The organism is Enterobacter sp. CGMCC 5087, from assembly GCF_003144775.1.
Lineage (GTDB): Bacteria > Pseudomonadota > Gammaproteobacteria > Enterobacterales > Enterobacteriaceae > Enterobacter > Enterobacter cloacae_M.
Window position 1 is genome coordinate 57,672 of sequence record NZ_QFXN01000109.1, and the last position, 51,033, is coordinate 108,704.

A 51,033-nucleotide genomic window follows, 5' to 3' on the forward strand; every position below is an offset into this window, starting at 1 on the left:
ATAAAGCACCTCTGATAAACGCGCGCGTCGAGACGGCGGCCACAAGCCGCATGTTTAAGCCGTTATGGCAGCATGGCCGGGCGATCTGCTTTGCGGATGGATGGTTTGAATGGAAGAAAGAAGGCGACAAGAAACAGCCCTACTTCATTCACCGCGCCGACGGACAGCCAATATTTATGGCCGCGATCGGCAGCACACCATTCGAGCGCGGCGATGAAGCAGAAGGTTTTCTGATAGTGACATCGGCAGCAGATAAAGGTCTGATAGATATTCACGACCGTAGGCCACTGGTTATGTCGCCTGAAGCGGCCCGGGTGTGGATGCGCCAGGATATAGGCGGAAAAGAGGCTGAAGAGATAGCGGCCGACGGTGCTGTGCCAGCAGACAAGTTTATCTGGCACGCTGTGACGCGCGCCGTGGATAATGTGAAGAACCAGGGGCCGGAGCTAATCGAGGCGGTACAATGAAAAGTTAAAGAGACCAGACGCGTTCTAAATGAGCGAGAAGTGAACATTAGATAGGCATCGCCTTGCTATCCGCCCATATTAAAGCCGGATTTTTGAAAATCTCTGTAGACTTCCGGATTGTTGAAGGCCGGGAATTTAGCTTTATGGGCTGCTGATTCAATCGCTTTGCAATAGGCTTTATTACCATTGCTGGTTGATATTTTTAAAGCCGTGCCATCCTGAGCAAATTCAATATGCAACCTGCATTTTTTTCCCTTCCAGTTCTGAGGCTCATCAAGTTTGTCATTTATTGCCGCCCTGATTGCCCGAGCTTGCTTACCCCATTCATCCTGATCATCCCAGCGTCCTGAACTGCAATTACCCGTAGCTGTGGTCTTATGGCAGTCGGAAGGATGCAACGGCGCACAACCCGCGACCAGACTGAACGCAATAGTTAATATAACGATTTTCTTTACTGGATTAGATAATCCCATATCTTTCCCCTAATTCCCTTTAAACCTCAGCAATGTTGCCACATTCTTCCTTCATTCTGCCATCTTTTTAACCACTAATTTTTTTGCAATAGCAATTCCTCGTCCCCTTCAGGAATATAGCGGACCAAGACATCAAGAAAATTTATCGGACTCTAAGCAGATCTGAAAATCTCGTCGTATATCTAGGCGACAGCATTTCCCGCTTCATCTGCCATTGCTGCTGTATGCCCTGCCCGGCAAAGTAGAGCGTGCCTTTTCCATCTTTAGCGTTCAGGTGATCGAGCACCTCCATCAGTCTGTCACTTCCTGCGCGCGGTGCGTTTTCATCAAAAAGGTTGAGCTGAGCCACCCCTTGGCTGAAGAAGTCGCCCAGCATAATGCCAGCCTTTTGATAGCGGTGACCATCCTTCCAGATTTTGTCCAGGCACTTTACTGCGGCGTTGATGATGTCGCGGGAATCTTGGGTGGGGGTGAGAAGCTTCATTGAAGCACTGTTACCGTAATACGGCTCATTAAGCGCGAATGGTGAGGTTTTCACGAACGCAGAGATAAAGCGGCAGTACTGATGCTCGCTGCGAAGCTTTTCGGCGCCACGCGCCGCATAGCTGCAAATGGCCTGGCGCATCTGTTCGTACCCGGTGACGCGTTCGCCAAATGACCGACTGCAGACAATTTCCTGTTTTGCCGGTGCAAACTCCTCCAGATCGAGACATGGCTCACCGCGCAGCTCCCGGACGGTTCGCTCCAGCAAGACATTAAAATGTTTGCGAATAATCCAGGTGCTTTGCTCTGAGAGGTCTAGGGCTGTTTTTATGCCCATAGCGTTAAGCTTTTTGCTGATGCGCCTGCCGACGCCCCAGACGTCCTCCACTGGAACCAGAGAAAGCAGTCGGCGCTGGCGATCGATATTAGATAGGTCCACTACCCCACCCGTTTGCCGCTGCCATTTTTTGGCGGCATGGTTTGCGAGCTTCGCCAGTGTCTTTGTCTGGGCAATGCCAACCCCGACAGTCAGGTGCGTACGCTTCAGAACCGTCGCGCGGATTTCTTTGCCGAACTCTGTAAGGTCCCGACAGTTGCGTACGCCAGTCAGGTCGCAAAAAGCTTCGTCGATGCTGTAAATTTCGACGCGAGGGCTCATTTCCTCGAGCGTCGTCATTACCCGGTTCGACATGTCTGCGTACAGCTCGTAATTGCTGCTGAAGCAAACAACGCCAGCGCGCCGGAATAAGTCCTTTTGCTTGAAGAATGGTTCCCCCATTGTAATTCCGGCGGCCTTGGCCTCGGCGCTGCGCGCGATTACACAGCCATCATTGTTCGAGAGAACAACAACCGGGCGCCCTCTCAGATCTGGCCTGAACACGGTCTCGCATGATGCGTAGAACGAATTCACATCACAGAGCGCGAACATACTTAGCTCGCCGATTTGACGATGAAAGTCACGACACCGAATACATCAAGCGTATCTTCGCTGCCAACGATGATCGGTGAGTAAGCGCTGTTCATCGGCATGAGCTGGACTGTCGGGCGCAGCTGCAGTCGTTTAACAGTGAACTCCCCTTCTACAGCGGCGATGACAATATCACCGTGCTCAGCGGTCCTGGAACTATCCACCACCAGCAGATCGCCGTCGCTGATCCCGGCCTCAATCATCGAGTCGCCTGCAGCTTTTACGAAATACGTCGAACTGGGATGGGACACAAGCAACTCATTGAGATCAATGCGCTGTTCAACGTAGTCTGCTGCAGGACTGGGGAACCCACATTGCACCAAATCGCTGAACAGCGGGATAGCAATAATTTCGCGTAATTCTGCCGGTCTGAAGAACTCCATGATGCATACCTCTAACACTGTTTTTATATACAGTAGTTTTAACTGAGGCACTGATCAAGATGGTCACTTGTTTCTGTGTGGCTACTTCCTGGCCGCTTCGCTTCTAAGCCTGTAGGGCTATTAGTTTTTTAGTATTTGTAAATTTCAGAAGGATGAGTGTCGATCGCTCACTTTGAATACTACATGAAGGGGTTTTCGTCTGAACCGACTGGGCGAATGGTATGCGTAACAACACCAACCAGGCGAACATCATCTAGCGCATCGCCTTCTATGACCTCGCCATCATCAGTAATGAGCGCTTCACCGGCCCAGTACGCATGCTGCTGGCGGCCGCAAAACCAGATGAGCAATGTATCTCCGCGCTTAAACAGCGTTGAGTTCTCTATGACATCATACCCTTCCTGCGTTTCCACAATGGTTGCTGATTGAGAAAGGAATGGCTCTACGGCCGTAGCGAATGCGACGGGCATGTCTGCTGTGCTAGGCATAGTCACCTCACGAATAAACTGTATATATACACAGTATTATTAATACGGGACAGGGATCAAGCGAAGCGAGTGAATTGATTTATAAGTGGCGGTTGGTGCTGGGAATTTAGTTGTGAAAAACCCGCCGAAGCGGGTTTGAATGATTAAGCAGCCTTAGAATCGTTAAATGGAAAAAGCCCGCCTGGGTGGGCTGTGCATCACGATACTGATTTTAGTTGCTGCCTGACTAGCAGCCTGTAGAGCATATCTATCACAAAGTTTGTCAAGGTTACGACGTATCTGGTCGACAACAAGTAACCAAGCACTAAGCTAACTGTCACTGCCAAAGCAATGGCTTTCCAGGTCACGGGCATCGAACTGATGACCTGTGGCCAGAAATAGTATTTCACGATCAGGCCGTGCCACAGATAGACGTACAATGAATTTTTCCCGATGACCCCGAACATTTTGCAATTTGCCATTGCAAAAGAGAATAGTATTATGGTTATAAATGCTATGGGGTAATACTCTATCCGCTGAATTATACCCATTTCATTTGTATAACCGAAAGCTCCAAATGGAGCAACACCGTACAAGAAGTAACGATTAAATGGTAGATTCATAAGAGGAATTGAAACTAACAGTGCAAGCGATCCCAAAGATAGTAAGTGCTTTACTTGAACGCCTTTGAGCTTCTCTTGTTGTGGATTTAACATCACCCCTATCAAATAAAACGGGAAGAATATAATCGTTCGAAATACACCATATGTGTATCCATCTACAGAAGTTAATGATATCAAAATTGAGAGCAATATCGACAAAGGAATTGCAAAGCGAACAATCATTACCAACGGAGTCATGAGTCGCCAAAAGAACATACTAACGAGAAACCAGAGTATCCAGTTTGGTGTTAAAGTCCTCAGATAACCTGAAATATTCTCCGTATTAAGTAGATCTGGCAATTCATAGATAACACTAAACATTAATAAAGGAATAACTATCCCTTTCATCAATGAATTCCATTTGATGCTTGATGAGTACCCTGAAAGATAACCAGATAAAAGAACAAAGGCCGGGATATGAAAAAGATAGACAAAATTATAAATATCGCTAAGCATCCGATTGGCATTTATAAGAGGCTCGATCATGTGCCCAAATATTACTAACAACATAAGCGCGCCTTTGATGTTGTCTATCTTTTCATCCCTTTGTTGCATCGTAGTCTCACTGGTATCGGTATATTTTTGATGCCTCATACCCTATCAAATGAGGCGTTGATATGCACTAATTTTCAGCCTGCCGTTATCTGTGCCTCGTACGCAACACCAGTCTCAACGTTACCGAGACAAATTACGGTCTGACTTCTATACTTACCAACATTTCTAGCAGCCAATGTTTTTGTTCCTCCTCCGATTGAGTAGCAAATATTTCCAGTGACGACCTGATTCAGGAATTCATTATCTATACCAATATTGCCAGAGACATCATTTCCAGTAACTACTACCCTATCCATGTTTATGGTTTGGGTACCTTTGCTCGCCACTAAATTAAAGGTACTTTCAATGGTATTATTAGTAATTGTTCCACTTCTGGTACCATACAAAGCGATCCCTGCAAAATTTGAGGCACCTGAAGCGTATGTACCAATTTGTTGAACTTTATTATTGTCAATTTTCACATTAATGATATCGTCAACTGATATGTGCGTTCTAAAGCAGCCGCGCAGAATGTTATTACTTATAAGCACGTTTCGGTAAGACCCGGTAGAGTCAGTTCCATTCCCTTTTATCTGGATGCCCCTGTGATCTGCACCTGTAACATTATCCATTTCCCAAACAATTTGATTGTCAGAAATAATAACATCGGCATTGACAACATTAGCGCTTGGCCTGAGTATAATTGGATAAAATGTTACAGTGTCAGGATATCCATTCGCTTTTGAATATAAAATTCTGTTCCTGCTTATAATGACACCGGACCAACCAATGCATTTAATCCCCGCTTTACTTACGAACATATCACAATCTGTAATTCGCAAATCAACCCAGCGACTCCCCGTCACCCCTGAATGACTCCCCACCGCAGATGACCAGTCACTAAATGTGCAACGGTTGATAACTATTTTTCCGCAAACCGTTAAATCATATGGTCCGAACCACGGGAAGGGGCCGCCATCTATTGCTGCGTCCAGCTGAATACACTCTCCGTCATACATATCCAGACCGCCACGACTGAATCTACAATCCTCAATCACCCCGTCATAAGTAGCATTGAGTTCTATTGCGTGCCAACGGCCAGGGACGTTATTGATTTCCAGCCTTGAAATTCTTACAGACGTGGCGTGTCCTGTGCCTACAGGTGTGCAGGGGGCTGGATAATCATCCATTCGCGCGTCAATGGTAAAATCTTGAAGTGCGATGCCGACCGTTGCTCCATAACCGCCGACCGTGCCGTCTGATTTATTCATGAAGAGCGAATTTGTCGATCCTTCTCGCAGGACGACCGTATTGCCTATCCCCATTCCGGATACGACTGTGTAGGAGGGGATGCTGGCTATGCTTGACATTAACCAGGTTCCGGCGGGGATAACCGGCGCTCGATTGTGAATCATCGCTCGGTTCAAAACTTCCCCGAGATCTGTAATAGTTGTATCTGGGTTATTCGACAGCCCCCAGTTGAAGAGATCCATCCCTGTTGGCGTGCCAAGCCTTTGCCAGTATCCGCTCATAGCTGTCGATTTGATATAAATACCTTCATCATGCCAGCCTTCCGGAATGCTCTCAATGTAGACAAAGTCTCCTCCACCAACGGTAGTGAAGGGCTGATAGCCTTTTACTTGGATTCGTTCACCTGCCTTTGCCGTGACATTCTTCAGTTCAGCAATAGTTTCGCAAATTCCAACAAGCTTGCTACCGTCAAAGGAGGCAAGATTTGTCCGCAACGACCCATCCCCAACTGAAATCCATTTTCCAAGTCCAATTCCCCCTGCAGTTTCGGGCGTGGAGCCTGGAGGAACTACAATGCCACCTGAAGGAATAGCTCCATCCCAGCGATAGTATTCACCAGTGGAGGTATCTCGGAGGATTTCGTTATGCCGCGTGATAGTCGCGCCAGCCTGGAACGAATCTACAGTGATATACCCATATGCCGCGATAGCTGCCTGTGATTCATTCACAAAATTAGAGATCGCGTTTTCACCATTCTGCTCAAATACCTGTAGCGACTCTCCGAATGCTACCTCCCTCCCATGATTGGTCTGATGCTTATTGCCAAAGCGATCAACATAGTACGTCTGGGTAGTGCTGGTTACTTCCTCGTCAATTTTTCCCGCGTTAAACTTCAGGTCGCGAGGTGATTCGCTTGGTACTGGATTTTGTGTTGGTTGAGTAGCCATATTGATTCCATAAAAAAACCCGGCGCAGTGGCCGGGTTGTGATGGTCTGGAAGGTTCTTATTGGTAAATAAGATCGCTATATTCAGCGAGGGTTAATGCGGTGCTTCCCTTGCCGTCTGGTTGCTTAGCCGTGATAGTCCACTGCCCTGCATCAAGCTCCTGAGAAGTGGCAATGACGTATCGGGAAGGTGACTGGACGTTGAAACCATCAAATAGATTGAGCTCGATATTCGGGATAGCTGCCGTAAAGCCGAACGCAGTATCAGCACGCAGAGAGGCCGGGTATCGCGCCGTGGTGGCGCCGGAAGAATCCGTGACCTGCACAAACATGGTTCCTGAGAAATTGATACGCTCACTGGTCTCGAAGTCATTCCCGACTCGCGAAACGATATAACCGGCCTGCTGGTTGGTGTCGTATGTGTCCGGCACCTGAACCATGTCACCGATGTTTACCCACTCTCCGTCGGCCATGGCGGTGATTTGCATGGTCATGCGGGAGTAGATAAGCCGCTTGCACTCGCGAAGCGCGCGCTCGTCTGCCTGGAAGCGATTCCTGACGTACAGCATTTCGAACTTCTTCGCTTTGGCCGGCGATCCTTCAATGATGGAATTGCCTGATATCCGGTACCGGACAAAGTCCTGCTTATTGGTGTCCGGGTTGCGATACTGCACCTCCACGCCGTCATAGCCGCCAGGAAGCGTCATGTCGTAGGAGAGCGAGTAACCATCAGGCCTGGTGTTTGAGCGGTTAAATATCGTGGCCGCAGACGTCTTTTTTCCGTCTCTGGTGAATGACAGCACGCCATTGTCGTCGTAAACCGATACGCTGGCGGCGTCGCAAATAGTCTCCATCCTCGATCCGAGCGACACATCCTCATCGTCAAAGGTAAAATCGAAATACCCCAGACGCGGGTCGATAGCGTCAATTTGAGCCTGTATCTGGTACAGACCGTAAATATCAATGCTCGACTCCGGCTGTTGCCCAACCACCAGCCAGTTAAACAGCGCAATATCTGCAAACTTGCGCGATGGCCTGAGCGTGTAGTCGACCTGCTGCGTCGTCATGTTGTAGCTGATGACGTGGCGGGTGATTAGCGCGTTGTACTTCCTATCGCGCCCGCTTGTGGCGTTCTCTGTAGCCCTGACCTTCACCATTACCAGAGAATCTTCAGCATGAACGACGTTAGTTCTGACGTTTACCGCGTGGATTTCTTCGACCTGAAGTTTACTGGCATCGCTACTGTTATCGGTCCTCTTGAAGGTGATCGCATAACGTCCAAACCCGCCAGCCGGGGTGAGCTTGTCAGTCCGGTTAAACGTCTCCGACATGTATTGGTGTGGCGTCGTCTGCCGGTATGTAAACGTCTGTTCAGTTCCGGGGATCATATTGTTGTCATTGTCGACCTTCCAGATGTTTACAACCCAGTTCGTTTCGCTTTTCCCGCCGAGCCCGGACTGCGTATGCAGCCACAGCTGGCTTGATGGTATCGGAGAGAAGAACGGACCGACGATCAGCGCGGCGTTATCGTTCAGGATGAACTTGGTTGTGTTAATTGTGGCGTCCTGGATGGGGATGGACGGACCATTCAGGTTATCGAACGTGAACGTGTAATAGTAAACCGGACTGACAACAGACCCATCGTTTGTCTCCGCAAAGCTGATAAGGCGCCCTGACAGCGTGACATCTTCCGTTCGAGTACCGCCGGTGATCGGGTACGTAACGTTAATAGTGAACGTTACCGGGTGCGGGAAAGTCAGGTCAGCGAAGTAATCGAAGTCCGCCTGTTTAACGATTTTCATCGCTATCTGGCCGCCAGCATATACGCCGCTGATGACGGTGTTTGCTGTCGCCGTCTCGATCGGGAAATCGCCGCTCTCGTTAAGGCCTGGCACTTCCTGCCCGTCGACATCGTCGAATTGATAGCCCTCATTCACTACCGGAATGACATCACCTGGCTGGTAAATGGTGTAGCTTGCACCAGCCATAGAACCGAGGTTCGACTCAGAGAAGCGCACTGACGTTACGTCGTATTTCCCCAGACCAAATACCATCAGCTCAGTGATGTATTTCAGGTTGCTGATGTATTCGAATAGCGATTCCTGAGCCAGATCCGGGAAAGAGCGGACCTGGCCGAAATTGTCCGGCTTGGCCTCGCCATTGCGCGCGATGTTAGTCTGCCCCTTCAGGCTGTTATTCGGTGAGGTCTTGCTGTTTCCGGCACCGGCGTTCGTGTTTGGCTTCGGTATTAGCGAAGACAACACCTTTTGGGTGAATTTGATTGGGTTCAGGTGCTCGAGCGGATTTAACAACGTGCCGACAAGACCGCCACTTTTCGGCTGGTCGAAGATTATTACCCGGTCGTCGCCCTGAAGTGCAAAATCCAGTTCGTCATCAGGCTGCAGTTCTTTGCCGTTAACGTTGATGCGAATATCGCGGTGAAAACTTTCCTGCTCAAGCCACTCGGAAAATACCGTGCCGGCTTTAACAATCGCCCGGTCCTTCGGCATCCCCGGAATGCGCTGAATCTCGATTACCGGCATAGGTGTAAAACTCCACTCTGGTGAATAGCTTCTGAATGGTCCGGATGGCGTCGAACCTGACGTGTCCATTTTCCCCGCGACTGTGCAGCGCGCGACCGTCGACAATCAGACCAACATGCACCGGCTGACTGCCAACCCAGGCGACGAAGATCCCGTCCTCCGTGAAAGTGGCGCCCGGCTGCCAGAACACGACATCAGCGTCATAGCACGTCATGAAGTCGCGCCCGGATTCGTAATCCACCGTCTGGTGAATCTCGATCCCCAGAACGTGGCGGTAATAGAGGACCACCAGGCCCCAGCAGTCAGCAGCGTCAAAGCTGCAGGCGCGATTATTCCAGGGGATGCCCTCAACCAACGAAATGAACTCGTCTTTAAGCATTCTGGAGCCCCGGATATTCTTCGACTGTGTACAGCCGACCGACGTTGCGATTAAGCGGATTTACGCGCGTCAGGCTGCACGTCACGTCCTTGTCGTCCATCGAGCAGTCACTGACGTAGAGCGTCCACGACTTGATGGCCGTGGACATGTCGGCTGCATCAAACTGCTGGTACGTCGCCGAGATTGGCGTGATGCGCGAGTAGGCTTTCCACTGCTTTAGTTGCTGCTTGAAGTCCTGCGCCAGTCGGCCAAATTTGACGGTGCTGTCGAGGATCGGCGTGTTGCTCTGCTGGCTTTCGGTTAACTCCATGCGGCAAGGTGTGTAGACCTGGCCGCCGAGCGTTTTGGGGAAAATCTGGTTATTGACGAGCCTGATATAGCCAAAGACCGGGCTGTAAAACGTGATGGTTTCGTACAGGATCCGGTTTGGCCTTCGGCTCTGAAATTCTCTGAGCGTCGGCATTATGGCACCTTAGGTAAACTCTCCGGGTCGCGCCCGTCAGGATAGCCCGTGACAATGATGTCCAGCCATGATCCCCACGGCGGCGGCAACTCAACTATAATGTCGTCAAACTCGTCATCAGAGTTAACCAGCTCGCGCGCAACTACATCACCGCTCCACGTGAAAATGGACCCGGACTGTGACCATGACGGCCAGGAGAGAAAGTGCAATTCCTGAACCTCTACGCCGGTGTCTCCGGTCCCGGTGCCAATCGGCATCGTGAACCACTGATTGCAGTTGTCGAGGTAGTTCGGGCTGCGTAACCACTGCATGAATGCCCGGTGCTGGTCCTGCGTGAAGATCCACGTTAACGAGAATGACGTCTTCAGGTCGTCGGTTAATTTCTGAAACACCGGTGCGCCGACCGTAGGCTGGTCGACGCGAAATCCGGTATCGGTGGTTGGTGATTTCCCTTTCTGGGCCAGCGGCAACCAGTCAGGGTACGGAATTGGCATGTTATCCCCTTGCTTTGCGTGGTGCCTGGTGATTTTGCTGAATAGCCTGGCCGATGCGGCCGCCCTGGCTGATATCGGCAACAATCATATCGATCGTCACTCCATTGCCGTTCTGGGTCGCCTGCGCGTCGACAGTTGCGCCGGTATAGTTCTGAATGTTGATAGTGACAGGCACTGAACTACCGCCGGCACCGGAATTCATCTGCTTGTTGCTGATGACCTTTCCGTTATCGCCGGGGATCATGTACTGGCTGCCATTGTTAGCCTGGTAGATTTCAGGCATTCCGCCCTCACCTACCTGATACGTACGGCCCGCAGATACCGGACCGCCGTTCTTACGCTTCCCGGCAATCCCGCCTGCCATCGCCATAGCGGCAATCAGGGCCGCAATACCGATAGCCGCAGCACCACCGAATGAACCGATTGAGGCAACGGCTGCCGCAGGAGTCCAGACCGCCATTGTGGTAGTGGCCGCCGCTGTGCTTGCCGCAGTGGTTGTAGCTAAGCCTGCGGTTTGCGTCGCAGTGGTTGTGGCAATCGCAGATGTTTGCGCTGCAGCACCCATCACGGCAGATTTCACCCACTCAACGCCCATCTGAACGAAGCCGTTAATCATGCTATTCAGTGCGTTGCTGGCGAGAGATTGCATAGCCTCCTGCGCCGACATGCTTCCAGTCAGGATCCCGGTAAAAGCATTCGAGATATTCCCGGAGAGAGAATCAAAACTCGCGGCCAGCATCTCATTACCAAGGCTCTGGTTACGGAATATCTCCCACTGTGCAGCGATACGCGCCTGTTCATACTGCGTGTCAGTTGCAGCGCGCAATGCCATGGCGTTTTGGTGAGTAATAAGCCCCTGCTGCTCGTATGCCTGAATAAGCGCGAGTTTCTTGGCGTTCTCGTTAGCCAGCTGCTGAACAGGGTCAACTCCGCCGACCGCTTCCTGCTGTGGCGTCACTGCCTGTTGAGCCTGGATTTTCGCGAGGTTAGCCTGGTGCGTTGCCGCCAGTCGTTCTGAGGTCTGGTTGTACTGTTCCTGGCTGATTTTCTTCGCAGCCAGCGCCGTATTCAGATCCTCAACATCCTGTTTGTAACTGGCGTTCTCAGCCGATTCAGGGAGAAGCTTCTGTGCTGCAGCTTCAGCTTTGATGGCGTTTGCTGTATCCCATTTTTTTGCCGCATACTGACCGGCCAGCGCTATCTGCTCTTTGGTGGCTCCTTTTCCGAGAGACTGCTGCGCAGTCAGGATGGCCTGCTCGCGGCTCAGCTTGTTCGTTGAGTCGGCAGCAAGTTCCGATTGCTGTTTCAGGTTCGCCAGCTTCTGGGCAATAGAATCGGCCTGTGATGCGCCTTTCTTCTGCTCAGACTGAAGCGTCTTCTGTGCCTGCGTATTTTTGTACGTAGCTGCAGCATCATCTTCCATCTGCTTGGCATGCGGATCATCCTTCACAAACCCAGCATCTTCAGCGGCGTATTGCGCCTGCAGCCGCGCGCGGGCCTCGCCCTGCAACTTCGAGAGCGCCAGGTTGCGCTCTGACTGCTTGATGAGGTTCTTCTGCCCGGCGGTAAGGTTATCCGTGGACTTATTCAGGCTGTCGACGTTTATCTTCGCGTTGGCCGCCTCTCTTGCCAGATCGACAAGTTTACCAGCCAGTTCAGCAATGGCTGACTGCCCATCTTTGGACGAGGACTGCATTTCCTGGAGTTTTTTCGCCAGTTCCTGAAGTGCTTCCGGTGACGGGTTATTGCTCAGGTCTGAAAGTTCTCTTGCCAGATCAAACGCTGCTTGCTTGCTGATACCGAGGCGTGAGGAAAGCGTGCTGACCGTCGAAGATAAAGAGTTCACAATGCCAGAGGCATATTGCCCCTGGCTGTTGGCCTGCTGAATGGCCTGGCTCCAGTCAGTGGTGGTGACGCCAAGAGCTGACAGCTCATCGTTGAATTTCTTGATGCTTGGTGACGCCCCGCCAACCGCAGCTAGGGCGCGATCGCCTAACGTAATGAAAGCATCAGACGCGTCACTAATGGCCTTCGGAATCTTTGAGATGGCCTGGTTATACTCGAGCAGCGCCTGATTTCGCAGCAAAGTAGCTACGTCGGCATTTACGCGCGCCAGGGCAGCATACTTGTCTGAAAGCGCGGCCACACCATTCTGAGAGATGGTGATCACCTTATCCATCGCTTCAGCTGCGTCTTTCAGTGCATCCATGGCGTTTTTACCGCCATTCAGCGAAGTAATCAGCACGCCTGCGATAACAGAACTCAGCGCAATCACAGCACCAACCACAGCCCCGCCAGGACCGAACGCCCCGGCAAGCTGCGAGCCCTGCTGAGCGAAAGCCACCAGCGCAGACTGGCCACCCTGCACTTGTACGATGAAGTCCTGAACCTGGTACCCGGCCTGCTGCATGCTGGTTTTCCAGCTACCAGTGCCTTTTGCGCCATTTTCAACGCCAGTCTTCATGTCATACAGGCGGCCGGTAAGCTCGCCGATCTTCTGCTTTTCTTCGTCTGTCGCTTTCGACCCGGCACGCAACTGCGCAGCCAGAACTGCGGCACTACGCGCGCCATTTTCTTGCGCTTCGTCCAGCACCGCCAACTGGTTACCCAGCGCCTCGATGATTGATTCTGCACGGCTGAATTCGTTGCTCGCACCGCCGGTACCGCTGCGGGCCTCTTCCATAGCGCGGGCTATGCTGCTCACGTTGGTGTTCAGCTTGCGCAGCTGGTTGTCCATGGAGTTGGCATAACCGGCCAGTTCAGTAAACGCGGATCCAGTTTGAGACGTACTCTGGTCGAGGTTATCCATTCCCTTGCCGGACTGCTGGGCTGCAGCATCCAGTTTATCCAGAGCATCAATGGCCTGTTTCCCGCCCTGCAGCAGCGGCTCAACGTCGGCGCTGATTTCATAAACGATGCTACCGGCGTTCTTCTCACCTGCCATGTCATTCTCCGGTTATTGCTTTGCTTTTGCCCTGCGTGCGGCCTGTTTAGCCAGGTATTCGTCGGCGATGCTGTCGTACTCTTCTCGAGTGAAGCCTTTCTGGTCCGGGTATTTCGCCGCCAGCAGCATCTGAAATTCGGTCATCGTTAACTGCGAGGCTTCTGCGCGGTTCATTTCAAAGTGACTACGCGCCGCGCTGATGTAATCGAAGGCTTTAAATTCGTTCGTTCTCGCGCCCGTTTCGTGACGCTGCAGCTGGCGGACCTTAGCTTTGCCGACGACTCCGTGCTGCATGAGGTGCTGCGCCAGCACGATGATATCGTTTTTAGGCATTTGTCCCGGGCGGTAAACCACGCAGTGCCGCCACCCCTTCCACTCGCCGATCATTGGCGTCAGGTCGTCTTGGCAGCACGCTTGCAGGACCAGCATGCACGTTGATAACAGCTTCTCAGCGGCGCGGTTAAATGATGGAGAAAGCCATTCAGGAAAGCGTCCCAGCGTGCCAGCGCAAACCTCAATCAGCTGAGCGACATCACTGCCGTGGATGGTGGCGTACGCCTGCACAATCTCTTCCGGAGTGCCGATCCTGGTCATGGCCTCGAATGAAGGTCGCAGCAGGTAATCTTTCCCGCCTTCGCGGCTGTCGCTGATAGAGATTTCGCCAATATCGGTTAAAGGGGTCATAGGCCTTCCAGTAAACGGTCATTATCAAGGGCAGCACGCCGCCCTTTGGAATGTCCGTTAGGTAACGGTAACCGTATGCACGGCCACAAAGTTGCCGTCTTCGGTGTTGATGATGATCTGCGCGCTGCCTGTGGCGACACGCGTCACAGTAACGGTGTTGCCGGAGGCGGTGGCCGTTGCTTTGGTCGCATCGGTAGTCGCTACAGTGAAGTCTTTGTTGGTTGCGCCGGTTGGTGCGATATTCACCGTGAAGGTGCTGGAACCACCTGCCGTGCCAGTGCTGGTTGTAGGGGTTACCGTCACGCCAGTCACTGCGACCTCGCTGATCTCGTTCACCTCGATAGTGCTGGCGTCACCGACTTTGAACTCAGTCGAGAACGTGACGATGTCGTTGGTGCCGCCGTCAGAGCTCAGCGCTGTGATGTTCATGTAGCCGATGAATTCGACGGGGCCATATGCCATTCGCACCCAGATACCTGTCTGACGCTTGGCCTTCAACTCACCTGAGAAATACTTGATGAACTTACCGACACCGTACTGATCCAGCTTATCTTTTTTGCGCACTTCACCTTCAAAGCTGAAGGTGAGATCACTGTTGGTGATGATGGTTTCGACATAGCCGCCGCCGTCATCCGCATCAGAGGTAACCGTGTTAGGGTTGAAGTCGAAGCCTTTAGACGTGCCTGCAGCCAGAGACTTCCACTCAGACTCAAGTGGTTTGACATCCGGGCAGCCATCGGCGACTTCCAGCACGACCGCACCGCCGAACAGGCGCTCGTTCGAGTTCTGGCAATTAGCCATGTGAAACTCCTCTTTGACGTATAAAAAAGAAAACCCGCCAGAGCGGGTTATTGGGTTGGGATGGCTATTCGCCGTAAGTGCAGGCGAACTGGAGTCGGAAGACTATTCGCCCTTCTTCTGTGAGCACCGGCGCGGGAATTGCGCCCATGTTCTGTATGTAACCGACACACTCGTCAGCCATGGGGTTGGCCTGGACGTAATCGACGATTCGCTGCACGGCGTTGAGCGCGTCTTTGCGCTTATCCTTCGCGCCGACAACGTCGACCAGGACGTGATACTCAGAGCCTAGGTCAGTACGAATATTCGATCCGCCGTTTGGCCTGAATACCATGATCGCCTTCGTCAGGTCGCCCGGGTCTTCGTACATCAGCTGCTGCACCGTGAAGCCGGTAGTCAGCCCGGCGTCGCCAAACATGTTGCGCACCCGCTCGTGCATCATGGGTGTCATAGCGAAAGCTCCTTGCGCATCACCGCGTCTATCGCATCACGCTCTTCTTCAAATCCTCTTTTGAGGAATTGAGGTTCTCCGTGTGTGCCCCAATAGGTGCCTTGCTCTTGACCGCCTCCAAACTTCTTGCCTTCTCTGGTGGTTCCAAAGTGGGCTCTTGGCTGGCCTTTAAGCGTGCCTGGCATCTCGTGGACATATGCTGCGTAATTTGCGCTAAATCCAACCCGACCAGTGATGATATGGCCTCTCATATCAACCTCACTGAACTGACTGTTAATCAGTGTGGATGTGTCGATGGGGGTGTAGTAGGCAGCTCTTAACCCGCCGACCATCAGGCCAGACTGAACTCCTCTGACAGCCTTTACCCCCTCAATCTCACTTATAATGCGGTTGGTATTTCTCTTTGCTTCGGCTACACCCTTCACTTTGATGCCCATGGCTTTCTCCAGGCAATAAAAAACCCCGCCTGAGCGAGGTTTGGTTTCATTGAAAGTTGAATCAAAAAGGGAGCATTGCGCGGATTTCAGTGTGCCAGTTATGAAAGGCAGGCAGGTCATCTAATAACCAGAATCCAAAGCCAATCATTACAACGCCAATAATCATTTGAGCAATAACGCTGAACCAGTATTCAATAGGCTTGCTGTCTTTATGGATGTACTCCTTTCGCGTCGTCCCCTTAAATGTCTTTGTATAGACACCTCGTCGCAAAAAGATAATCGACTGAACAAACGCAAAGGGGCCGGTCAGGAAAATCCCACATACCGCAAGCCAATATTGAAAGCCCATCACCTGTCATTCCAGTTAATTTTTTGGGCCATTATTACACAGGTTTATCAGATTCCAGTCAGGATGGCGTAATCATCCGCCAGGCGCTCGAACGTGTCGGCGTAGCGGATAACCTGCCGCACCTCGTCTGCACCGGCGACAACCGGGTCTAGTTCAGTCGATACACCAATCAGCAGGTAATCACCTGCGGCCGCCAGCGCGAACTCCGTCCAGACGGTATTCTTCACGACGATTTCAGCGCCCAAGCTGGCTAACTTCTTGCTGAGTCCGCCCTCGTAATCACAGAGGATTTGCTCTGGTTCGGTATAGCCCAGCGGATCGCCGTATTCGTCATTGCCCTCCAGCTTGCGCCAGATGGTCGCAGTGGCTGTATATGACCAGTTTGCTACCGATGACATCAGCCCTCCTTCCAGCGCAGCACCTTCGCGCCGGTCGCCCGGATGCGCTCACAATTGATATGCCACTCGCCGTCCGACTTAACGTAGCCGGTTGTCTCCCGCCCTGTGTCGGTAATCACCCAGACGCGGGTGAAAGAGCGCGGCAGGCCGTGCTTAACTGATTTGTACGTCATCACTTGCCCCCGCACATACAGCCGCCCTTACCGATCCAGATACCAGCGAATGCCGGGGTGGCGGTAGGGTCGGCAGGAATAAGGGAGGTTGCACAACCGTACTTATCCAGCCCGCGCAGCAGGTTCACTGATGCTTTCCAGCGATCGGTGAACGACTGATACCGGAAAGAGCGCGACGCCCCGCTTGGAGCCGTCTGGCTGGAGATGTATTTATCCCCCTGCCCGAGCCCCATAAGCGCCAGCAGATAGAGCTGAATCAGCAGCGCTGTCGATGCCGGATAATGAGCATCAAGACACTCCTGGATGCTGTTGGCCTGGTCGACGAGAGCCTGAAGAACAAAATCGGGAATGGTAATTCCCTGGCTCTCCAGATACTCCTTTGCCTGTTCGAGAGTTACCATTATCGACTCCGTGAAATACCCCGCCGGAGCGGGGCATAAAAAAACCGCCTTAGCGGCGGCTGTTATTCAGCAGGGAAAAGCTTTTCGAGTTCGCCATCCGGCAACAGCTCACTGAGCTTTTCAGCTCCCAGATTGCCTTTAAACTCGATGCCCAGTTCAGTCAGACGAGCCTGGATAACCTCTTTGCGGGATTTATCACCGGTACCGGCATCAGGCGTCGACGGGGTAAGTTCTCCGCCTGCCTCACCATTCATGAGACGGACGTTAGACTTCAGCGCCGGATGAAGATCTTTCAACTCCACCACCTGCCCTACCTTCACGCCGTACCATGGGCGCACAACTTCGTATTTAGCCATGCTGTTTCCTTACGCCAGGTTAGCGCCGTAGACAACGCCAGACAGGCCCTGATCGTCTGCGGTGATTTGCAGGCCTTCAGCAGACATGATCTGGAAGTTGTAGTTAACGTTAGGCAGTGGACGCGGCAGTGGCACAACACCGACGGCCATACCAACCAGGGGAGAGATCACGTCACGGCGACGAACGTACGCGATAAACTCGTTACCACTCAGTGCGAAGCTCATGCGGATTTCTTTTACTGGCGCGAACGGCAGCACCGCCTGCAGTACAGTTCCGCTTACAACGCCGTTAACCACGTACGGCTGCGCCAGGTTTGCCCAGATTTCCGGAGAAACCCACATCACATCGTATGCGGCTACTTTGTTAGTGCGCGCGGTGGTGCCGAATGCGCCTTTACCGAAGAACGCGAAGATCGCTGTCATATCAGCGGTAGTCAGGTCGATATTCGCACCACCAGCACCAGATCCAAGGTTAATCTTCTTGGTGTGACGGTGGTTCTTGATGCCCTGCGCCGGATATGACTGAACCTGAATTTTTGAATCGCCGTTCAGGTAGTAGTTGACGCGCTTCTGGTTGAACTTGCGCATCTTCGCCATCTGCGAGTCCAGCACCAGATCAATGCCAACAGAGTTCAGGCCAGCAGCATGACGCCAGTTAACACCGTAACCAGCAGTGAACACCGGAATCGGGTCACCGTCGCTCGCGTAGTCAGTGTGGTCGAAGGAGAACGGTGCCTGACCATCGATGCTTACTGACACGTCGTCAGCGATGTCGCCAACAACGTTATAAAGCTTGGCGGTCTTGCCGACCGGAAGCACCGTCTGAACGCCGATCAGGTCGTTCACGATTTCCATGCCTACTTCCTGATCGCGCAGTTGCAGCACCTGGTTGTCAATTTCAGCCCAGAAATCACGGGAGAAACCGCCAACAGCGTTACAGGCCAGCATGTCAGGCGTCATGATTGCGCGGTTAGCCGCGATGATGGAATCGTTCTGCAGGTTCCACATGTTACGGTTTGCCCACAGCTCGCTCCAGTGCCCGCCGAGGCGTGAGTTAGTCGCCAGCGTCTCTTTAGAGAAGTACATATGTGTTTGTCCTTTTGTTACGCGCCAGCTGCGCCGACAGTGCCAACGCGCATGCGCACGCGAATGAAATCGGTGGTGCTGGCTGCGATGGTGTATTCATCCTGGCTGTAGCCGATCACTGAATCAGTGTCGGAGGTGGTAAGGGTGAACTGACCAGCTGTGCCCAGCTTGATCGGGCTGTCTTTCTTATACGCACCAGGCAGGCAACGCAACGCCAGCTCACGGCCTTCTTCGACGTAGTTACCGACAGCCGAATCACCGGCAGGGATTGATTCAGTGATGGTCAGTCCCTGGTGATAACCGACATCGATGATGTACAGGCGACCGGTTAGCGCGGTGGCCTGAGCGAATTTATCGGATGAGTTGATGGTTGCGGCGGTGCCAGAAAGCAACGCGGCGGCCGTGGTTCGGGTTTCGGTCTTGTACAGAGACTGACCGTCGATATTAACGCGACGATAACGTGGCATTATTCCGGCTCCTTACTTGAAGTGTTCGTCAGCGGCAGGTGCGCCGGTTTCTTTGTGCTGCTGTGCATTGTTGGTGCCCAGCGGAGCAGCTTCGCCCAGCGACTTGAACATAGCGTCCAGAGGCTCTCCTGACAGCGCGTTCGCGACGATATCGCCATGGACCTTAGCTACCGCTTCACGCTTGGCTTTCTCTTCAGCGCGCGAATTGGCGGTCAGCGTTTCGGTAAGCTTGTCCTGATTGGCCTGCAGACCGGTGATCGCATCTTTAATCGGATTCAGGGCATCGGCGAAGTTAGCGGCCAGGCCTTTACCGATTTCGCTGATAAGCTCTTGTTTCTCTTCAGTGGTTAAAGGCATGTCGCCCTCCGTTTTGTGGTTTGGTGCAGGCTGTTCCTGCGGTGTGAATAGAGCTTTGAATTTGTTGGCTACGACGGCCACCCACGACTCCTGGCGCGCTACTGCGGTGCCGGTGTCGTCGAAGGTGATAACGCCACCCTCAGACTTGTAGCCAAACACCTCTGCGGTGCCGCCGTTGCGGATGATTACCGCTTGCGAGTCAGTGAAGTCAGCAATCCAGGCGTATTCATCCGCGCCCGCCGCAAACTTCGCTTTGGCTGCGCGATCAAGACGCTGTTCGCGCTCCCGGTAGGATTCACCCACCAGCGCGCCGGAGTTCGCTTTAAGCGGCTGCGCCAGATCGGCGTTTACCATCAGGCCAACGCCCTGCTCAGGGGTAGCGGCTCCAACTTCGTGCAGCAGGATCGCGTCATGGTCCATGCCGTGGATATCAGCTACCCACTCAGCACCCGTTGCGCGCTGCTGATCGTTCGGTTCAAGCTGGTCGAGGAATGCGGCAACACTGGTATGAATCGGCGGAACGTCTTCGCCGCGTTCAATGGCAGCGACACGCTCAAGAAGCTCCCTTCCACCTTCCGACTCGCTGGCGCGGGCCACATCAACCCACTTTTCGAGGTAAATGCGATTGCCGGACTTCTTAACGTTGCGGTTCCACGCGCCAATATGGCCTGCGTTAATCCCCTCTGGCGAGAAAGCAGACACGAACTGACCGTTAACCTGAGGGTGGCCCAGCGGCGCCAGGGTGCCTTCCAGCCCCTTATAGTGGGCGTCGATTTGTTCTTGCGTGTACAAGCCGCCATTCATGACGACGTTCGCCGGCAGCGTGTAGCTCGGCAGCACTAGGTGCTCACGCCCGTTGTATGTTTCGCGCCGGATAGACTGGCTGTTCACCTTCGTAGTGATGTTTACCTGCATTGGCATAGCTATTTCTCCGCCCAGGCGTAACCGCGCGCCTGCATCGATTTATATTCCTGCTTGAGTTTCGTGATGGTGTCCGGGTATTCCGGCTTGCCGTCCGCATCCACCAGCACCGACTGCTGGCTGCATTTGCAGTTGATGGAGTTACCATCTTTGCTGTACCAGTCGCGTACCTCTTCGTTGGTGTAGAGGTGGGCGTGGCGCACTGCATGGGTATGCCGGGTTGTCGGTGAAAGCGCCGAGATGTGAACCAGCAGCGTTTTCAGGCCGAAGAGGTCATTCGCTTCCTGGTCTTCATCCCACTTAGCCCGGCGCAGCGCGGTAGTCACTTCAGTGCGCGCTATACGGTTCGCCCGGCGTTTCTCGATGCCGGTCTGGTCTGTCAGGTTGCGGGCAATATCCAGCGGATTGAGACCACGGCCCACGCCATCAGTCAGCACGCGCGCCATATCGCGCTTAACGTCAGCCGTTAGCCCCTTCATTTCCTCAAATACTCGAGCATGCACCAGCGCCATTCGTTGCTGGTATGGGTCGCTTGCGAGGATGGACGCCAGCGACTCACGCCCGGCGGCGTACGCCGGGGATTGCTGACTGAGGTTGTAGAACGACTGCCCGGTCCCTTTCTCCGAAGCCAGATCTATGTACTCGTAAAACCACAGGTCGTAATCGCCACCTTCAAGCAACACCTGATCCACCAGGTAACTGGCATCGTTCAGGATGATGGAGAGTAGCGTCGGGTTTAGCTGGTATTCGTATCTGGCGTTTACTGCGAGGGAGGAAGGTATTTTGTCGAGTGCTGATTTGTACGCCTTGCCAATCTTATTCATTCGCCTGGCGAAGTCTTTCATTGCCCGGCGTTCCAGAGCATCGGCTCCGGTCGGATCCTGATAGTTACGCGGTAGAATTGGTGGCTTCGCCTTCTTCGTCGCCATCCTCTTCTCCTAAAGGCTCTTCGTCGTCATTGTCATAACCGGCTGCCGTGCGAATCTCTTTACGACTGAATGCTGGCTCTTCGCCGCTACCCTGCATGGTCTGGTTAATCTCGCCCATGGTTTTGGCATTGGTGAGCTTCTCAGTACCGGTCTGTTCGTTGAGGTCATCCCAGATAACCGTCTTCTCGCTGACTTCATCAATGATTTTCAGGTCGATTAACTTGTCACTGAAGTCTTCAATTTCGAATGACAGGTCACCGCGCCGTGACTGGCAGCGAGCGTTGAAATATTTCTGATCCTCGGTACTTGCCCTTTCCCCCGTCTGCATCCCAACCAGAATTTTCACAGGTATATCAACAGATGCAGAGAAAGTTTGTAAGTTGACGTTATAGGTTGGATCAGGATCTGAAACTGCCGACACCATCGACGTTACCTGTGCACCCTGAGTAATCAGAAGAACGTCATTGCCGATGTTTAACTCTCTCGCTGCATCGTTATATCTCTCCTGAAGTTCATCAACAGAAACACCGTACAAAGAAGCAAGGTTGTTGAAATCAACGTCTTTGTCGAAATTAATGCTCTGCTTATTAGCGGCGTTCTTCAGGAATGCCTCTCCTGAACCACCCTCAACCTTCTCGAGACTAACGCAGGCGTTATAGCCAGGTTCAAGGAAGCCAATTGCATCATTCGAGTAGTCACCCAAGATGAAGACGCGATCGGGATGCACAAAGCGCTGATTAGTACCGCCGTTTGGCAAGCTCTCAACGTATTTCCACTGCTTTGGTTGCCCATAGTCTGCCGATTTCTGGTCAGTTACCCACTCGCTGACAGTTAACGAACCGGCCCATGCGATCGTTACCTTTTTAAGTGACTTACCGCGAACAACCGGCTGATCCCATGCTCTTGAATCGTTGATATGCAGCAGGATGCCAGCATAGCGACCGACAAGGCGGCGGCGGTCAGCTTCAGCAAAGGCTCGCCAGAGGCGCTTAGTGAATACCTTTTTGGTCTTCTTCTCCCAAGCCGTCTTATCCTTGCTCTCGTCGGCATCGTCACCCTCGATGATTTCCGGGTTGGTCTGCCAGCACTTGCCCACCAGCTTCTCAACGGCACCGTGAGCGATACCACCGCGCCGATACAGGGCATAGAGGTTTTCGTAGGTTACCTGCTCAGGGAAGCCATACTCGCACCATGCAGAATGGCGCTTATTGTCCAGCCCCATCGTCGGTGCCATCAGCCCCATACGGGCGCGAGCCATTCGCGCATCATTCAACGCATGGTTGACGGCGAGAGTTAATTTGTCAGTCATGGTTTGTCCGGTGGTCGAATGAAAGCAATAAAAAACCCGGCTTAGCCGGGCTTGGTTTTAGACTCGATTAAATCCAGTTATCTGAACATGCTCTGTTTGAAGGTACTCTCGCAATGTCTCTTCTGCTGCGATAAATACTTGCTCGGAAGTCATTTCAGAAGAGTAACCCTTTACTGATGACCCGTACTTCTCGACGTTAAATCCGCCCGCCTCGCTTAATGTATAAACGCACCAAGATATAAACCACTGATCCATGATGATATCCCATTGATAAAAGAAATTTATCTTGGCATTGAAACTACAACTCTATCAATATCATTCGATATTTATTTACCTTGAAGTCGCTTAGGAATCATCATCCCGGCCATCTGGGCCTTGCGTTTAATGTGTCCGTCGAGGCTGTAGCGTATTCCGTCCCAACAGTGTTCGTAACCGTCGGCCAGCTTCGGCAATACCTCGCCAGTGATGCGGTCCGTTTTGTAGGACCACATGCGGGCCTCACGCGCCACGTTTTTGCACCGTGGATGGATAATGATTTCGTCGAAGCCACGAAGATGCGCGATCCCGTCCTCAACGCTCCCCTGCCATTTCTCGGCAGCAGAGATGTTGAAGCCCTGTCGCTTGAGATAGCTGATCGTCTCAGGCCTTGCCGAGTCGGCCTTAATGGGCCATTCACGCGCGCCAGGAATCGTGTCGTATAGCTCAGGCATGTGGTCTAGCTCTGTCTGCTGCCCGTATGCCTCGTACTCGATATACAGCCGGTTATGCAGGATGAACGAGCGCACCAGAGTGTTCGGGTCTTTGGCGAAACCAAAGTCAGCACCGAAGAACAGACGCTCCGCTTCTTTCCAGAGGTTATCCGAGAACTCAGCAATCCGGTATTTACCGGCCAGCACCTGCTTATCGGAGTTTTCGAGATATGCCCCTTCCCACACCCAGGCATAAGTTGCCGGGTCGAGGCGGCGCTGATCGTTCTGTCGCTCACCCTCCAGCACGTCAGGGAACCACGGGTTATCCGTATAATTCATCTCAACGGTGATGCAGTCGTCGCCAGCTTCTTTGCGGAAACGCTTATCCGTGGCGCTACCGTCGCGCTCCGGGTTCCACGTTACCCAAATCTCTGAGCCCTCTTCACGAACTGTCGGGCTCAACTTCTGCCAGGCTATTTCGCTGACTGATTCAGCCTCGTCCACCCAGCACAGCAGGATGCGCGCTTTCGACTTGATGCTGTCGAGGTTATGCCGCAGGCCGCAGAACACGTAGTTAACGCTCTTGTCGATAGTGCGGATGTACTTCTCGCCGATATCAAAGTTGGAAGCCAGCCAGGGAACAGAGAGGATCGCCTGTTTCACTTCCTGCATGCTCGACTCTTCCAGCGAGTTCATGAACTCACGCGCGCAGAGCACCACGCCGCTTTCACCGTTCATCATCGACTGATACGCCTTTACTGCAGTCATCAGTGCGAACGTGCGCGTCTTGGCGCTACCACGCCCACCGTGCGAGCACCGGTAACGCTTATTCACGGCAGTAAACAGCGGCGCAAGCTTCGCGGGGATCGGCAGTTGAACGGCTTCACTCATGCTTTCGGCTCAACGGGGAGTAATTGGATGATGGTCGGCTGCGGAGTCATGGTTCCGTCCGGGCTGGTGTGCTCGACCTTCTGTTTGTTGCTGTACGCGTCGCCAACCTCTTTGGCAGCCTGTTCCATCAGCGAAGCAGCCAGAGCCATGTTTTTCATTCCCTCAGCGCGGGTCATCATCCGGTCAAGCGCGCGGAGACGATATGCCTTGTTGGCGATCGGGATGTCGCTTAATTCGGTCTGGAAGCGCTTACGGGTTTCGTGGAATAACTCAACCCACTTCTGCGCCAGCCCCCTGCCGTTTGCTTTCGTCGGGTCATGGGATTCGACCTGCTGACGAGTGATGCTCAGGCCAAATTCTTTTTTGACCAGATCAACCACCTGGGATGGTGTATCGAAGCAGGCAAGGGACTGAACGATGAAGGCTTTGACCTCACCTTTCAGTGTCGCCATGGATTACCTGCCTGTCATAATCAGTCATATTGTTAGGCCAGCTTTAGCATGCATGTACCACATGACCTGGCTATATCGATGTGAGCCACTTCTGCAGGCGCATTGGCCGCATCAACGAGCTCCTGTACTTCTTTGCTGGCGCCGTATCGACGTACGACACCAGTGAATTCTTCGACATCGTGGCCGCGCAGTGTAAGCACCGGCTGCCCGGTCTCTTTGTTGAACTTAGGCGCGCCGAAGTCATCGGTGGCCTGTGCGATGTGGTAAAGCTCATGCTCTACCAGTGCGCAGAACTCGAGGTCACTGCATTGTGAGCAGTAATCGGCTGCCAGCGTGATGATGAACTTCGGGATTCGCCCGAACCATTCATACATCTGCTGTTCCATTCTGGCTTTCTGCCAACCACCGGCGCGGAGCATTACCTGTTCGGCCTGGCCGAGGACGTAGCGCCCTTTCTTCGCGAAAGAGTCAGACGCCCACATGAAGCAGAGATTAGCCTCTAACAGGTGCTCGTGGTCAGGGTTATGGATGATTCCGGTATCGCTGATGATTTGCCGATTTACCCACTCATGCACTTCGTTGGCGGGGATCAGCCTGGTGTATGGTTGCCAGTTGTCGAAAGCGATGAAGTTAACTGGGGGGTATTGCCTGTTCGCGTCATCGTTCGCCATAGTCTATTCCACTTTTCTTTAAGCTCGTTCCAGCCACACCAGGCCGAATATTAAACCGACTTAATGCAAATAATTGATATTTTTCAAGTTATTAAAACACACGCATTGAAATACAGAAGCCGCCCCCCATTTTTGTAATGCTGCAATCTTGCAGTAAGAGGATTCTAAAATGACACCAGATGAAAAAAGAAAGATGATTTTCGAGTTAACAGCTCAAATCATCGCAGGCCGTGTAACTTCGGAACGTATACCACACCCAGCAAGTTATATATCTAATGATTTCAAGGCTATTTTTGAAGCATTAGCTGCTGAGTGGGACAAAAGCTACGTTAAGAATCTCCGTTAAAAATACGTGGCTCAAAATTAAAGGCTCGGCAAGCCGAGCCTTTTCCTATCGATTATCACAGTCGACTAACAACAGAAAATAATCCACTCGCTGTTTTTACAAGTGCGATTTGATAGATGTCGGACATTGAGAGCCTCTTTATCCGCATAAGGGGATAATGCCATTACGAGGGCCTACCCATGGTGATGGCATAAAAACCGCCAGAGGGCGGTTATAGTTTCATTCAAATTTTGCACACCGAGTCGAAATATTTTTTGATAGCCTTCACACCTCGGATTGCTAGACCACCCCAAGGGGCTGGTAACAGATCGCCATTATCAATAATTGCTTGCAGTGCTGGCTGGTAGTATTTCGAATAATTTTCACAATTAAAAACCTCTCCGAGATCTACTCCTTTCATGTCAACTGGATCTTGACTCTCAAGAAACGCATCAAGAGCTTTCAGTTGTTCTTCGTCGGTATACTCTTCACTCATAAAGCCTCCAGATCAATAAATGGCTTTATGAGTATTGCAACTGGCCAAGTGAGCACACTAATAGAAAAGTTTGCAGGTGACTTTTCAATTCATTCATTAATCTTACACTGATAATCAAGCCCACCCGCAGATGAGCAGTTGTGAGGATGTTGCAACTGCGCTGGGTATGCGCGTGGATATGGCAACAAAAAACCGCCCGGAGGCGGTTAGTAGAAATTTGCTTTCGCTTGAATTTCACAAGCTCTTCAGCAGGGTAACCCTGAAGCGGCGGCTGACTAATGAGTTCTTTTTCCAGTTTAACAATTTATCCATAGATTTTTTAGTCATAGAGGCTCCTTTTGCGTAGAGGTAAGTTGAGGTAAAACTAATTAATTCAGCTATAACGAAGTTTGACAAGAAGACAAGTGCGCCACCACTTGCACCAACAATAACGAAGGTTAATACCAACCTCAAAAGACAGCCGCCGCCTATTTCTAGTTCCTTTATAGCGCAAAATCTATCATGGGGGAATACCATGCATCCACATTATCGAAGCCCCTCAGTGAAGAGCTTCTGTAATGCCGCGATCAGCCAATAAGTAATTCCGGCTGCGTTACCTGCATGATGTGCTCATGCTCAAGCCTCAGCACGCGTTTTTCCTTCTTCCTTTCGTTCATCAACCGGCTGCCGATCGTTCCCTTCAGCTTTGAGCGCGTTTCTTTGATGGCGTAGCGGTGCTGCATTTCTTCGCCCATCGCCATGCGTCGGTTTAGCTGCTCGGCCATCCAGTTAAAGGCATTGATGTAGCACTCCTTTACTGCGGCAGCTGTTTTACCAGTGAATCCCATCACGAGCATCATGCATCCGTCTCGGGTGATGTTATACATAGGCTGAACATCACCATTTTTATCAATGAAATCAATGGGCGCAAAATTGCGCTGGGTGAAGTCATCGGAGCATTTCAGGTTACGTATGGCGCGCAAAACGTCTTTGTGTCGCTTGCCAAAGTAGTCCGCCACTTTGAGTGATGTGGTGATTATCTTGTTATCGAGAGTCGTGACCATTTCACGAAAATCGAAAGCCGGAATAACTGACGGATTATTCATAGCGTGTACCTTTCTTTGAGATGAACCTTTGCCGCATAGGAAATCAGCCCGTCGAGGCTCGCCAGCACTAACTGACTTCCTCAAAGGCTCATTTCAAAGGGTATGGTTCGACGTGGTTTGAATGCGCTGCGGTGCGCGGTGAAATTCGGGCATAAAAAAGCCCGACCGAAGTCAGGCTCTGTTTTTTGGGTGACGAATCACTTAAGACACTGCTCTTTGATGTAGTCCTGCATGCCGCGAATCATTTTGTCAGCGGTTGCGATTCCGTCCCGGTGATCGAAATAATTCCGTCGAGCGTCTGGAGTAAGTTCGGGGGCTCCTGCATCATCCACGCCGGTGGCGGAGGTGGCTTTAGGCACTCCATAGCAGGTTGCGGCGATGCGCAGCCGTTTATCGCCAGAATCGACATCCCGACGCAAATCGTTAATGGTTTTTTTCGCATCGGACAATTCCTTCGTGTATTTGGCATCCAACTCAGCAACATCACGCTGCCGGGTCTGCATATCTTTGATGGTGTCATTAGCCAGGCGGAGATTCTTGGTGGCTTTATCGCGCTGGTCTTTGTAAGTGATGGCATTGTCGCGGTAGTGGTTAATGGCCCAGGCCATGGAAACCAGCAGGCAGATAACGACAGCACAGATGATTGCTGTTAACCGGCTCATTTCTGGCCCCACTCGCAGACTTCACGTTCAATCTCGCGTCGGGTGATCAGCCCCTTCCACTGCTTGTCACCGGCATATGTCCAGCGCTGCAGTTCTTTGCATGCCCCAGGCACATCACCGGAGTTCAGCTTCTTCAGCAGAGTGGAGCTGGCGAAGGCACCAGAGCCAACGTTGTAGGTGAAGGAGTAAAGCGCGGCGCGGGTTGGCTCGGGGATGCGAACCTTGATCAGCGGGTCAATGGCGTTTGCCACCTTTCGCAGATCTGCCTTCAGCAGGGTGTCGCACTCTTTGTCTGTGTAGCGGTGACCGCGGCGAATGTCGGTACCGGTGTGCCCATCGCAAACGGTCCAGACGCCGACAACATCCTGATAGGCGTAATAGCGCCGCCCTTCCAGCCCATCCGCATTGCCCAGCATTACTGCAGCAATGGTGATGGCTCCGGAACCGCCAACGATGGCACCCACCAGCTTATTCCTCAACGTTGGGTTCATCTCGGCTCCTGCTGCGGCGGTTGTCTTCGCGGATCTTGAAATAGAGATTCGTCAGATACGTCAGTACGGCAATGATGATACCCACCAGCACGCCGATAGCGTTCCACTGCTCGGGGCTGTAGGCATTCAGCATGCCGTTTAGGATGCTCCCGGCTGAAGCGCCATAGGCAGCACCAGTGGTTATTTTTTCCATGCGATACATGCTCTCACCTCGCGTAGTTAGCGGGTGCTGTGTGTTTGAAAAGGGTCAGGCCCTCGGGACGATTTAACAAGTAGGCGTGTCGATGATGGATCCCGGAGCCCGAAAACAGGAAAGGCCCGCACATGCGAGCCTTAAAAGCAAAGAACCTGCCGAAGCGAGTTCATGAATAAATTTGATTAAATCTCCTGCTAAGCAGGCCGATAAGATCTCTATCTAAACCTTAGCGAGGAAATTTTATGCCAACTAAACATGCTGGTATGTGTGGTCATTGCCGTGAGACTGTTATCCCACTCATCATCGAAGAAAATACTTTCCAACGTGATAAATGTGAGTGCCCGGAATGTCATGGGATTCTTTATGCTTGCCGGACACCTGGGTGCGATGATTATGCCAAAGGTGGAAAAGCATACGATGAAGAATTATGTCCTGGATGCACAAAGGCAATAGCTGAAAACGCAGGAACAATTGTAAAAACTATTGCGGGTGTGGCCCTTACGATCGGCACAACGGTTGCTACCAACCACTTCACTGAAAAGAAGAAATAACGATATCAAGCAGTCGGAAAACTAATCTACAAAAAAGCCCAAGGTGTTAACCTCGGGCTTCAATTCATTGTGTCGACCTACGAAGCTATGCCGACGATATCAGATTTACATGAAATATATGCGTTTCAATCCAGTTTTGCAAGACTTCTGTCGAAATTTGTCGCCTTTTGTTGTGAACGTGATCGCGTAACCTGCAACAAAGCTCCGCTATCCAGGCGCAGGAAGATGCGACGCATCTCAACCCAACGGTCCGTAAACGTCTCTGACCAGTTCTTTGGTGTTACGCCAACCAGCTCCGCCAGCGCCTGATATTCGTACATCTCACGCCCTGCCAGCTCCGCTTTGACGTCCTGCGCCGCCAGCCAGATAAGCTTCTTCAGGCGCTCCATCGTCTTGCCGGCCATCTTCTTCGCGCCGAGCTGTTCCCGGAACTCTGCCCACGCCCACTGGGTGATCGCCACCTGGTATTCGAAGCGGATATTCTCGCTGTAGTTCCATAGCAGCCATGCTTTCTGATGCTCTTCCAGTGATAGCACGGCGCGGCGCCATGACGCGGTACCGAACTCTTCCGGGCTGACCAGCGCAATAGATGAGCCCTTGGCGCGTGACTGGTTGCCACTCATCGGTGGGCCGTCCGGGTTGACCATGCGCTGCTTATCCTTGTCGAATACCTTTTTCCGGCCCCGGCTGCGCGCCGTCACGGTGAAATGCGCATTCTCGGCGAAAGCTACCAGTTGCCCTTTCGTCGCTCCGCTCAGATCTGCGGTCGCTACAATGAGCTGCTGACGTACGTATTCCAGTTGCTGATTGTTCATTGTGCGGCTCCTGCAGGGTGGTAGATGCGAACGAAGTTACGGAGAATACGGTAATCCACCAGCACGGATCCCGGGCGGCGGTAAATCCGGAGGCGTTGCCAGCGCGCGCGGAGTGTCTCGATTGTTTCTGGCTTCATGCGCCCTCCAGTTCAGTGATGGTCAGTTCGAGCCTTCCGCCTTTGACGATCGGCATTCTCTTCACGCTGTAGTAGTCGACCTGCTGGTCATCGAGCCAGAACCCGGATTTACTCAGGGCGTCGAAAGCGGCCTTTTGCAGGTTATCCAGGTCCCGGCGGCGGCGATCCGGCATGTGGCACTCGATACGGATTTTCACTGGTGTCGCCAAGCCAATATCCAGCATTGAGTCTTTGATGATTCTGGAGACGCTGTCGCGGTACGCCTGACCTTCTGCGCTGATGTGCGTGCGCCCGCGGTTATGCCGGTAGTAGCGGTTGTTGCTCGGCGGCCACGGGAGACTGATACGGTATTCATTCATGCTTTTACGAGCCCCTCTTTAAGCCAGATGACCTGCGTGCGAGCCATGCCCTCCAGCGCGCACTCCTTTGCATATTCCGCATCGACCAGACGTGTGCGGCGATCAATCTCGTCGTGGCAGCTGCTGCATGCGATGGTGGCGATCAGGTCAGGCGGCTTGATTCCAGTCCCGCAGAGACCAGCAAGACGTATGTGAGCCAGTACTGAGGTTTCAGGATTGCCGTTGCATACGCCGGGGATCCGCACCTGACATTCGCGGCCGCGTGCCGCTTCGCATAAATTAGCCATGCGCCCTCCGTGCCGCGAGACGCAACCATTTCTGATCTACCAGTCGGGCGGTGTAGTATTTCAGGGTCGGGATGTCGGACGTATTAACCGCAGGCTTACGCTGGCGGCGCGCTGGAACGCGGAATATTTCGTTGGTGATGACGCGGGAAAGTGGAGTAGACATCAGGCCTCCTGCTTATCGCGAAGCTGCTGGTATTCACAGTTAGATGTGGAAGAGCAATAACTCCACTGCATCCCCCTGTGCTCACCCTGCTTTCCATTGATCGACGCGTGGACTAACGCCGGGTTGCATCCGTACTTCTTGGTCGATTGCATTGATGGAAACCAGTATCCAAACCCATCTCTCTCTGCAATTACAGGCATTTTATTCTTGTTGGATAGCCCGGTTTCATTGGCGTGCTTCATGTTCATGGCATGCGTGCACCACTCAAGATTCTCTGGCAGATTGTTGTGCTTATTTCCATCGATGTGGTTAACGTGCGGGTAGTTATTAGGATTTGGCACAAACGCGAGCGCCACGAACCGATGTAGCATTTCGTGTTTATTAGAAAGTGATACCCTGATGTATTGGGATGATGTGCATCCCTTAAGAATCCGCCCAGCGATAGTCCTAGTGGTCCACGTCTTCTTATCGCGCCCGCACGTAGTAACTTTGCGAGACAAACTACGGACGCGAGCAAGAGAGCTAACCTCAAACCGGCCTTCATACCCCGGCACCGGCTTCCAAATTTCATTCTCAAACATGATCGTGTCCTTTTTCGTGATATTCGGAGTTGGCGGGAATCCGCAATTTGATACCGCGTTCAGCACACCAGACTTCAATGCGGCGCAGGTAGAAGGTCATCTCTTCGGTGTCGAGAAGCTTGGTGGACTTCACCATCTTGGTTTCACCAAGAACGGTTACGGGCTTGGCGGGGCAGAACATATCCTTCAGAAACTCATGAAGGTCTTCCTCGGTTAACTTGTTTTCGGAGTGGTGGTTGACGGCAGATGCAACGTCGCCATTCCACATCCAGAGAAGGGCATTTTGGGAGAGACTGCGCTTGTCCTTCCAGGGCTTGATAATGAGGCGATAGCAGTCGCCAGATTCCAGCATTGGCTGTATCTGCTGCCCGATGGCTGAAAAATTGGATTTGTGCAGACGGATGCCGTCTTTGTTCATGCTCATACGGCCTCCTTAACGGAAACCGCAGAATGCAGAAAATCGCAGGTGCATTTCTGCATCTGTGACAAAGTGAGGAGTTCAGATTGTGATCGCATTTAAGTCCCCTTAAATGCGCAGAAGTCACCGGAGTTGTTCAGGCTCCGATGACATGATTATGGCTGGTTGATACAGGAAAATCAAAGAACTTCAACGGTCACAGAAATCTCTACTATATGATAGCCAAAAGTGGCAATGTCAGAGGTAGCTTTAGTAAAATCCAGTCCAAGAAGTCCATTCTGCAATGTAACATCAGCTTTAAAAATTTCCACTTTTGAGAAATCAGTGTCGTGCAATTTCAAGGCATTACCTGAAACATCGGTACCATGAGGAACTATTAAGTATTTCAGCCTTCTAAAATTGCTATTGTAGATATCAACCTGCATGCTTATCTCCTTTTCATTTATGGAGTACTTAAATCGGCAAAAGTTGAATTTCCTTTAATAAAAACTTGTGCGAAGTTCAGTTCCAACCTCTATGCATGCAATGCAATCAACAACTTTAGTTAAAGAGTCCCATCAGGGGGCGCATTTCCTATTCCACCCACCTAAACCTGTGCAGGGGTTGTACTCTACCTTCATCTGGAAGTATATCCTCCGTCATCAACTCTATGGATAATTTTTCATAATGACTGAGGAATATCTTAAAGGTATATTAACAAAAAAATCTAAAAGGACTAGGTCATGCTTGAATCCCTAAAAGAGTATGTTTCTTCAACAATCAGTATGGCGGCTCAAAGAGTTAGCAATCCGGTATTCGGTTCGTTCGTCCTATCTTGGTGTGCATTCAACTGGAAATCAATTTTATACCTCTTCCTTAGCGACTCCGACATCATAGATAAGATTACGTATATTTCAGAAAACAGCAGTTGGAAAACAATACTCCTATTCCCGTGCCTATCAGTAGCATTCCTTTGCGGCTGCCTGCCATGGATTAATAATTTCATTTCAGCTTGGCAAGCAAAGCCGTTAGACAACAACGACTCGATAGATAATCACCGCAAGGCAAAGCATATACTTCGCGCCACGCGTTTACAGCGCCTTCAAGCAAAGCATGATGTAACATACGATAAAGTTAAGACTGGTGCCGAAAAGGATATCCAAGGCATGAAGGAACAAATAACAGCATCACAGGCCAGAATGGGTGAACTTACCGCGGAAAAAGAGAAGTTAGCACGCCAACTAACAGAAACTACTGAAAAGCTCACGTCGATGCAGACAGCAGCAGAATCTTTTAAAAACGAAGCCGATAGGGCAACAAAAAGAGCCATGGAAAAACAGATTCAAATAGAGGCCTTAACTAAACAAATTAATAAAAATAATGAACTCATTCTCCAATTAAGCACTGACAGTAGCAATGGTAATATCGCCTCGAAAGCTGGAGAGATGATGATGAAGGCTATGAAAAACGGATAAGATTAAGTATATGTGCCTTAGGCAGCACAATGAGTTGCTCAAAGCTGACCATCTCATACCATCCCGTTCGACTTGTTGCGGTTGTACTTCGCCAGAAGCAGCTGGATCGGCGTCGGGCCGTGCTCGGCAGCCGGTGCTGCAATCGCCCGGCGTACCGGCGGCACTGGTTTACCCTCGGTGACGCGCTTCTCCCACATGTCCAGCAGATCGCCCGCTTCGCGCGCCAGCTCACCATGAGTTAACTGTCGCTCTGTGCTGCGGTGGCGCAGTTCAACGCAGATGTGGTACATGACCGGCTGCGACCAGGGGAATTGCTCGCTGGATGTGAATTCGAACGAGCGGTTTCTCCAGTCCCAGTATTCTGCGATCACTTGGTCAACGGTTATGCCCAGCGCCCCGCCGCTCTGTTTGCACCAGGCGACGAACTGGCCCGGCGACGGAAGGAATGGGCGTACCTGGCTGCGAGCCACTCGCATACCGGCATCAACCTGCGCCATGGAGTGGATTCCATTCTCCTGAAACGCCAGCAGCCACTGACGGCGGAATTCGTTCAGGTCGTCCTGAGTGCGGAAGTTCGCCATGCTGGCCGGGAACGCGGCGCGCAGCTCGTTGAACAACTTGTTGAATACCTGCGCCACCTGCTCTACTGGCGCCCGCTCCTGGTACTGCTCTGGCAGGTTATGGGCCATGCGGCTCATCTGCTCGCGGTCATGGTTACGCATCTGCTCTGCAAGAGATTTCATCGGATCACCCCATAGGCCCAGTCAGTGTTGTTGAAGTCCAGTTCCTGCTTGACGGCGCGCTGCTCACCTCCAGCGCTGCGCTGCATCGTCAGCTTGTCCCACTGCTTACGCAGGCTTTCCGGGCTCAGGATGTTGGTCTGCCAGAAGTGGTGTTTGCTGGCCCAGTCATACAGCGCGCAGATATCCTGGTGCGACCGGTTATCTATCTGTCGCATCAGGCGGACGGTGTTAGACCAGGAGGTCATGTCCGGGGCTTTGCAGGTTGGGTTAATCAGCTTCACCCTTGTGGAAATCCACTGGGCGGTTTTTAGGTCTTCAGCAGAGCCCCACTTCGCACCGGATGGTGTGTAAATCGCAGCTTCAGGATGAGCTGATAAAAATCTCTTCAGACGTGCGTCAGAGGATTCGCCAGAATTCTCGGACGAAGATCTTTTAATACTGTTCTTGTTCTTGTATTGGGTGTCTACCGTTTTCGGGAAGGTTATTCCTGATTTCGGGAAGGATTTTCCCGTTTTCGGGAATTTTCTTCCCGTTTCCGGTTTGTCCAAAATCCAGGCTGTAAGGTCAGTATTTACACCGACGATTTTCATCATTCCCTGCTTCTGAGAGAAGATGATTTTGCGTTCTGCGAGTGACTTAAGCGCGTCGGAAACATGGGTATCACTCAGGCCCGTAAGCTCAGCAATGACCGTATTTGTAACGCGGTCCTGTTTCTTGTTCCAGCCGTAGGTAAGCCAGATCACCGCCTCAAAACATTGCCATTCCCGGCCTGACAGTCTCAGGCGAGGCTTAAGCTGTTGGATCTCGTTAGCGACCTTGGTATACCCGTTCGACAGGTCGGCCATACGACCTCCCGGTTGTTCGGTTTTGTTTGGGAAATTGATAATTTCAGCGGTGTTTGACATACTTACTCCTGCAAAGAGTCCAAACGATTTGCACCAGAAAGCTGTTGGTGTTCGAGCACCGCAGCTTTCGCCATTTCTGTAGTTCTCACATAACCCCCAGCATCGAAGTAACCATCGTCATCAGCGGCCCTACCTGCTCCGGCATGAGGCGGAACAGCGACGCTATACCCTCGCTTACCTCTTTCAGCTTCTGATGCTCTGGAGCGTCCAGCAGCACGGCCTGTTTAGCTTCGGCACACTCTTTCATCGCAGAGGCGATCAGCGACATCGTGTCGTTCTGCGGCGCCAGACGGTTGCGGTACTCCAGAGGCAGGACGGCCATGATTGCCGGCGCCAGCTGTCGAATGTTGTTGGTGGCGTATTCGGTATCGCCGTCGATCCAGCGGAATACTTTCTGCATCTGGCGGTGCGAGTCAGTCGGGATATCAAGACCGGTGCCGCCGGTTGACCGCCACTCTTCAACAATCAGCGCTGCGACAAATTCACGGCTGCGGCAGTCAGCTGCCCAGGCACGAACAGCTACACGGATCCCATCGATGTTTAACGCCGTGGAATCAGGTTCCCGGCGATTCTGGTAAATCATCGCCGTTGGCGAAAATTTGTTACCTTGTTGATACGCAAGTGAATGCATTGCTTTCCCTTTCGTGGTTAGGGCCGCCGTTAAGCGGCGTTGTTGTCAGGGTGTGGAAAGATGGACGGCAGGTCCGGGCGGAATTCATGGGCCTGGATTTCACCACCAACCGCTTTCACCAGTTCAGGAACGTGAACCGGGGAGATGCGTTTCTTTCCGTTAAGCCAGTCACAGATAGTGGACTGGGCTTTGCCGCAACGTTTTGCCAGTTCTTTCTGGCTGCCAGCGATGGCGATCGCTTTCTCTACTGCAGAGTTCTTCTCTACTGTTGGGGTCTTCATAATCACCTCAGCTATCAGTTCAAAGCGATTATGGCTATCACTTTAGCGAACGTCAATCGCATAGGCGATTTTTTGCTAAACAATCGCTTGAGCGATAGAGTTAAAGGAGTCATTAACAGAGGTGAATATGGGATTCTCGGAGCGCTTGGCGCAGGCAATGAAACATGCTGGATATACACAGGGCCGATTAGCCAAAGATGTCGGCATGGCTCAGTCCAGCGTCAATAAGCTTCTCAAGGAAGCTAACGGCTCTCGTAAGACTGTTGAGATCGCCTCTGTTCTGGGTGTGCGGCCGGAGTGGTTATCTACTGGTGAAGGGGAAATGGCTTCCAATGGCGCAAGAGAAACGACTGCGCTATACCAGGTTAAGCCGTCACTGAATGGGATTTACCGCGTGGATGTACTCGACGTTAAAGCCAGCGCTGGGCCAGGCAGCATTGTCACCAGTGATTTCATTGAAACTATCCGAGCAATCGAATACACAACTGAGCAGGCGCGAGCCTTATTCGGCAACAGACCAGCTGCGCACGTCAAAGTGATCACAGTAAATGGCGACAGCATGGACGGTACTATTTCACCTGGTGATCAGATCTTCGTTGATACCGGCGTTACGCACTTTGATGGTGATGGGGTATACGTTTTTGTCTTCGGGAAGACTTTGCACGTTAAGCGGCTGCAGATGCAGCGCGACCGCCTGGCGGTAATATCCGATAATCCGATTTATGAAAAATGGTACGTAGAGCCTGAAGATGAGGGCGCGTTCTACATCATGGCTAAAGTACTGCTTAGACAGTCGGTCGATTATAAAAGATTCGCATAACAAAATTTACACAGTAATTACTCTGGGATGGGAAAATGAAAAAATTAGCTGCTGTCGTTATTGCATCCACATTGCTCAGTGCGTGTGCTCAACCACCTTATGCCCGCATTGCTTCTGATTACGATCAGAAGATGGCTGAGGCTAAAAAACATGATGCCGAGTTTGCCGAGAAGGTAAGAAATATCAACCTTGAAACAGCCGATGTTGGCGAAAAGCCAAAAAACTATAAAGAGCTTGTTCAGGTAACAATAAAAGATGCTTTGAAGGATCCTGATTCTGCGAAATTCAGCGACTTCACTCCTCTCCGCAAAGAGGTGATGGTTGAGAACAGGAACTTTGTTTATGGTTACTCGACGTGCGTTTTCGTTAACGCTAAAAATTCCTATGGCGGATACACTGGTAAGCAACTCTACTGGGCTTTCATACGTAATGGCCAGGTGCTTAGATTTAAGAACACCAACGACCAGTACGGAGACATAATTTTCGTAGGCAGGAAAGTTAACTGCAACTGATTAACCAACCGGCGAAAGCCGGTTTTTTTATACCTACATCAACTACCTTCCAAATCTCTCCTATCAAACCGCTTTCAACATCACTTTTTTCTACTTCTTTTAAAAAAATATCGCTTTAACATTCAAACGATTATCACTTTAACGATGATTAATATCGGTTTGGCGATTGACTCAAATAATCGCTTTAGCTATTTTTAGCTCATCGAAACGAAACTTCGACAGCTGAGCAAAGTTAGCCAGTGGCGAAGTGGAGATTCGGTCAGTCGAACGGCGCGACAGTAAACCATGCGTCGGACGCCCGGCGGGCTCAGGGAGAGCGGCAATGGTGCGTAACACGATTCACCAGAGGTCATTTGCGAGTGGCCTGCGGTGAATAAACAAAGGGGTGAGAGTATGGAAAACCGGACAATGAATTGAGAAAGGTAGTTCAGGAACTAGCAGATAAAGAAGGCATCAGTTTAGCCGATGCCACAGATGTTTCGATAAAGACGCTTCAATACGAAATTCAGAGCAGAAAGTCGTTTAATGAGTGGCCTGCCATAAATGGAGGCGCATCAAGCCTTCTGTAGAGCCCACGCCCATTGAACAGCTTCTGTAACAAGAACCTGTGGATCAAAGTTATAAGTCTTTGCAATGCGCAGGACTTCATCTCGAACCTGGTAGACGTCAATGCTTTTGGTTGTAACGTATTCGGCGTCAGGCAGCTTGAAAACCACGCCATCGTCGCTGGTTACCTCACGTGTGTATCCTGATGCCTGCATGCTTTCATGAAGCTTTTCATAAGTGTCCCATTCAGCTCCGCGCAAAACCACACGAACAGTATAGATTGCCATAAACATTTCCTTATTTTGACTGTGGAAACAGCAGTCTACGACATTCCTTTGACTGTGGAAAGTGAAGGAAATCACGCGCCAGGCGTGACTAAACACCCCGGCACTCATTCAAGTTGAGGCTGCCTGAAGGCGGCCTTTTTATTACCTCATACCTCAGTCGCTTCACCGAGGCGGCTTAGTTATGACAACCGGCGGCCATCCACCGCCCATTAGCGCAGAAGTCTTGTATTAACCGTTCCGTTCGCCGCGATAAGGCCAAGAGGATTTATGAGTAAGAAAAACGACGGTGGCTACGCCTTCCCTATGGAGGCGACAGATGCCACAGCTTGGAGGGATTGCAATCAGGGAATGACGTTGCGCGACTACTTCGCTGCAAAAGCATTGTCTGGCTGGCTGGCAAGTTATCCGGAGTCGTGCACTCACCCTATTGTTGCCGGCAATGCCGATGAAGTTGCGAAGCACTCATACATGCTTGCCGATGCAATGCTCCGCGCCCGGGAGGCATCATGAAAGTCACCCACAACGGCAAGCAGTACACCGCCAAAAAGCTCAACGATAACGAGTGGCAACTGACGTCAGTATCTGCACCACGCGACAAGCTGACACTTAACCGCTGGCAGATGCACGTTGCTGGCTTACTGGCTCAGGTGGAGGGTAAAAAATGATGCACCACTACGGATATGTTGAAGTTAACCGCGGCGCAGTTCGGCCTGGCATGTTGGTTAAGCACAAAGACGGCATGTGGACAGCATCAGCCAACAAGCGCGGAAAGCTCTACCTCCACCGAGGTTGTGAGCGCACCTTCACCAGAGAGCTTCTGGTTGAGGTGTATCTTGATGGCCGCGGCGGCGGATTGAGTCATTAATCCATTATTTGTTTGGGCCGTGTGGTGCAAGCTTAAACTCCAGCTGATACAGCTTGCCGTCAGGTGCCTGGAAGTCGACCTCGAATGAATCCGGCGGATTGAATGGGTCAGGTGCGTTTCTTGCAATGCAAGTAGAACGCCACGCAATATGTCCATTCTTGCCTAAGCCAAGCGATCGTGACTTCCACCAGTCATACCATGACTGATCGTGCGGCTGGTCACTTCCCTTTTCTCTCACAAACCAATGATTCCGCTTCGAGCGCTTACCCATTTCTTTAGTTGAGTACATTGGGGAAGAGCATTTTTTGTTTATCAGCATTTAGTCACCTTGCTTGTTGCCGCTGCGCTTCATTCATTCTGATCCGTATCGCTGTTTAATCAAGTTTCACATTGAAATACCGGGCTGGCTTCACGCAGCCGGGATCTGCACATCCAAATTTCAGGAGTTCAGTCATGAACGCATACCTCACTTACGACCGAATCGAAGATCAGCGCTGGGTTGAGCAACAGCTCGACGACGAGAAAGAGAAGTGGATCGACGACCGAGCGCAGAAAATCATCGACATGATGCCAAAAGAGCCGTCTGGCCTCTTCTACTTCACGGTCCCGATTGACTCCAGTCCATACGAAGGACTTCGCAGCGATAAAGCTGGCGAGGCCTACAACGATTTCATTTCGGCAGTTGCTTACGCCCAGGCGGAATACGACTGGGAACACCGTACCGGCTGCCCGTTTTGATTTTTGAGGGATTTAACAATGAGTACTGCACTTTCCACCATGGCCGGGAAACTGGCCGCACGCCTCGGCATGGATGCCGGTACAGACCTGATGAATACGCTGAAGAATACAGCGTTCAAAGGTGGCAACGTCACGGACGAGCAGTTTACAGCCCTGTTGATCGTCGCCAACCAGTACGGCCTGAACCCATGGACAAAAGAGATTTATGCCTTCCCAGATAAAGGCGGGATTGTCCCGGTCGTCGGCGTTGATGGATGGGCTCGCATTATCAACGAGCATCCTCAGTTTGACGGCATGGAGTTCTCTTACGACAAGGAGGAAGGCGCGTGCACCTGCAAGATTTACCGCAAAGACCGTAAGCATCCGACCATCGTCACCGAGTACATGGGAGAGTGTAAACGCAATACTCAACCCTGGCAGTCCCATCCTACCCGCATGCTTCGCCACAAGACGCTTATCCAGTGCGCGCGCCTGGCCTTTGGTTTCGCTGGCATCTTCGACCAGGACGAGGCAGAGCGAGTGATTGAAGGAACAACGGCAGAGGTTCATGCGGGCCATGAATCAGATAGCCGTCGCCCGGATCTGATCGCAAAAGGTGAGTCCGCCGCGCGTCTTGGAACCGTTAAGTATCAGGAGTTCTGGGTGGCGCTGAGCGCTGAAGAGAAGCAGGTGATCGGCGCAGTTGAGAAGCGACGCATGTATGGCATGAGTCTTGCTGTCGACAACGCCGAACCTTTCAATATCGCAGAGACGGAGGCTGAATGATGGAGCAACGTACCCCTGAATGGTTTGCTGCGCGCTGCGGCAAGGTCACTGCCAGCCGCCTGGCTGATGTCATGGCCCGGACTAAGTCGGGCTACTCCACCAGCCGCCAGAACTACATGGCCGAGCTAATTTGCCAACGGCTGACCGGGAAGCTGGAGGAAGGGTTTTCGAATGCCGCGATGATGCGCGGTACTGAACTTGAGCCAGTGGCGCGCGAAATGTACGCCCTGAATGAGTTCGATGCGGCAATCACTGAAGTTGGGCTCATCGATCACCCAACCATACCCGGATTCGCAGCCAGCCCGGACGGACTTGTCAACGACGACGGGCTTATCGAAATCAAATGCCCCAACACCTGGACCCATCTTGAAACGCTGAAAACTGGCGAGCCAAAGCGCCAGTACATGCTGCAAATGCATGCGCAGATGATGTGCACCGGGCGGAAATGGTGTGATTTCGTTAGTTTCGATGATCGCCTGCCGCCTGACCTCGCCTATTTCAAGAAGCGCATTCATTTCGATGAAGAGCTGGCGCGCGAAATCGAGTCTGAGGTTAAGAGATTCCTTGCAGATGTGGAATCGGAAATTCAGAAAATCACAGAGCGTGCAGCATGAAACGCACACCCTTCTACCGCAGGCCCGGGCGAACCGGGCAATTCTCCGGTCTCCGTGAGCGCGTTATCTGGATGATTCAGACGCGCGGCCGCCCGGTCACCGGTAGCGAAATCGCTGAGAAGTTTGGCGTAACGCTCATCGAGTTTAACCGGGTCGCCAATGGCATCACCCGCGGCACCGGACAAATAGCGCAAATCGTTGAGTCGGAAAAGTGGATCAACGAGGACGGCATCTGCGACCGGACTTTCGACCTGGCCACGAAGCCAAAGGTCATTACGCCTCAGGGTAAATCGCGGCTGTTCACCCGGCGTGCCATTGAACAATCGCAGGAAGGCAGACGGCAGGAATGCATAGCACGTGCCGCACGCCGTCGCCGCCTGATTGCTCAGGGCCTATACATCGACGAAATGGAGTCCATCCTATGACTCACGCTCACGACGACATCAGGGTTGGCACACTGCGCCTTCCCTTCATTGGAAAAGGCTGGCTAATGCCATGGGGTGAAGTAGTCAACAATCCATTAAAAGCGCAGCGGCTCGCTGAGGAATATCGGGAAAGGCAGGAGGCGGCATGAGCAAGGTAGGCGATTATTTCTTCGAGTTCCCCGCGTCGCGCGGCATGCAGGGTGGCACGGCGACTTACATGATAACGGCACCGGCCCGCGCGCTGACGCGCATACTTGCCTCCGACAATCACGGCAGCACGCTCGAGCGCTCTCAACGCGAAATTAACCAGGCACGCGTGAAAAAGTTTTACCAGTACCTCGTCAATGCCTACCAAAATAAAGAGCCCTTCATCATCCCACCACTGGTCGGCAACTGCGACGCAGATATTGAGTTTGAAGAGTTCGGCAATACGAATGTGGGCGTCGCACGCTTCCCTATGGATGCATTGATCAAACTGTTTGACGGCCAGCACCGCGCCGCCGGGTTAGCTGAGTTCTGTCGTACTTACGGAGAGCCAATCAGCATCCCGCTAATGCTGACGCATAATCTCCCACTGAAGGCACGCCAGCAGTTCTTCTCCGATATCAATAACAACGTCTCGAAACCTTCCGCTGCGATCAATATGGCCTATGACGGGCGTAATGATGTGGCCCAGGGGATGGTGACGTTCCTGTCTCAGCACGACACCTTCGCAGAGGTGACAGACTTCGAGCACAACGTCGTTCCGGCGAAAAGTAAGCTGTGGGTGAGCTTCAAAGCGCTGAGCGACGCGACGGCCAAGTTTGCCAGTGCGGGCAGTAAGCAGCTGGAAATGGGCGACATCGAATCCATCTGGGAGGCCTGGTTGGCCCTGACGCAGATCGAAGCGATTCGCCACGGCACCAGCCAGGCAGACTACAAGCGTGACTACATTCAGTTCCACGCAGTGATGATCAATGCCTTCGGCTACGCCGTTCAGCGGTTGATGGCTGACCACTCAATAGTCGATATCGTCCAGATGATTGAGGGTCTGGCAAGTAATGCGGGCTCCTCCGAGATGGAAGACTTCTTCTTGATTTCCCGATGGGGTGGCGTCTGTGTGAATGCCGAAAAAGACCGTCCAACGATTATTGCCTCCGTTCCGGCTCAGAAATCGGCTGCTGAGCGGCTCGTCAAAGTTATCCTGGCGAAAAGCCTTGAGGAGTAGTTATGACAATGCAGATGCACTCAATGCCATGGCCTGAATCTCAGGCCATCTTTTTGTCAAAAACCTACCTTTACATGAACATGGATGAGCTGTGCAAAAAGTTACAACGCACCAAAGCATCTATCCAGATGAAGGCCAGCAGCATGGGCCTTTACCGCTGCGGGAAATTAACCATTGACGATCTGCAGCTGATTGAAGCCCTGCTTGATGCTGGTCTTGAGCATGCGGTTATCGCCAGAAAGTTCGAACTCTCCGAGCCTCAGCTAATGAGGGTTCTGGAAACGGGAGCCTTTCATTGCGATATCTGTGCCACGTTCTCCGCGTCCATGCGTTCCTCTTTCTGGAAATTCGACGGAGAGCCGCAAAGGACTTATAGCTGCTGTCCGGCGTGCTGCCGGGCGATGGTTGAAAGCTTTAAAGAAGGACACGACGGGCCGTTGCTGGCACGCAGACGGGAGGATGTATGACCTATCAACTTCACGTCGGGCGCTGCGAGGACATCCTGAAAACGTTGCCGGATAACTCAGTTGACTCAATCGTGACGGATCCGCCGTACGGGCTGAGCTTCATGAACCACAAATGGGATTACGACGTCCCGACTGTTGAGCAGTGGCAGGAATGCCTGCGCGTTCTCAAACCTGGCGGGCATCTTCTGGCGTTTGGCGGTTCCCGAACATATCACCGACTTGTCGTTAATGCAGAGGATGCCGGTTTCGAAATCCGAGACCAAATTCTCTGGATTTACGGCAGCGGCTTCCCCAAGTCGCATAACCTCGATGGTGATTTTGATGGCTGGGGAACGGCTCTGAAGCCTGCGCACGAACCGATCGTCATGGCTCGCAAGCCATTCAAAAAAACGGTGTCGGCGAACATGGCTGAGCACGGCACCGGGGCGATCAATATCAATGCCTGCCGCATCCCTACCGACGAGGCGCTAAATGGCGGTGCTGGCGGTCTGCTTTCACACCAGCGCGATGGTACCGAACCTGTTGCCGATTACGAGCAGGAACCAGAGGGTCGCTGGCCGGCAAACATCATTCACGACGGAAGTGATGTTGTCGTGTCAGCGTTCCCGGATGCGAAAGGCCAGCAAGGCGCGCTTACCGGCAATGAGCCCAGCGCGAAAATGGGAGCGGCGAATTGCTACGGGCAAATGGACCGGCGGCACGAATCAACTCCACGCATCGATAGCAGCAAGAGCGCCGCCCGATTCTTCTACTGCGCCAAGGTCAAACCGAAAGAACGAGACGAAGGCCTCGAGAGATTCATTGCGACGTCAGCCAGCGACATGACCGGAGGCCGCAAAGAAGGGAGCGTCGGCATTAACGATCCGCGCGCCGGTGCCGGGCGTACCAGTGGCGCGAAGAACAACCACCCTACCGTTAAGCCGATCGCTCTGATGAGTTATCTCTGCAGGCTGATTACTCCGCCTGGCGGTACCGTGCTTGATCCGTGGATGGGAAGCGGTAGCACAGGCCGGGCAGCCATCGAGGAAGGGTTTAACTTCATCGGCATCGACCTGAACCCGGATTACGTGACCATTGCTTCTGCGCGAATTGCTCACTCCTTCAAAAAGACGACGGAGGCCGCATGACGCCAGAAACTGACAACGCCATCCGCGCCGCCTGCCGCCGCTGCACCGAGGAAATCCAGCAGGCCATGCGCAAGAAGCCAAAGCCAAACTGGAACGAAACTGTGCCTCCCATCATCAACAAGCAGCACAAGAAAATTGAAGCTCTGGGAGTTAGCCTCCTGGAGTTCGTCGTATACACAGGGCGGCTTAATCGCCGCTTCGGAGTGGAATCGTGAGTGAAGAAATTAAGCCCTGTCCGTTCTGCGGGTGCAAAGCTGAGTGGATGAGCCATCAATTTCAAGGGATTGATTTTGGCGGTTACCAAATAGCTTGCACCAATCCATCATGCCAGGCCACATGCCGATATTCAGGCCAAAAACAAAAGGCGCTTTCAGCATGGAATAACCGGTGCGGAGACAAGCCATGAAAGCACTAATCACCAGGTCGCTAAAGCGGCCTTTTTTATTGCTGGCGTTCACATTCAACCGAATTAACCGACAGTTCAGGGAGCATTGACCATGGCCGATATCATAGATACCGCAGCAGAGATTGAAGAGCTTCAGCGTAACGCTGCCCTTTCCGCTCACCGCATCGACCACAACGCCGTATCAGCTGAGCGTTGTGAAGAATGCGACGAACCAATTCCGGAGCCGCGGCGCGCTGCCGTTCCCGGCTGCCAGACATGCTCGGAGTGCCAAGAAATAAAAGAACATGCGTTTAAACATATTCGATGATCACGTTATGATGAGTAGAGTTTTAATGATTTAAGGATATGAAATGACCGCCATGTCTGTCCAAACATCGCTTGATTTAACTGATGTTCTATCAAAATTTTTTGTTCCATTACTTGTAGCTGCGCTAGCCGCATATTTCTCTACCAAGTTTGCTTTGAATAAGTTCTACAAAGAGAAGTGGTGGGAAAAGAGATTGGAAGCGTTCACAGAAATCATCAATATTGCTTATCGGATTAAGATGAGCAATGACTACTTCCTCCGTTGCGAATATGCTCGAATGGAACCTGGTGAGTCTCGGTTCAAACCACATCCGAAAGAGATCGAAGAGAAGTTAAGAACTGAGTATTGGCTTGATCTTCAAGAGCTTGAAAGAATAGCGCAGTTAGCTGATTTCACATTAACTACCAAAGTCAAAAGCTTGCTCGACGTCTATGTTAATGCCAGAAAGAAAATGATGGATGATTGGTATGAGGATGCTATTGAAAGCTATGAAGCGTCAGAAAAGGACTTCAAACTCTCTGAAAAACTGCTCAGTGATTTAGTCGCTGAAGCTAAGCGAGAATTAAAAATTAACTAAGCACCCAATTAAAATCTCTCATCATTCAACCCGCCTCGGCGGGTTTATTTTTTCCTGATTTCGATTAATCAACACGTCAACGCGGCCTCGCTTATAATGCCTGGCGGCTAAGGAGTTCTCATGGCTAAGCTTCTTAACTTGCAGGAATGGGCTGCTGAGGTCTACACGACTCCCCCATCCCTTTCTACTCTGCGTCGATGGACGCGGGAGGGGCGAATTTATCCAGCGCCGGAGCTTCACGGGAAGGAATATAAGGTTCAGCCTGACGCTATCTACGTGGATCCGCGCAAGAAGAATCTGCGAGCTAAACCGAAACACACCAAACTGCCGTCCGGCGGCACCTTACTGGAGAGACTGACTCATGGCGAAAAGGCCAGTACGTTACGACGCTAACCTGCCCCGTAACCTGACCTATCGTAAAAGAGACAGACTTTACAGCTGGCGCAATCCGGTGACCGGGCAGGAGATATCTCTTGGCCGGATTGATCGCAAGGACGCTGTTGCCCAGGCCATTGAGGCCAACAACTACATCGACCAGAATTACCTTCCCTCTTCTCTACTGGATCGCATAAAAGACGTGCCCACTTTCACAGTGGCTGCATGGCTGGAGCGTTACGAGGTGATTCTCGAGCGGCGCGAGCTGAAACCAAACACGATGAAGGTCAGGCGAAACCAGATCGCCACCATAAAGGAAGAGTTCGGAAAAATACCCCTCGCATCAGTCACCACAAAGGATATCGCCTCATTCCTTGAAGCGTACATTCTCTGTGATAAAAAGAGCATGGCTTCCGGGCTCAGGTCTGTGCTGATGGACATCTTCAGGGAGGCGATTGTGGAAGGACATGTCGACAGGAACCCGGCAGAACCGACGAGAACGCCGACACCGAAAGTTAAGCGAGAACGCTTGCTGCTCGAACAATTCACTGTCATCCGCCAGGCTGCGTTAACTCATTCTGAATGGGCACCAAACGCATGCGATCTGGCACTTGTCACCGGCCAGCGGCGGGAGGATATCTCACTGTTCAGGTTCAGTGACATTAAAGATGGGAGGCTTTTCGTTACGCAGGAGAAAACAGGTCACAAACTGGCACTTCCCCTTGATTTGAGGCTGGACGTCGCCGGGCTTGTGTTGCAGGATGTCATTGATCGATGCCGGGTGAACAACCCTTCCGACTTCATGCTTTACTCTCCGGTCCGCCGCGGGGGAAGAAAGCCGGGGCCGCTAACTCCCGACGGACTCACCCAGGCCTTTGCAGAGATAAGGGATTCGACCGGGTTAAAATTCGGACCCAACCCACCTCCTTTCCATGAGATCAGAAGCCTGGCGAGCAGGCTATATGAAAAGGAGCGCGGAGAAGATTTTGCTCAACGTTTACTCGGCCACAAAAATTTAACAATGACCAAAAAATACCTGGACGCACGCGGTGCAGAGTATGTTATGGTTTAGACAGGATATGGAATATTCGAGTAATTTTCGGGGGATTTCGTGTTGAGACCGGAAAAACCTTTGAGAAACAAATAGATAAAAAGAGACCGAATACGATTCCTGTATTCGGTCCAGGGAAATGGCTCTTGGGAGAGAGCCGTGCGCTAAAAGTTGGCATTAATGCAGGCTAAGTCGCCTTGCCTTTTAAGAATAGATGACGACGCCAGGTTTTCCAGTCCACAGCAAAAGCGGTCGGAAAAAAAGCGTAAGAGCATCATAAAAAGTAAAAAACCGCAGTGCTTTCGCAAGCATCTGCGGTTTTTTATTGGAAACCCGAACGTTAGCAGAGCTTGTCGGCGCGCTCGATAAACGGTGCCAGACTCATTTTTTGTCCCGGGTGTGACGGGTCATCGATCTGAATAATGCTAATCGGCTGGCCGCTGCTCTTGCCGCTGGCTACCTGCTGCTCTGCGGTATCATTCAGTGGGTATTGCACCAGCGTGCTCGGGTTGATCGCATACAGCGCATGGCCTGGACGGCAGGTCAGCATCACCTCTTCGCGATTGAACGCCCATTTGTCCTTACCCACTTCAAAACGACTCACGGTGATAACCTGCGGTGCGGCAAGCGCGCTCCCCGTACAGGCCAGCAATAAGAGAGAAAGTACTGTCTTTTTCATATGATATTTAACCTTGTCAGAAGGGTTCCCAGGTGGCGAACAGACTGACCGTTGCCAGCACCAGCGCTCCCAGCACCACTTCTGCCTGTGTCATCCTGATAAAAATCTGTTGTGCTCGCCCGCTCTCCGGACGAAACCGTGGCACCAGAAAATACCGATTTGCCAGCGCAATTACCACCATCAACGCCACCAGCGCACATTTGAACAACAAAAACTGCACGTAGCCAGCCTGCCAGGGAATATTGAGGCCCAATATCATGAGTGCATTTATCACCCCGGAGAGCAGGACGCCCGCAACGGCATAATGCCCCACGCGCGAGAAGCGCATCATGGTAAAGATGGCGGCATTCTGCCAGCGCCCTTTCGCCAGTCGCATGCAGAACAGCAGGGGCAGTAATCCGCCAAGCCAGGTGGCGGCACAGATCAGGTGAAAAGCATAATTAAGACGCTGTAGCGCCCCCATCGGACCGTCGTTCATCGCCGCGTGCCCTACCCCAGCCAGCAGGATAAGCTGGCCCATTGCGAGCAGCAGCAGACGCGAACCTTTCAGCGGCGCGAGCCATGCGGCGCTGACCGTTATCGCAGCGAGGATCATTTGCCACAGCCAGACGCCGCCAAACCGGGTTCCCATCACGCTGAACCAGACCTGTGGCGCAAACACATCTCCCCAGCCGTTGCCCATCAATCCGCCCTGCAGCAAAAACATCAGGACCGCAGCCGCCAGGCTCACTAAGGCCGCCACTTTCTGTTGCGACTGAAAACGCCGGGACAGCAGACGGTGAAGGGAGGATGGCGCAAACCAGACGCTGTAAAGCGCATTGCCAAACACCAGCATCAGCGCCCCGAAATGGATAAAGCGTAATCCGACATAACACAGCGCCAGCATGCTATTTCACGCTAAAGTGATAGCTGCCTTTGGTTTTATGGCCGTCAACGGAGACCACGTGCCAGTCCACCTGGTAAGTTCCTGCTGCCAGCGTTTGTTCCAGCGGCACGGTAAGCTGAGCTTTGTTCTTTTCGTCGCGCGTAGCGGTTCCCGTTTTGATGACCTGCTTTTGCGCATCCGTTACCACCACACCGCTAAAACCAGGTTCGATACCTTCCGAAAAATTCAGCGTAAGTGCCTGCGGTGCGGTCACCACGCTGTCTGCTGCCGGGACCTGCTGGTTAAGATGCGCATGTGCAAGCACGGAGGGCGTCATCATTGTCGAGGCCACAAAAACCAGTGCGCATACTGCGCGGGAAGCGGAGAAACCCATCCAATCATTCCTTTTTGTTATGTCTGTATGCTAAAGAATAACGCTGTATAATAAACGAGTCGAGGATCATCCTGCCTCCGCTTGTCATCATCGTGCAATCGCGGTAACGTTGCCGCCGCATAAAAAGGAGAAGGTAATGAAGATCAATCTGGCCGCCCTTCCGCAGGACGAGATGGATAAAGTGAATGTCGATCTCGCTGCCGCTGGCGTCGCGTTCAAAGAGCGTTACAACATGCCCATCGTGGCTGAAGTAGTGGAACGGGAACAGCCCGCCCATCTGCGCGACTGGTTCCGCGAAAGACTCATCGCCCACCGTCTTGCTTCGGTCAATCTCTCCCGTTTACCGTACGAGCCTAAAGTTAAATAAGCTTAACGAGTCGTTACACTTCCTTACGCGGAATCTGGCAGGATAAGAAAACCCTGATAAATTTGGGTCTATTCTTAAATCTCTGCGACTCAGTGTATAAGGAAGTCACGATGTCACATTGGAATATAGCGGCAGCCCAGTATGGCGGGCTGCATCAGACCGTAGATGACCATGTTACGCACCACCTGCGCTTCATCGCCGAAGCAGCACGGCAGCGGTGCGATCTGCTGGTTTTCCCTGAGCTCTCATTAACGGGCTCTGGCGCGCCGACGTTACCTCCCCCGCCCGATGACGCGCAGCTTGAGCCGCTGCTCAACGCGGCACATCTACACCAGATTACCGTTATTGCCGGGCTCCCCCTGGAACAGAATGGCCAGCGCCAGAAAGGCCTTGTGCTGTTTTCGCCCGCTCGCCATCGCATTTTGCGCTATCCGCAAGGGCGCGGTGCCAGCCTGGTGCCGGGGGATAAACACCTTAGCATCCTTGATACACATCCCGATTCGCCCAATCTCGATCCCCGGGCAACGCTTGTTACCAGCTGCCAGTCGGTGGGGGATAATCGCTGGCGGCAGTCCATCAGTAACCTGCAGCGCTTCGCGCATAAATATGCCATTGCGGTGCTGATGGCGAACGCCTGCGGCGGCAGCGCGCTGTGGGATGAAAAAGGCCAGCTGGTCGTGCGCGCGGATAAGGGCGAGCTTCTGGTGACCGGCACGCTCGGCGGAGAGGGTTGGCAAGGCGATATCATTCCTTTAGGCTAGGCGTTTTAAGCTCAGGAGTTTTCAATGCTGCGCGTCATCGATACCGAAACTTGCGATCTTCAGGGCGGAATAGTGGAAGTGGCCTCTGTCGACGTGGTTGATGGTAAAATCGTCAACCCCATGAGCCATCTGGTGCGTCCCGATCGCCCCATCAGCCCTCAGGCAATGGCTATCCATCGCATTACCGAATCGATGGTGGCGGATAAGCCGTGGATCGAAGAGATCATACCTCACTACTACGGTAGCCCATGGTACGTCGCGCATAACGCCAGCTTTGACCGCCGGGTGTTGCCTGAAATGCCGGGGGAATGGATTTGCACCATGAAGCTGGCGCGTCGTCTGTGGCCGGGGATTAAATACAGCAATATGGCGCTGTACAAGTCCCGCAAGCTCAGCGTTCGTACCCCAGAGGGGCTTCACCATCACCGCGCCCTGTATGACTGCTATATCACCGCCGCGCTGCTGATTGATATTATGAATATCTCTGGCTGGACGCCGGATGACATGGCGACGATCACCGGACGTCCCGCGCTGCTGACCACGTTTACCTTTGGTAAATATCGCGGGAAGCCGGTGTCCGAGGTGGCGGATAAAGACCCGGGCTATTTGCGCTGGCTGTATAACAACCTCGACAGAATGAGCCCGGAGCTGCGCTTAACGCTAAAACATTATCTTGGCGACGCTTAACGCTCTGCACGGCCTGGCAGCGTTTCCTGCGCCAGGCCTATTAAAAAGGCATATTCCAGAGCAACCCCTTCGTACGATTTAAATCGCCCCGATTTCCCTCCGTGTCCGGAATCCATATCGGTACACAGCAGCAGCAGATTGTTATCGGTTTTCAGCTCACGCAGTTTTGCCACCCATTTTGCCGGCTCCCAGTATTGCACCTGAGAATCATGCAAACCGGTGGTGACCAGCATATGCGGGTAGGCTTTCGCCTCAACGTTATCGTACGGGCTGTACTCTTTCATATAGCGGTAGTACATCTCATCCTGCGGATTTCCCCACTCCTCAAACTCCCCGG

Annotated in this window: 78 protein-coding genes (2 of these 78 running past the window's edge); 26 read left to right on the forward strand and 52 right to left on the reverse strand. The window is 52.2% G+C overall.

Annotated elements, in window-relative coordinates:
- A protein-coding gene (locus tag DEO48_RS10465; RefSeq protein ID WP_109845100.1) for an SOS response-associated peptidase crosses the window boundary here: on the forward strand, positions 1–467 show its 3' portion. 205 nt of this gene lie to the left of the window's left edge; only the last 467 of its 672 coding nucleotides appear in the window; its start codon lies off the left edge, out of view; its stop codon occupies positions 465–467.
- A 65-nt stretch (positions 468–532) separates the two neighbouring features.
- Here the strand turns inward: DEO48_RS10465 and DEO48_RS10470 are convergent, their stop codons facing one another.
- From DEO48_RS10470 to DEO48_RS10605, 28 genes are all read right to left on the reverse strand, one after another.
- Positions 533–940 (reverse strand): cell envelope integrity TolA C-terminal domain-containing protein, encoded by a 408-nt coding sequence (locus DEO48_RS10470; protein WP_109845101.1) that lies wholly within the window; start codon positions 938–940, stop codon positions 533–535.
- Positions 941–1,082: 142 nt separating this feature from the next.
- Complete coding sequence (locus DEO48_RS10475) at positions 1,083–2,351, reverse strand: Y-family DNA polymerase (protein ID WP_109845102.1); 1,269 nt, start codon at positions 2,349–2,351, stop codon at positions 1,083–1,085.
- A 2-nt stretch (positions 2,352–2,353) separates the two neighbouring features.
- On the reverse strand, positions 2,354–2,773 hold the full coding sequence (locus tag DEO48_RS10480; protein ID WP_109845103.1) for a translesion error-prone DNA polymerase V autoproteolytic subunit: 420 nt from the start codon (positions 2,771–2,773) through the stop codon (positions 2,354–2,356).
- Between the two features lie 179 nt (positions 2,774–2,952).
- Positions 2,953–3,186 (reverse strand): hypothetical protein, encoded by a 234-nt coding sequence (locus tag DEO48_RS10485; protein ID WP_146198262.1) that lies wholly within the window; start codon positions 3,184–3,186, stop codon positions 2,953–2,955.
- A 272-nt stretch (positions 3,187–3,458) separates the two neighbouring features.
- Entirely contained in the window at positions 3,459–4,457 is a 999-nt protein-coding gene (locus tag DEO48_RS10490) for an acyltransferase family protein (RefSeq protein WP_181366994.1), read from the reverse strand.
- A 74-nt stretch (positions 4,458–4,531) separates the two neighbouring features.
- On the reverse strand, positions 4,532–6,634 hold the full coding sequence (locus DEO48_RS10495; protein WP_109845106.1) for a hypothetical protein: 2,103 nt from the start codon (positions 6,632–6,634) through the stop codon (positions 4,532–4,534).
- 57 nt (positions 6,635–6,691) lie between these two features.
- Positions 6,692–9,175: a host specificity factor TipJ family phage tail protein gene (locus tag DEO48_RS10500; RefSeq protein WP_109845107.1), complete on the reverse strand. Its 2,484-nt coding sequence runs from the start codon at positions 9,173–9,175 to the stop codon at positions 6,692–6,694.
- The gene (locus DEO48_RS10505) at positions 9,117–9,554 is read right to left on the reverse strand and encodes a C40 family peptidase (RefSeq protein WP_109845108.1); all 438 of its coding nucleotides are present in this window, start codon (positions 9,552–9,554) and stop codon (positions 9,117–9,119) included. The genes DEO48_RS10500 and DEO48_RS10505 overlap by 59 nt, the downstream gene beginning before the upstream one ends.
- Entirely contained in the window at positions 9,547–10,017 is a 471-nt protein-coding gene (locus DEO48_RS10510) for a hypothetical protein (RefSeq protein WP_032657161.1), read from the reverse strand. Before DEO48_RS10510 ends, DEO48_RS10505 begins: the two co-directional genes overlap by 8 nt.
- Positions 10,017–10,511 (reverse strand): hypothetical protein, encoded by a 495-nt coding sequence (locus tag DEO48_RS10515; RefSeq protein WP_109845109.1) that lies wholly within the window; start codon positions 10,509–10,511, stop codon positions 10,017–10,019. Before DEO48_RS10515 ends, DEO48_RS10510 begins: the two co-directional genes overlap by 1 nt.
- A gap of 1 nt (position 10,512) precedes the next feature.
- Positions 10,513–13,455: a phage tail tape measure protein gene (locus DEO48_RS10520; protein ID WP_109845110.1), complete on the reverse strand. Its 2,943-nt coding sequence runs from the start codon at positions 13,453–13,455 to the stop codon at positions 10,513–10,515.
- A 12-nt stretch (positions 13,456–13,467) separates the two neighbouring features.
- The gene (locus tag DEO48_RS10525) at positions 13,468–14,139 is read right to left on the reverse strand and encodes a DUF6246 family protein (RefSeq protein ID WP_109845111.1); all 672 of its coding nucleotides are present in this window, start codon (positions 14,137–14,139) and stop codon (positions 13,468–13,470) included.
- 57 nt (positions 14,140–14,196) lie between these two features.
- On the reverse strand, positions 14,197–14,940 hold the full coding sequence (locus tag DEO48_RS10530) for an Ig-like domain-containing protein (RefSeq protein WP_109845112.1): 744 nt from the start codon (positions 14,938–14,940) through the stop codon (positions 14,197–14,199).
- Positions 14,941–15,004: 64 nt separating this feature from the next.
- Positions 15,005–15,388 carry a hypothetical protein gene (locus DEO48_RS10535; RefSeq protein ID WP_109845113.1) on the reverse strand — a complete coding sequence of 128 codons (384 nt, stop codon included), beginning with the start codon at positions 15,386–15,388 and terminating at the stop codon, positions 15,005–15,007.
- Positions 15,385–15,825, reverse strand: coding sequence for a hypothetical protein (locus DEO48_RS10540; RefSeq protein WP_109845114.1), 441 nt, complete (start codon positions 15,823–15,825; stop codon positions 15,385–15,387). The genes DEO48_RS10535 and DEO48_RS10540 overlap by 4 nt, the downstream gene beginning before the upstream one ends.
- 61 nt (positions 15,826–15,886) lie before the next feature.
- On the reverse strand, positions 15,887–16,174 hold the full coding sequence (locus tag DEO48_RS10545; RefSeq protein WP_032657172.1) for a hypothetical protein: 288 nt from the start codon (positions 16,172–16,174) through the stop codon (positions 15,887–15,889).
- A 47-nt stretch (positions 16,175–16,221) separates the two neighbouring features.
- On the reverse strand, positions 16,222–16,572 hold the full coding sequence (locus tag DEO48_RS10550; protein WP_109845115.1) for a hypothetical protein: 351 nt from the start codon (positions 16,570–16,572) through the stop codon (positions 16,222–16,224).
- Positions 16,572–16,745: a hypothetical protein gene (locus tag DEO48_RS10555; protein WP_047719029.1), complete on the reverse strand. Its 174-nt coding sequence runs from the start codon at positions 16,743–16,745 to the stop codon at positions 16,572–16,574. Before DEO48_RS10555 ends, DEO48_RS10550 begins: the two co-directional genes overlap by 1 nt.
- Positions 16,745–17,146: a hypothetical protein gene (locus tag DEO48_RS10560; protein ID WP_058672997.1), complete on the reverse strand. Its 402-nt coding sequence runs from the start codon at positions 17,144–17,146 to the stop codon at positions 16,745–16,747. Before DEO48_RS10560 ends, DEO48_RS10555 begins: the two co-directional genes overlap by 1 nt.
- A gap of 62 nt (positions 17,147–17,208) precedes the next feature.
- Positions 17,209–17,502: a hypothetical protein gene (locus DEO48_RS10565; protein ID WP_109845116.1), complete on the reverse strand. Its 294-nt coding sequence runs from the start codon at positions 17,500–17,502 to the stop codon at positions 17,209–17,211.
- 9 nt (positions 17,503–17,511) lie between these two features.
- A complete protein-coding gene (locus DEO48_RS10570; RefSeq protein ID WP_032638853.1) occupies positions 17,512–18,588 on the reverse strand; it encodes a major capsid protein in 1,077 nt (358 codons plus the stop codon).
- A gap of 17 nt (positions 18,589–18,605) precedes the next feature.
- Complete coding sequence (locus DEO48_RS10575) at positions 18,606–19,055, reverse strand: hypothetical protein (RefSeq protein ID WP_109845117.1); 450 nt, start codon at positions 19,053–19,055, stop codon at positions 18,606–18,608.
- Positions 19,056–19,067: 12 nt separating this feature from the next.
- On the reverse strand, positions 19,068–20,333 hold the full coding sequence (locus tag DEO48_RS10580; protein ID WP_109845118.1) for a hypothetical protein: 1,266 nt from the start codon (positions 20,331–20,333) through the stop codon (positions 19,068–19,070).
- Positions 20,334–20,335: 2 nt separating this feature from the next.
- Positions 20,336–21,262, reverse strand: a complete 927-nt coding sequence (locus DEO48_RS10585) for a phage minor head protein (protein WP_109845119.1) — start codon at positions 21,260–21,262, stop codon at positions 20,336–20,338.
- Complete coding sequence (locus tag DEO48_RS10590; protein WP_109845120.1) at positions 21,222–22,571, reverse strand: anti-CBASS protein Acb1 family protein; 1,350 nt, start codon at positions 22,569–22,571, stop codon at positions 21,222–21,224. Before DEO48_RS10590 ends, DEO48_RS10585 begins: the two co-directional genes overlap by 41 nt.
- A gap of 326 nt (positions 22,572–22,897) precedes the next feature.
- Entirely contained in the window at positions 22,898–24,151 is a 1,254-nt protein-coding gene (locus DEO48_RS10595) for a PBSX family phage terminase large subunit (protein ID WP_109845121.1), read from the reverse strand.
- The gene (locus DEO48_RS10600; protein ID WP_109845122.1) at positions 24,148–24,603 is read right to left on the reverse strand and encodes a DUF2280 domain-containing protein; all 456 of its coding nucleotides are present in this window, start codon (positions 24,601–24,603) and stop codon (positions 24,148–24,150) included. Before DEO48_RS10600 ends, DEO48_RS10595 begins: the two co-directional genes overlap by 4 nt.
- 32 nt (positions 24,604–24,635) lie before the next feature.
- Positions 24,636–25,274, reverse strand: coding sequence for a putative metallopeptidase (locus DEO48_RS10605; protein ID WP_109845123.1), 639 nt, complete (start codon positions 25,272–25,274; stop codon positions 24,636–24,638).
- Between the two features lie 169 nt (positions 25,275–25,443).
- Between DEO48_RS10605 and DEO48_RS26760 the strand changes: the two genes are divergently transcribed.
- Positions 25,444–25,620 carry a hypothetical protein gene (locus DEO48_RS26760; RefSeq protein ID WP_154819477.1) on the forward strand — a complete coding sequence of 59 codons (177 nt, stop codon included), beginning with the start codon at positions 25,444–25,446 and terminating at the stop codon, positions 25,618–25,620.
- A 223-nt stretch (positions 25,621–25,843) separates the two neighbouring features.
- Here the strand turns inward: DEO48_RS26760 and DEO48_RS10610 are convergent, their stop codons facing one another.
- From DEO48_RS10610 to DEO48_RS10635, 6 genes are all read right to left on the reverse strand, one after another.
- Entirely contained in the window at positions 25,844–26,095 is a 252-nt protein-coding gene (locus DEO48_RS10610; RefSeq protein ID WP_109845124.1) for a hypothetical protein, read from the reverse strand.
- Positions 26,096–26,329: 234 nt separating this feature from the next.
- Positions 26,330–26,611, reverse strand: a complete 282-nt coding sequence (locus tag DEO48_RS26525) for a hypothetical protein (RefSeq protein ID WP_146198263.1) — start codon at positions 26,609–26,611, stop codon at positions 26,330–26,332.
- Between the two features lie 50 nt (positions 26,612–26,661).
- Positions 26,662–27,180 (reverse strand): Rha family transcriptional regulator, encoded by a 519-nt coding sequence (locus tag DEO48_RS10620; protein ID WP_033486588.1) that lies wholly within the window; start codon positions 27,178–27,180, stop codon positions 26,662–26,664.
- A 197-nt stretch (positions 27,181–27,377) separates the two neighbouring features.
- Positions 27,378–27,842 (reverse strand): lysis protein, encoded by a 465-nt coding sequence (locus tag DEO48_RS10625; RefSeq protein ID WP_109845126.1) that lies wholly within the window; start codon positions 27,840–27,842, stop codon positions 27,378–27,380.
- Complete coding sequence (locus tag DEO48_RS10630; protein ID WP_109845127.1) at positions 27,839–28,333, reverse strand: lysozyme; 495 nt, start codon at positions 28,331–28,333, stop codon at positions 27,839–27,841. Before DEO48_RS10630 ends, DEO48_RS10625 begins: the two co-directional genes overlap by 4 nt.
- Positions 28,311–28,535: a class II holin family protein gene (locus DEO48_RS10635; RefSeq protein WP_023622516.1), complete on the reverse strand. Its 225-nt coding sequence runs from the start codon at positions 28,533–28,535 to the stop codon at positions 28,311–28,313. Before DEO48_RS10635 ends, DEO48_RS10630 begins: the two co-directional genes overlap by 23 nt.
- A 236-nt stretch (positions 28,536–28,771) precedes the next feature.
- On the opposite strand from DEO48_RS10635, the gene DEO48_RS26530 reads away from it, so the two are divergent.
- A complete protein-coding gene (locus tag DEO48_RS26530; RefSeq protein ID WP_146198264.1) occupies positions 28,772–29,080 on the forward strand; it encodes a hypothetical protein in 309 nt (102 codons plus the stop codon).
- A 125-nt stretch (positions 29,081–29,205) separates the two neighbouring features.
- On the opposite strand, the gene DEO48_RS10645 is transcribed toward DEO48_RS26530, so the two are convergent.
- From DEO48_RS10645 to DEO48_RS10680, 8 genes are all read right to left on the reverse strand, one after another.
- Positions 29,206–29,895, reverse strand: a complete 690-nt coding sequence (locus DEO48_RS10645; protein ID WP_109845129.1) for a bacteriophage antitermination protein Q — start codon at positions 29,893–29,895, stop codon at positions 29,206–29,208.
- On the reverse strand, positions 29,892–30,032 hold the full coding sequence (locus DEO48_RS10650) for a YlcG family protein (RefSeq protein WP_062728770.1): 141 nt from the start codon (positions 30,030–30,032) through the stop codon (positions 29,892–29,894). Before DEO48_RS10650 ends, DEO48_RS10645 begins: the two co-directional genes overlap by 4 nt.
- Entirely contained in the window at positions 30,029–30,391 is a 363-nt protein-coding gene (gene rusA, locus DEO48_RS10655; RefSeq protein ID WP_109845130.1) for a crossover junction endodeoxyribonuclease RusA, read from the reverse strand. The genes DEO48_RS10650 and rusA overlap by 4 nt, the downstream gene beginning before the upstream one ends.
- Positions 30,388–30,678 (reverse strand): DUF1364 domain-containing protein, encoded by a 291-nt coding sequence (locus DEO48_RS10660; RefSeq protein WP_109845131.1) that lies wholly within the window; start codon positions 30,676–30,678, stop codon positions 30,388–30,390. The genes rusA and DEO48_RS10660 overlap by 4 nt, the downstream gene beginning before the upstream one ends.
- The gene (locus tag DEO48_RS10665; protein ID WP_109845132.1) at positions 30,671–30,841 is read right to left on the reverse strand and encodes a NinE family protein; all 171 of its coding nucleotides are present in this window, start codon (positions 30,839–30,841) and stop codon (positions 30,671–30,673) included. Before DEO48_RS10665 ends, DEO48_RS10660 begins: the two co-directional genes overlap by 8 nt.
- Positions 30,841–31,422, reverse strand: a complete 582-nt coding sequence (locus DEO48_RS10670; RefSeq protein WP_051479461.1) for an NUMOD4 domain-containing protein — start codon at positions 31,420–31,422, stop codon at positions 30,841–30,843. The genes DEO48_RS10665 and DEO48_RS10670 overlap by 1 nt, the downstream gene beginning before the upstream one ends.
- Positions 31,415–31,846 carry a recombination protein NinB gene (locus tag DEO48_RS10675; protein WP_109845133.1) on the reverse strand — a complete coding sequence of 144 codons (432 nt, stop codon included), beginning with the start codon at positions 31,844–31,846 and terminating at the stop codon, positions 31,415–31,417. The genes DEO48_RS10670 and DEO48_RS10675 overlap by 8 nt, the downstream gene beginning before the upstream one ends.
- Before the next feature lie 173 nt (positions 31,847–32,019).
- The gene (locus DEO48_RS10680; RefSeq protein ID WP_109845134.1) at positions 32,020–32,265 is read right to left on the reverse strand and encodes a hypothetical protein; all 246 of its coding nucleotides are present in this window, start codon (positions 32,263–32,265) and stop codon (positions 32,020–32,022) included.
- A 297-nt stretch (positions 32,266–32,562) separates the two neighbouring features.
- Between DEO48_RS10680 and DEO48_RS10685 the strand changes: the two genes are divergently transcribed.
- Positions 32,563–33,294, forward strand: coding sequence for a hypothetical protein (locus tag DEO48_RS10685; protein WP_258306091.1), 732 nt, complete (start codon positions 32,563–32,565; stop codon positions 33,292–33,294).
- Positions 33,295–33,347: 53 nt separating this feature from the next.
- On the opposite strand, the gene DEO48_RS10690 is transcribed toward DEO48_RS10685, so the two are convergent.
- From DEO48_RS10690 to DEO48_RS10705, 4 genes are all read right to left on the reverse strand, one after another.
- Positions 33,348–34,037 carry a replication protein P gene (locus tag DEO48_RS10690; RefSeq protein ID WP_109845135.1) on the reverse strand — a complete coding sequence of 230 codons (690 nt, stop codon included), beginning with the start codon at positions 34,035–34,037 and terminating at the stop codon, positions 33,348–33,350.
- The gene (locus DEO48_RS10695) at positions 34,034–34,942 is read right to left on the reverse strand and encodes a replication protein (RefSeq protein ID WP_109845136.1); all 909 of its coding nucleotides are present in this window, start codon (positions 34,940–34,942) and stop codon (positions 34,034–34,036) included. Before DEO48_RS10695 ends, DEO48_RS10690 begins: the two co-directional genes overlap by 4 nt.
- A gap of 85 nt (positions 34,943–35,027) precedes the next feature.
- Entirely contained in the window at positions 35,028–35,573 is a 546-nt protein-coding gene (locus DEO48_RS10700) for a toxin YdaT family protein (RefSeq protein ID WP_109845137.1), read from the reverse strand.
- 29 nt (positions 35,574–35,602) lie between these two features.
- The gene (locus DEO48_RS10705) at positions 35,603–35,854 is read right to left on the reverse strand and encodes a helix-turn-helix domain-containing protein (RefSeq protein WP_109845138.1); all 252 of its coding nucleotides are present in this window, start codon (positions 35,852–35,854) and stop codon (positions 35,603–35,605) included.
- A gap of 127 nt (positions 35,855–35,981) precedes the next feature.
- On the opposite strand from DEO48_RS10705, the gene DEO48_RS10710 reads away from it, so the two are divergent.
- Entirely contained in the window at positions 35,982–36,674 is a 693-nt protein-coding gene (locus DEO48_RS10710) for a helix-turn-helix transcriptional regulator (RefSeq protein ID WP_109845139.1), read from the forward strand.
- Positions 36,675–36,709: 35 nt separating this feature from the next.
- Positions 36,710–37,186, forward strand: a complete 477-nt coding sequence (locus tag DEO48_RS10715; RefSeq protein WP_109845140.1) for a hypothetical protein — start codon at positions 36,710–36,712, stop codon at positions 37,184–37,186.
- 171 nt (positions 37,187–37,357) lie between these two features.
- On the opposite strand, the gene DEO48_RS26765 is transcribed toward DEO48_RS10715, so the two are convergent.
- Positions 37,358–37,522, reverse strand: a complete 165-nt coding sequence (locus DEO48_RS26765) for a hypothetical protein (protein ID WP_181366995.1) — start codon at positions 37,520–37,522, stop codon at positions 37,358–37,360.
- 218 nt (positions 37,523–37,740) lie between these two features.
- Positions 37,741–38,019, reverse strand: coding sequence for a hypothetical protein (locus DEO48_RS10720; RefSeq protein ID WP_047647803.1), 279 nt, complete (start codon positions 38,017–38,019; stop codon positions 37,741–37,743).
- 267 nt (positions 38,020–38,286) lie between these two features.
- Here DEO48_RS10720 and DEO48_RS10725 point away from each other — a divergent pair, with 267 nt between their 5' ends.
- The 17 genes from DEO48_RS10725 to DEO48_RS10805 all read left to right on the forward strand — a co-directional run bounded on the left by DEO48_RS10725 (position 38,287) and on the right by DEO48_RS10805 (position 46,964).
- The gene (locus DEO48_RS10725; RefSeq protein WP_109845141.1) at positions 38,287–38,529 is read left to right on the forward strand and encodes a hypothetical protein; all 243 of its coding nucleotides are present in this window, start codon (positions 38,287–38,289) and stop codon (positions 38,527–38,529) included.
- The gene (locus DEO48_RS26770) at positions 38,526–38,684 is read left to right on the forward strand and encodes a hypothetical protein (protein ID WP_023622533.1); all 159 of its coding nucleotides are present in this window, start codon (positions 38,526–38,528) and stop codon (positions 38,682–38,684) included. The genes DEO48_RS10725 and DEO48_RS26770 overlap by 4 nt, the downstream gene beginning before the upstream one ends.
- Positions 38,681–38,884: a phage encoded cell division inhibitor protein gene (locus DEO48_RS10730; protein ID WP_023622534.1), complete on the forward strand. Its 204-nt coding sequence runs from the start codon at positions 38,681–38,683 to the stop codon at positions 38,882–38,884. The genes DEO48_RS26770 and DEO48_RS10730 overlap by 4 nt, the downstream gene beginning before the upstream one ends.
- 453 nt (positions 38,885–39,337) lie before the next feature.
- Positions 39,338–39,622 (forward strand): host nuclease inhibitor GamL, encoded by a 285-nt coding sequence (gene gamL, locus DEO48_RS10740; protein WP_109845143.1) that lies wholly within the window; start codon positions 39,338–39,340, stop codon positions 39,620–39,622.
- Positions 39,623–39,640: 18 nt separating this feature from the next.
- Positions 39,641–40,387 (forward strand): phage recombination protein Bet, encoded by a 747-nt coding sequence (bet, locus tag DEO48_RS10745; RefSeq protein WP_109845144.1) that lies wholly within the window; start codon positions 39,641–39,643, stop codon positions 40,385–40,387.
- The gene (locus tag DEO48_RS10750) at positions 40,384–41,001 is read left to right on the forward strand and encodes a lambda exonuclease family protein (RefSeq protein WP_109845145.1); all 618 of its coding nucleotides are present in this window, start codon (positions 40,384–40,386) and stop codon (positions 40,999–41,001) included. Before bet ends, DEO48_RS10750 begins: the two co-directional genes overlap by 4 nt.
- Entirely contained in the window at positions 40,998–41,426 is a 429-nt protein-coding gene (locus tag DEO48_RS10755; RefSeq protein WP_109845146.1) for a regulator, read from the forward strand. Before DEO48_RS10750 ends, DEO48_RS10755 begins: the two co-directional genes overlap by 4 nt.
- Entirely contained in the window at positions 41,423–41,575 is a 153-nt protein-coding gene (locus DEO48_RS10760) for a DUF1317 family protein (RefSeq protein WP_109845147.1), read from the forward strand. The genes DEO48_RS10755 and DEO48_RS10760 overlap by 4 nt, the downstream gene beginning before the upstream one ends.
- Positions 41,572–42,633, forward strand: a complete 1,062-nt coding sequence (locus DEO48_RS10765; protein WP_109845148.1) for a DGQHR domain-containing protein — start codon at positions 41,572–41,574, stop codon at positions 42,631–42,633. Before DEO48_RS10760 ends, DEO48_RS10765 begins: the two co-directional genes overlap by 4 nt.
- Positions 42,634–42,635: 2 nt before the next feature.
- The gene (locus DEO48_RS10770; RefSeq protein ID WP_109845149.1) at positions 42,636–43,100 is read left to right on the forward strand and encodes a hypothetical protein; all 465 of its coding nucleotides are present in this window, start codon (positions 42,636–42,638) and stop codon (positions 43,098–43,100) included.
- A complete protein-coding gene (locus DEO48_RS10775) occupies positions 43,097–44,227 on the forward strand; it encodes a site-specific DNA-methyltransferase (protein WP_109845150.1) in 1,131 nt (376 codons plus the stop codon). The genes DEO48_RS10770 and DEO48_RS10775 overlap by 4 nt, the downstream gene beginning before the upstream one ends.
- Positions 44,224–44,442, forward strand: coding sequence for a hypothetical protein (locus DEO48_RS10780; protein WP_109845151.1), 219 nt, complete (start codon positions 44,224–44,226; stop codon positions 44,440–44,442). Before DEO48_RS10775 ends, DEO48_RS10780 begins: the two co-directional genes overlap by 4 nt.
- 47 nt (positions 44,443–44,489) lie before the next feature.
- A complete protein-coding gene (locus DEO48_RS27385; RefSeq protein ID WP_353887726.1) occupies positions 44,490–44,633 on the forward strand; it encodes a hypothetical protein in 144 nt (47 codons plus the stop codon).
- Positions 44,634–44,724: 91 nt separating this feature from the next.
- A complete protein-coding gene (locus DEO48_RS10790) occupies positions 44,725–44,940 on the forward strand; it encodes a TraR/DksA family transcriptional regulator (protein WP_109845153.1) in 216 nt (71 codons plus the stop codon).
- 43 nt (positions 44,941–44,983) lie between these two features.
- Entirely contained in the window at positions 44,984–45,517 is a 534-nt protein-coding gene (locus DEO48_RS10795) for a hypothetical protein (RefSeq protein WP_109845154.1), read from the forward strand.
- Between the two features lie 120 nt (positions 45,518–45,637).
- Positions 45,638–45,910 (forward strand): excisionase, encoded by a 273-nt coding sequence (locus DEO48_RS10800; RefSeq protein WP_023300430.1) that lies wholly within the window; start codon positions 45,638–45,640, stop codon positions 45,908–45,910.
- The gene (locus DEO48_RS10805) at positions 45,879–46,964 is read left to right on the forward strand and encodes a tyrosine-type recombinase/integrase (protein WP_109845155.1); all 1,086 of its coding nucleotides are present in this window, start codon (positions 45,879–45,881) and stop codon (positions 46,962–46,964) included. Before DEO48_RS10800 ends, DEO48_RS10805 begins: the two co-directional genes overlap by 32 nt.
- Positions 46,965–47,283: 319 nt before the next feature.
- On the opposite strand, the gene DEO48_RS10810 is transcribed toward DEO48_RS10805, so the two are convergent.
- From DEO48_RS10810 to yobA, 3 genes are read right to left on the reverse strand one after another with little or no spacing between them, the layout of a single operon-like run.
- Entirely contained in the window at positions 47,284–47,622 is a 339-nt protein-coding gene (locus tag DEO48_RS10810; RefSeq protein WP_039263646.1) for a YebY family protein, read from the reverse strand.
- 16 nt (positions 47,623–47,638) lie between these two features.
- A complete protein-coding gene (gene copD, locus DEO48_RS10815; protein ID WP_109845156.1) occupies positions 47,639–48,508 on the reverse strand; it encodes a copper homeostasis membrane protein CopD in 870 nt (289 codons plus the stop codon).
- Between the two features lies 1 nt (position 48,509).
- Positions 48,510–48,881, reverse strand: coding sequence for a CopC domain-containing protein YobA (gene yobA, locus DEO48_RS10820; protein WP_109845157.1), 372 nt, complete (start codon positions 48,879–48,881; stop codon positions 48,510–48,512).
- Between the two features lie 136 nt (positions 48,882–49,017).
- On the opposite strand from yobA, the gene DEO48_RS10825 reads away from it, so the two are divergent.
- The 3 genes from DEO48_RS10825 (at position 49,018) to exoX (ending at position 50,696) form a co-directional block, all read left to right on the forward strand.
- A complete protein-coding gene (locus tag DEO48_RS10825; protein ID WP_013096102.1) occupies positions 49,018–49,248 on the forward strand; it encodes a DNA polymerase III subunit theta in 231 nt (76 codons plus the stop codon).
- A 110-nt stretch (positions 49,249–49,358) separates the two neighbouring features.
- The gene (locus DEO48_RS10830; RefSeq protein ID WP_109845158.1) at positions 49,359–50,009 is read left to right on the forward strand and encodes a carbon-nitrogen hydrolase family protein; all 651 of its coding nucleotides are present in this window, start codon (positions 49,359–49,361) and stop codon (positions 50,007–50,009) included.
- Between the two features lie 24 nt (positions 50,010–50,033).
- Entirely contained in the window at positions 50,034–50,696 is a 663-nt protein-coding gene (gene exoX, locus DEO48_RS10835; RefSeq protein ID WP_010432611.1) for an exodeoxyribonuclease X, read from the forward strand.
- Here the strand turns inward: exoX and ptrB are convergent.
- A protein-coding gene (gene ptrB, locus DEO48_RS10840) for an oligopeptidase B (RefSeq protein ID WP_109845159.1) crosses the window boundary here: on the reverse strand, positions 50,693–51,033 show its 3' portion. Its footprint extends 1,720 nt past the window's final position; 341 of the gene's 2,061 nt are visible here — the last part of the coding sequence; its start codon lies beyond the right edge, outside the window; it ends in the stop codon at positions 50,693–50,695. The genes exoX and ptrB overlap by 4 nt on opposite strands.

Excerpts from the sequence above, each read along its gene's own strand:
- DEO48_RS10470 (WP_109845101.1), bottom strand. The coding sequence starts at position 940 with ATGGGATTATCTAATCCAGTAAAGAAAATCGTTATATTAACTATTGCG.
- DEO48_RS10475 (WP_109845102.1), bottom strand. The coding sequence starts at position 2,351 with ATGTTCGCGCTCTGTGATGTGAATTCGTTCTACGCATCATGCGAGACC.
- DEO48_RS10480 (WP_109845103.1), bottom strand. The coding sequence starts at position 2,773 with ATGGAGTTCTTCAGACCGGCAGAATTACGCGAAATTATTGCTATCCCG.
- DEO48_RS10490 (WP_181366994.1), bottom strand. The coding sequence starts at position 4,457 with ATGCAACAAAGGGATGAAAAGATAGACAACATCAAAGGCGCGCTTATG.
- DEO48_RS10495 (WP_109845106.1), bottom strand. The coding sequence starts at position 6,634 with ATGGCTACTCAACCAACACAAAATCCAGTACCAAGCGAATCACCTCGC.
- DEO48_RS10500 (WP_109845107.1), bottom strand. The coding sequence starts at position 9,175 with ATGCCGGTAATCGAGATTCAGCGCATTCCGGGGATGCCGAAGGACCGG.
- DEO48_RS10505 (WP_109845108.1), bottom strand. The coding sequence starts at position 9,554 with ATGCTTAAAGACGAGTTCATTTCGTTGGTTGAGGGCATCCCCTGGAAT.
- DEO48_RS10510 (WP_032657161.1), bottom strand. The coding sequence starts at position 10,017 with ATGCCGACGCTCAGAGAATTTCAGAGCCGAAGGCCAAACCGGATCCTG.
- DEO48_RS10515 (WP_109845109.1), bottom strand. The coding sequence starts at position 10,511 with ATGCCAATTCCGTACCCTGACTGGTTGCCGCTGGCCCAGAAAGGGAAA.
- DEO48_RS10520 (WP_109845110.1), bottom strand. The coding sequence starts at position 13,455 with ATGGCAGGTGAGAAGAACGCCGGTAGCATCGTTTATGAAATCAGCGCC.
- DEO48_RS10525 (WP_109845111.1), bottom strand. The coding sequence starts at position 14,139 with ATGACCCCTTTAACCGATATTGGCGAAATCTCTATCAGCGACAGCCGC.
- DEO48_RS10530 (WP_109845112.1), bottom strand. The coding sequence starts at position 14,940 with ATGGCTAATTGCCAGAACTCGAACGAGCGCCTGTTCGGCGGTGCGGTC.
- DEO48_RS10535 (WP_109845113.1), bottom strand. The coding sequence starts at position 15,388 with ATGACACCCATGATGCACGAGCGGGTGCGCAACATGTTTGGCGACGCC.
- DEO48_RS10540 (WP_109845114.1), bottom strand. The coding sequence starts at position 15,825 with ATGGGCATCAAAGTGAAGGGTGTAGCCGAAGCAAAGAGAAATACCAAC.
- DEO48_RS10545 (WP_032657172.1), bottom strand. The coding sequence starts at position 16,174 with ATGGGCTTTCAATATTGGCTTGCGGTATGTGGGATTTTCCTGACCGGC.
- DEO48_RS10550 (WP_109845115.1), bottom strand. The coding sequence starts at position 16,572 with ATGTCATCGGTAGCAAACTGGTCATATACAGCCACTGCGACCATCTGG.
- DEO48_RS10555 (WP_047719029.1), bottom strand. The coding sequence starts at position 16,745 with ATGACGTACAAATCAGTTAAGCACGGCCTGCCGCGCTCTTTCACCCGC.
- DEO48_RS10560 (WP_058672997.1), bottom strand. The coding sequence starts at position 17,146 with ATGGTAACTCTCGAACAGGCAAAGGAGTATCTGGAGAGCCAGGGAATT.
- DEO48_RS10565 (WP_109845116.1), bottom strand. The coding sequence starts at position 17,502 with ATGGCTAAATACGAAGTTGTGCGCCCATGGTACGGCGTGAAGGTAGGG.
- DEO48_RS10570 (WP_032638853.1), bottom strand. The coding sequence starts at position 18,588 with ATGTACTTCTCTAAAGAGACGCTGGCGACTAACTCACGCCTCGGCGGG.
- DEO48_RS10575 (WP_109845117.1), bottom strand. The coding sequence starts at position 19,055 with ATGCCACGTTATCGTCGCGTTAATATCGACGGTCAGTCTCTGTACAAG.
- DEO48_RS10580 (WP_109845118.1), bottom strand. The coding sequence starts at position 20,333 with ATGCCAATGCAGGTAAACATCACTACGAAGGTGAACAGCCAGTCTATC.
- DEO48_RS10585 (WP_109845119.1), bottom strand. The coding sequence starts at position 21,262 with ATGGCGACGAAGAAGGCGAAGCCACCAATTCTACCGCGTAACTATCAG.
- DEO48_RS10590 (WP_109845120.1), bottom strand. The coding sequence starts at position 22,571 with ATGACTGACAAATTAACTCTCGCCGTCAACCATGCGTTGAATGATGCG.
- DEO48_RS10595 (WP_109845121.1), bottom strand. The coding sequence starts at position 24,151 with ATGAGTGAAGCCGTTCAACTGCCGATCCCCGCGAAGCTTGCGCCGCTG.
- DEO48_RS10600 (WP_109845122.1), bottom strand. The coding sequence starts at position 24,603 with ATGGCGACACTGAAAGGTGAGGTCAAAGCCTTCATCGTTCAGTCCCTT.
- DEO48_RS10605 (WP_109845123.1), bottom strand. The coding sequence starts at position 25,274 with ATGGCGAACGATGACGCGAACAGGCAATACCCCCCAGTTAACTTCATC.
- DEO48_RS26760 (WP_154819477.1), top strand. The coding sequence starts at position 25,444 with ATGACACCAGATGAAAAAAGAAAGATGATTTTCGAGTTAACAGCTCAA.
- DEO48_RS10610 (WP_109845124.1), bottom strand. The coding sequence starts at position 26,095 with ATGAGTGAAGAGTATACCGACGAAGAACAACTGAAAGCTCTTGATGCG.
- DEO48_RS26525 (WP_146198263.1), bottom strand. The coding sequence starts at position 26,611 with ATGGTATTCCCCCATGATAGATTTTGCGCTATAAAGGAACTAGAAATA.
- DEO48_RS10620 (WP_033486588.1), bottom strand. The coding sequence starts at position 27,180 with ATGAATAATCCGTCAGTTATTCCGGCTTTCGATTTTCGTGAAATGGTC.
- DEO48_RS10625 (WP_109845126.1), bottom strand. The coding sequence starts at position 27,842 with ATGAGCCGGTTAACAGCAATCATCTGTGCTGTCGTTATCTGCCTGCTG.
- DEO48_RS10630 (WP_109845127.1), bottom strand. The coding sequence starts at position 28,333 with ATGAACCCAACGTTGAGGAATAAGCTGGTGGGTGCCATCGTTGGCGGT.
- DEO48_RS10635 (WP_023622516.1), bottom strand. The coding sequence starts at position 28,535 with ATGTATCGCATGGAAAAAATAACCACTGGTGCTGCCTATGGCGCTTCA.
- DEO48_RS26530 (WP_146198264.1), top strand. The coding sequence starts at position 28,772 with ATGCCAACTAAACATGCTGGTATGTGTGGTCATTGCCGTGAGACTGTT.
- DEO48_RS10645 (WP_109845129.1), bottom strand. The coding sequence starts at position 29,895 with ATGAACAATCAGCAACTGGAATACGTACGTCAGCAGCTCATTGTAGCG.
- DEO48_RS10650 (WP_062728770.1), bottom strand. The coding sequence starts at position 30,032 with ATGAAGCCAGAAACAATCGAGACACTCCGCGCGCGCTGGCAACGCCTC.
- rusA (WP_109845130.1), bottom strand. The coding sequence starts at position 30,391 with ATGAATGAATACCGTATCAGTCTCCCGTGGCCGCCGAGCAACAACCGC.
- DEO48_RS10660 (WP_109845131.1), bottom strand. The coding sequence starts at position 30,678 with ATGGCTAATTTATGCGAAGCGGCACGCGGCCGCGAATGTCAGGTGCGG.
- DEO48_RS10665 (WP_109845132.1), bottom strand. The coding sequence starts at position 30,841 with ATGTCTACTCCACTTTCCCGCGTCATCACCAACGAAATATTCCGCGTT.
- DEO48_RS10670 (WP_051479461.1), bottom strand. The coding sequence starts at position 31,422 with ATGTTTGAGAATGAAATTTGGAAGCCGGTGCCGGGGTATGAAGGCCGG.
- DEO48_RS10675 (WP_109845133.1), bottom strand. The coding sequence starts at position 31,846 with ATGAGCATGAACAAAGACGGCATCCGTCTGCACAAATCCAATTTTTCA.
- DEO48_RS10680 (WP_109845134.1), bottom strand. The coding sequence starts at position 32,265 with ATGCAGGTTGATATCTACAATAGCAATTTTAGAAGGCTGAAATACTTA.
- DEO48_RS10685 (WP_258306091.1), top strand. The coding sequence starts at position 32,563 with ATGCTTGAATCCCTAAAAGAGTATGTTTCTTCAACAATCAGTATGGCG.
- DEO48_RS10690 (WP_109845135.1), bottom strand. The coding sequence starts at position 34,037 with ATGAAATCTCTTGCAGAGCAGATGCGTAACCATGACCGCGAGCAGATG.
- DEO48_RS10695 (WP_109845136.1), bottom strand. The coding sequence starts at position 34,942 with ATGTCAAACACCGCTGAAATTATCAATTTCCCAAACAAAACCGAACAA.
- DEO48_RS10700 (WP_109845137.1), bottom strand. The coding sequence starts at position 35,573 with ATGCATTCACTTGCGTATCAACAAGGTAACAAATTTTCGCCAACGGCG.
- DEO48_RS10705 (WP_109845138.1), bottom strand. The coding sequence starts at position 35,854 with ATGAAGACCCCAACAGTAGAGAAGAACTCTGCAGTAGAGAAAGCGATC.
- DEO48_RS10710 (WP_109845139.1), top strand. The coding sequence starts at position 35,982 with ATGGGATTCTCGGAGCGCTTGGCGCAGGCAATGAAACATGCTGGATAT.
- DEO48_RS10715 (WP_109845140.1), top strand. The coding sequence starts at position 36,710 with ATGAAAAAATTAGCTGCTGTCGTTATTGCATCCACATTGCTCAGTGCG.
- DEO48_RS10720 (WP_047647803.1), bottom strand. The coding sequence starts at position 38,019 with ATGGCAATCTATACTGTTCGTGTGGTTTTGCGCGGAGCTGAATGGGAC.
- DEO48_RS10725 (WP_109845141.1), top strand. The coding sequence starts at position 38,287 with ATGAGTAAGAAAAACGACGGTGGCTACGCCTTCCCTATGGAGGCGACA.
- DEO48_RS26770 (WP_023622533.1), top strand. The coding sequence starts at position 38,526 with ATGAAAGTCACCCACAACGGCAAGCAGTACACCGCCAAAAAGCTCAAC.
- DEO48_RS10730 (WP_023622534.1), top strand. The coding sequence starts at position 38,681 with ATGATGCACCACTACGGATATGTTGAAGTTAACCGCGGCGCAGTTCGG.
- gamL (WP_109845143.1), top strand. The coding sequence starts at position 39,338 with ATGAACGCATACCTCACTTACGACCGAATCGAAGATCAGCGCTGGGTT.
- bet (WP_109845144.1), top strand. The coding sequence starts at position 39,641 with ATGAGTACTGCACTTTCCACCATGGCCGGGAAACTGGCCGCACGCCTC.
- DEO48_RS10750 (WP_109845145.1), top strand. The coding sequence starts at position 40,384 with ATGATGGAGCAACGTACCCCTGAATGGTTTGCTGCGCGCTGCGGCAAG.
- DEO48_RS10755 (WP_109845146.1), top strand. The coding sequence starts at position 40,998 with ATGAAACGCACACCCTTCTACCGCAGGCCCGGGCGAACCGGGCAATTC.
- DEO48_RS10760 (WP_109845147.1), top strand. The coding sequence starts at position 41,423 with ATGACTCACGCTCACGACGACATCAGGGTTGGCACACTGCGCCTTCCC.
- DEO48_RS10765 (WP_109845148.1), top strand. The coding sequence starts at position 41,572 with ATGAGCAAGGTAGGCGATTATTTCTTCGAGTTCCCCGCGTCGCGCGGC.
- DEO48_RS10770 (WP_109845149.1), top strand. The coding sequence starts at position 42,636 with ATGACAATGCAGATGCACTCAATGCCATGGCCTGAATCTCAGGCCATC.
- DEO48_RS10775 (WP_109845150.1), top strand. The coding sequence starts at position 43,097 with ATGACCTATCAACTTCACGTCGGGCGCTGCGAGGACATCCTGAAAACG.
- DEO48_RS10780 (WP_109845151.1), top strand. The coding sequence starts at position 44,224 with ATGACGCCAGAAACTGACAACGCCATCCGCGCCGCCTGCCGCCGCTGC.
- DEO48_RS27385 (WP_353887726.1), top strand. The coding sequence starts at position 44,490 with ATGAGCCATCAATTTCAAGGGATTGATTTTGGCGGTTACCAAATAGCT.
- DEO48_RS10790 (WP_109845153.1), top strand. The coding sequence starts at position 44,725 with ATGGCCGATATCATAGATACCGCAGCAGAGATTGAAGAGCTTCAGCGT.
- DEO48_RS10795 (WP_109845154.1), top strand. The coding sequence starts at position 44,984 with ATGACCGCCATGTCTGTCCAAACATCGCTTGATTTAACTGATGTTCTA.
- DEO48_RS10800 (WP_023300430.1), top strand. The coding sequence starts at position 45,638 with ATGGCTAAGCTTCTTAACTTGCAGGAATGGGCTGCTGAGGTCTACACG.
- DEO48_RS10805 (WP_109845155.1), top strand. The coding sequence starts at position 45,879 with ATGGCGAAAAGGCCAGTACGTTACGACGCTAACCTGCCCCGTAACCTG.
- DEO48_RS10810 (WP_039263646.1), bottom strand. The coding sequence starts at position 47,622 with ATGAAAAAGACAGTACTTTCTCTCTTATTGCTGGCCTGTACGGGGAGC.
- copD (WP_109845156.1), bottom strand. The coding sequence starts at position 48,508 with ATGCTGGCGCTGTGTTATGTCGGATTACGCTTTATCCATTTCGGGGCG.
- yobA (WP_109845157.1), bottom strand. The coding sequence starts at position 48,881 with ATGGGTTTCTCCGCTTCCCGCGCAGTATGCGCACTGGTTTTTGTGGCC.
- DEO48_RS10825 (WP_013096102.1), top strand. The coding sequence starts at position 49,018 with ATGAAGATCAATCTGGCCGCCCTTCCGCAGGACGAGATGGATAAAGTG.
- DEO48_RS10830 (WP_109845158.1), top strand. The coding sequence starts at position 49,359 with ATGTCACATTGGAATATAGCGGCAGCCCAGTATGGCGGGCTGCATCAG.
- exoX (WP_010432611.1), top strand. The coding sequence starts at position 50,034 with ATGCTGCGCGTCATCGATACCGAAACTTGCGATCTTCAGGGCGGAATA.